A 57,671-nucleotide genomic window follows, 5' to 3' on the forward strand; every position below is an offset into this window, starting at 1 on the left:
CATGGGCTTAGTGCGCCCAAAAATAGGAAAATAAGCAAAAAGTAAGCTTCGAAAGCGAAGCTTACTGGAATTAATGCTTACAAATAGGGCTTACTTAACAACTACTTGAAGTTTTTAGAGGTGCCCAAAAATAAAACCGAGGAGCCATTTCTGCCAACTTTTCATCTAAACCTCTCCTTTCTTTTTACAACTATTATACACCATTTTCTGTGGAAAAGCATTCACTAACAATAAAAAAGCAATATTTTTTATGATAGACTTACCACATCATCAACAAGTGCGACTACCATTGCCTGCATGCCGTTAGATTGGCTATCAGAAACGCAGAGAACTTCATCATCTTGAGCAATTTCTTTACGCTTCTACCACGACATAGGCTTGAAAACCGGAAGCTATGTCCTCAATTTCTGAAACATAGCCGATAGTAATTTCCTCAGCGTCTTCCCCTATTGTTACAGGCTCTCCGATACTAAGATCATTATTATATTCCTGCTGAGAAATAAACATATTTTGATGATCAGAGTATATCTCATTCATTTAATTTTCTCCTTGTAGTAAATCTGCCAATTGATTTGAGTAGGAACCTCCCTCATTATGCAACTTTCCATCAGACATTTTTTTGCCTAAAAATATAGTTATTGTGTAGTCTGTATTGTCATTCACAATTAGTTTGACGATAATTCCTCCCATCAGATTATGCTTAATAGACTCATAATCAACTTCATAGGATTGAATAATACCATTTTTTGTTAAAGCTTCTGTATCCAACCGCTTTATCTTCTTTTCAAAAATAGTTTTTGCCTCTTCACTTTCTACCACCTTAATCATTTCTTGTTTTAATTGTTCCTGTTTATTCATCTGTTCTAATACTCCTATTCCAATCATGACCGTTACACTTGCAATCAGACCAAGGAGCCATTTCTGCCAATTTTTCATCTAAACCTCTCCTTTCTTTTATAACTATTATACACTATTTTCTGTGCAAAAACATTCACCAACAATAAAAAAAAGTATTTTTTATGATAGACTTACCACATCATCAACAAGTGCGACTGCCATTGCCTGCATGCTGTTAAATTGCTTCTCGGAAACACGGAGAACTTCATCCTCTGGAGCAATTCCTTTTAGACGACTGTTCTGCAATATTTCTCTTGCTACACATGTCTGATTTCTGCTTTTTTTCAGAAGAAAGAGTATAATGGAGGTATTAAACATACTCTATGAACATCAAAGTCAACTACTTTCACAACTAGGAATTGAGAGTGAGAGGGACGGTTAGCTTGATTATTGGCGAGTATAAGGAATAAATACGCTCTGGAGGTGTCGCATGGCTGTCACATATAAACGCAAGGATGATTTAGAGAAAATGTTGGAAGAATTTGCCTCTTTTGATGCAGTCGATAAAGTTGAATTTCCTGACCCTGCGGTCAAAAAAGCAAGTCCTGAGAAAGAAAGCTCACAAAAGTAGGGCTACGCCATGTTGGGATTACAAAACTTACCAGCTTCTGTCTTACAAGCAGGAGCGATTTTTCTTTCTATTATGATCGAAGCCCTGCCCTTTGTGCTAATCGGTTCCTTAATCTCGGGCTTTATCGAGGTCTATGTCACAGCCGACCGTGTCCATAAGGCTCTGCCTAAGAATCGATGGCTGCGCATCTTGTTCGGAACCTTTATCGGCTTTATCTTTCCGTCTTGCGAATGTGGCATTGTGCCAATTGTCAACCGACTGCTGGAGAAAAAAGTACCGACTTATACAGCCATTCCCTTTCTCGCAACTGCCCCTGTCATCAATCCTATCGTCCTTTTTGCGACCTTTACCGCCTTTGGTAATTCTGTCAAATTCGCATTCTACCGCGCACTAGGATCTATCCTAGTCGCTCTTGTCCTAGGAGTCTTTCTAGGATTTATCCAGACGGGTTCCATTCTAAAAGAAGATGCCGTTCCGCTACACACACATCATTTTTCCCATTTACAGGGGTGGAAAAAAGTGGGGCAGGCCTTGGTACAAAGTATCGATGAATTTTTTGATACTGGTCGCTATTTGGTCTTTGGCTGCCTATTTGCCAGCCTCGTTCAGGTCTATATTCCGACCAGCATTCTGACCCGGATCGGTCATAATCCATTTACAGCAATCCTTTTGATGATGCTGCTTGCCTTTTTGTTGTCACTGTGCTCGGAAGCAGATGCCTTTATCGGAGCCTCCTTGCTGACAACCTTTGATTTTGCACCCATTATCGCCTTTCTCGTGATTGGGCCAATGATTGATATTAAAAATCTCATCATGATGAACCATTCCTTTAAAACAGGCTTTATCCTACAATTTATCGGGATTATCTCTGGTGTCATCATTCTCTATTGCCTTACACTAGGAGGTCTCTAGTATGATTCGTTTCTTAATCTTAGCGGGTTATTTTGAGATGACCCTCTATCTCTACGTCTCGGGAAAACTCGACCAATACATCAATCTCCACTATTCCTACCTCGCCTATCTCTCTATGGTACTGACCTTTGTACTGGCATTGGTTCAACTCTATATCTGGGTGAAGCAGTTGGAGACCCACAATCATCTATCAAGTAAAATAGCCAAATTAAGTAGTATCGGCCTCCTCTTCATTCCCTTGATTGTGGCTTGGGGCTTTCCAACGGTACATCTTGATTCAACGACTGTTGCAGCCAAGGGCTATCATTTCCCACTTGCGGCAGGAACAGATACTGCCATTCAGGAACAAGAAGGCACCTCTGTCCAATACCTGAAGCCAGACACTTCTGCCTATTTTACAAAAGCAAGCTATCAAAGCGAAATGCGCAAGGTCGCTGAACGGTATATCGCTCAGGAAACCATCCAAGTAACCAGCGAAAACTACATGGAAGTCATGGAAGCCATCTATGATTATCCCAATGAATTTGTCGGAAAAAACATTGAAATGGTGGGCTTTGTCTACAACGACCCTAACAATACCAACCAGCAATTTCTCTTCCGCTTTGGGATTATCCACTGTATCGCCGATTCTGGTGTCTACGGACTGCTTTCAACGGGACAAGCTAGCAATTTTCCAGACAATACCTGGGTGTCAGCCAAGGGGCGCATCAAACTATCCTATCATAGTTCTCTCCAGCAGGCTCTCCCAACGCTGGAATTGACCGACTACACCAAGGTTGAGCAACCGAAAAATCCCTATGTTTACCGTGTCTTCTAGCTAGGAAAAATAGCCTCTTCCTTTCTGGAAAATCAGGTGAATTTTCAGACAATTTATGATATACTAATAATAAATTTACAGATTGGAATGTATCTATGTCATCACATGTATTATTTACTATTTTTGGAGCGAGTGGGGATCTTGCCAAGCGCAAACTCTATCCCTCACTTTTTCGCTTGTATCGAGCTGGACATATCGGAAAGCACTTTGCCGTGATTGGGACAGCACGCCGTCCTTGGACCAAGGAATACTTCGAACAAGTTGTGATTGAATCGCTCGGCGATCTACCAGACAACACACGTCAGGCGCATGAATTTGCCAGCCATTTTTACTACCAAAGCCATGATGTCAATGACACCGAGCATTACACAGCTTTAAAACAACTCCAAGACGAATTGGGGGCAACATACGAAACCAAGCACAACAAGGTCTTCTTCCTCTCCATGGCACCTGAATTTTTTGGAACCATTGCCAAGCATTTGAAATCTGAAAACATTGTTGACGGGCAAGGCTTTGAGCGCCTCATTATCGAAAAACCATTCGGAACAAGCCTTGAAACAGCAGAAAAGCTCAATCAAGAACTAGCAGAAACCTTTGAGGAAGAGCAAATTTACCGTATCGATCATTACCTCGGCAAGGAGATGGTGCAAAATATCTTTGCTGTGCGCTTTGCCAATATCATTTTCGAGCATATCTGGAATCGTGACTACATTGAATCTGTCCAAATCAACTTCGCAGAATCAATCGGTGTCGAAGATCGTGGGGGCTACTACGACCACTCGGGTGCCTTGAAAGACATGATTCAAAATCATGCCCTGCAAGTTCTCTCCCTTCTCGCCATGGATAAGCCTGCTAGCTTTAGCGAGAAAGATGTACGTACTGAAAAAATCAAGGTCTTCCAACATCTGAAACAGCAAACAGAAGAAGAAATCAAGCGTCATTTCATCAGGGGGCAGTATACGGCAGGACACATTGATGGAAAAGACTATGTAGGCTATCTGGAAGAGCCTAATATCGCAGAAAATTCGCAAACAGAAACCTTTGCAAGTGGGGTATTCTTTGTCGATACCGATGCTTTTCGTGATGTGCCGTTCTTCTTCCGGACGGGTAAACGCTTGACGGAGAAAGGAACCCGCATTACCATTGTCTTTAAGCATGCACAAGACATCTTCGGTCAACATGCTGAAAAGAATGTCCTGACCATTTACATCCAGCCGACTGAAGGTTTCTCCCTTACCATCAATGGAAAAGAGGTCGGATCGCACTTTGCACTCACACCAGCCAAGCTCAACTTCCGCCACAACGCCACTGCTCTCGGCAATTCGCCAGAGGCATACGAAAAGCTCTTCTATGATGTCTTGCATGGAGATTCGACCAACTTTAGCCACTGGGAAGAAGTAAAAGCGAGCTGGCAGTTTATCGACCAAGTAGTTCGTATCTGGCAGGAAAATCAAGTACCGCTTCACTACTACCCCGCAGGAAGCATGGGACCACAAGCCGCATTCGATTTATTAGAAAGCTATGGTAGCAGATGGATCTGGACACCAGATGTCTGGTATCGCGAACGCGGATTACTCTAATCACACAAGAAAGGGAGTCAAGAAAAGCACTATTCTTCTTCGATTCCCTCTTTTTATAGACTTTAAACATCAAGGGATGCCTTGTCAAGCGTCTTATGTAATTGATAGTTTTAAGGACTAGCTGAACATCTCCACTAGAGTTTTTCACTCGTCAAGATTCCTCATTTTCAGTCGCTTTTCTAACGCCCTCGTATCTTGATGTAATGGCGTTCAGACTAGGGCTTCGTCACCTGATTATTTTTGAGTATTAGTTTAGGAGAACTGATGACACTGATTCAATCTATCTTGACAGAACTTGAAAATGCTAGCCATGCTGGTACCCTCAAGCGCTATGAAAAAATACAAGAAACACAACCCTACTATGGCGTTCCCATGGGTGCGATTTCCCGTATCGCTAAACCCTATGCTAAACAGCTTGACCTCGTGTCCCCCTTATGGAACAGCAGGGTCCTAGAAGCTCAATACTTGGCCATTCAAATTGCTAAAAACAAACCAAATCAACTTTCAGAAGAAACTATCCAAACCTGCCTAGACGAAACCGTCTCACAAAATGTCCTAGATAAGTTCACTAGCCTTATTCTAAGCAAGCGGTCAGACAGCAGAAGATGGGAAGAAGAACTCCTACAATCAGATCGCCCACTATTTCAGCGCCTAGGCTGGTCACTACGAGGAAAGTATTTCGCCAGTAAGGCAGCTAGTCCTGAAGAAATTGAAACTACACTTTCAACAATTGAAAACCAGCTCCAAACAGCTCCCCCAGCTGTCCAATGGACCATGAACCAATGCCTAGTTGAAATCGCTGTCGCCTATCTTGACTATCTAGACCAAGGACTAGCCCTTGGTCGTGCCTTAGGTGTCTACGCTGATATGAAAGTCCCTAAAGGTTGCACATCAGCCTATGCTCCCGACTGGATTAACGCGCTCCTGAAAAGGAGGAAATAATGCTCAATGACAGGCAAAAGATTGCCAATCCTCAAGCTCTATCACTGGCGAATCGATTTTGATTTGTACAGTCATTTCGTTTATCTTTTGACCAACAATTCAGTTTCTTCATTTCCTACCTCAAGCAAGCCTCTCCCCAGACCGTTCGAGCTAGTACAAAACGACTATACAACATATCCATCTTCCCAAGCGATTAAGCAAAGAATCCAGAACAAAAAGATTTTCATTTAAGAAATTTTGAATGAACAATTCTATACATGAGCATATCAAAGGAAAAAGCGAACAAGCATAGATTCTGAATCACAGAAAATACAACTTGTTCGCTTTTTCTATATTGGATTTGACTTTTTTTGCTTTATACCGTCATTTGAAGAAAGGTTGAACCTCGTCACTTCGCCTTGCCCTATTCCAGTATCACTCGACTATACCAAGCCCTCTAACAATCCTCTCATAAAGGATTCCGAATGAAATTCACCAATGTCGTCAATCTTCTCTCCAAATCCGATGAGCTTCACAGGAATATCCAATTCCTGACGAATCGCAAGTACGACACCTCCACGAGCAGTACCATCAAGTTTGGTCAATACCAGACCCGTCAATGGTGTGATTTTTGAAAATTCCTTGGCCTGAACAAGGGCATTCTGACCCGTTGAGGCATCCAGTGCTAACAGGGTCTCATGCGGTGCATCTGGCAGACTACGCTGGATAATCCGTCCGATTTTTTCCAGCTCTGCCATGAGGTTATCCTTATTTTGCAAGCGACCAGCCGTATCAATCATCAGAATGTCCACCTGTTCTGCCATAGCTTTTTCCATACCGTCAAAGACGACACTAGCCGGATCTGATTTCTCTGGTCCTGTCACGACAGGGACATCAACACGGCGCCCCCATTCCACCAGCTGGGCTACGGCACCCGCGCGGAAAGTATCTGCTGCAACCAGCATGACTTTCTTGCCCGCCTGCTTGTAACGATAGGCCAATTTGCCGATAGAAGTTGTCTTTCCAACACCATTAACGCCCACAAAGAGCATGACGGTTAAGCCATCTTGAAAGGCAATCTGTTCGCTGAATTGACCGTCTTTTTCGTAAATTTCAACCAACTTTTCGATAATCAAACGGCGCAAGGCTTCTGGCTTCTTAGCATTTTCCAAGCGGGCTTCATAGCGAAGCTCCTCGGTCAAATGTGAAGCGACTTGCACCCCTACATCACTCGTAATCAGCAGTTCTTCTAATTCTTCAAAGAAGTCCTCATCCACCGAGCGGAAATTAGCAAAAAATTCATTGAGTTTGGCACCAAAACCTGTCCGCGTTTTCTTCAAGGTTCGTTGGTATTTTTCCTCCTCACTTTCCGCTACTGGCTGAGAGGATAGCCCTTCTTCCACTTGCTCATGGTTGATTGGCATAGCTGGACGGCTCTCTTGCTCTCTTGCTGCTACCACATGACTAGCCGCTTCCCCGGTTGCAGGATATTCTGTCACACGATCCAGCCCTTGCTGCTCCTCTACGTCCGCAACTTCCTCTGCTGGTTCGGCAGTTGCTTGTTCTCCTGCGCTTTCTTCTGTCCCAGCTTCTTGTGCAAGTTCTGCCAAGTCTTGGCTCTCTTGTCGCAGATGATGAGCCTGCGCTGGATCAATCGCTACCTCCTCTGCTACATCAACTTGCTCTTTGGCACCTTTTTCTTCATGCTCTTCTTCAAGAACTGGTGCTTTTGGTTTTTCTTTCCGTCCAAATAATCGATCAAATAGCCCCATCCTATTCCTCACTTACTATATATTGTTCAATCGCCCAGGCAACTCCATGCTCATCATTGGTCAATGGCACTACTACCTCTGCAACTTCCTTTAATTTTGCACTAGCATTTGCCATCGCTACCCCTAGGCCAGCCCACTCCACCATGCTCAAATCATTTTCTTCATCACCACATGCCATCACTTCTGATCGTTCAATGCCCAAGTGCTGGATCAGCTTGGTAAGACCATTTGCTTTATGTACGCCCTTAGGGCTCCATTCCAATAGAATATCCCGCGATTTGAAAATTTCAAACTGCTCATGTAGCTCTTGGGGGATTTGAGGGATTCGCTCATCCAAATAGGTGGCATCAATAGCGGTCACTGCTTTGTTATAGGTGATGTCTTGCAGATCAGCATCACTGATATCCACCGCCTCTAGCAAGGGGCTCAAGACAGCATAGAGGGATTTCTGTTCAGAAGGTAGGGTATAAACTGTCCCACCAACCAATAAGGCGAGAGGCAAATCTAAGGCTTGCGTGACGGCTCGAATACGTCGCGCCTCCTCCAAGCCAAAGCCTATCTTATCCAGCACGCGCCCTGTATTTTCCTGTACCAAGCCACCGTTAAAGGTAATGGAATAATTCCCCTCTCCTAGAAGATCAAGTTCTTCTAGGAAAGGCTCGATCGCCTTTAGGGGACGTCCAGTCGTTAAGACTATGTGCACTCCCTTAGCTCGTGCTGCTTGCAGAGCCTTTTTATTTTCTGCTGAAATCTGCTTGTCTGATGTTAGCAGAGTTCCATCTAAATCAAGGGCAATTAGTTTAATTGTCATTTAACATGTCCTCCATATAGGTCAAAACAGCTTCATCATTACAGTGACCAATGACTGTATCTGCTACCTGTTTCACTTCTGGTTTAGCATTGCTGGTCGCAAGGGAAAGCCCTGCAAAATCAAGCATTTCCAAGTCGTTTTGATTGTCACCAAAGGCAACAACCTCTTGTGCCGTTACTCCAAAATGCTGGCACAGATGGTGTAACCCTACTGCCTTGTGGCTGTCTGACAAGATAATATCTACTGATTCAAAGCCAGTCGTAACGGCTGTCACACTGTCAAAATGCTTATTGAGCCAGTCTTGACCAGCTTCCAATGTTCCATCTGGGAAGGTGGCGACAATCTTAACAATATCTTCTGTGATCTCCGAAAAATCTGATACTAGATAGGTTTTCAGATAGAACTGCGAAATCATATCAATGTAGGATTGCTCCGCACTGGTTAATAAATAGGCACCCTGTCTCCCAGATAAGACAAGAAAGCTACTGCTTCCGTAGGGACTGTCTTCTAGTCTATGAACAATGTCCATGTAGACCTTGGGGTCAATCGGCTGATCTTCAAAGATAATCTCTCCCTTATAGGAAACCACAGAGCCGTTTTCCGCAATGAAAGCTACCTCGTCTTCAAAGCCTTGAAATACAGCTTGCAAGCTCAATAAAGACCGCCCACTTGCTGCTACAAATAGATACCCTTTTTCTTGAAACCGATCCAATAGCCGACGGAAACGTTCTCGATCGAACTGATGGTCTTCCCTGAGGAAAGTACCATCCATATCAGAGGCAATTATCTTCTGAATCATCTGCCTACTTACTCACTTTCTATATCTTTCAACTTCACAGAGACAATCTTTGACACGCCTGATTCTTGCATGGTTACCCCATACATGGCGTCAGCTGCTGCCATTGTCCCCTTCCGGTGGGTCACCACGATAAATTGGCTGGACTGGTCAAATCGGTTGAGGTAGTCACCAAAACGTTTGACATTAGCTTCATCAAGCGCTGCCTCTACCTCGTCCAAGATGACAAATGGAATGGTCTTGACACGGATAATCGAAAAGAGGAGGGCAAGGGCTGACAAGGCTTTTTCTCCACCAGACATCAAGTTCAAGGACTGAATTTTCTTTCCAGGTGGCTGAACCGAAATCTCTACCCCTGCTGTCAGAATATCTGAACTGGTCAAGAGTAAATCTGCTGAACCTCCGCCAAACATCTGCTTAAAGGTGCGCTTAAAGCTCTCACGAATGGCTTCAAAGGTCTGTTTAAAGCGCTCTTTGACCTCATCATCCATCTCATGAATGGTATCAAGCAAGAGATCGCGAGCTGACAAGATATCCTTGCGCTGTTCATTTAGGAAGGTCAAGCGTTGATGAACTTCTTCATACTGGGCGATCGCTTCTAAATTGACAGGACCCAAAGCCCGAATGGCACGTTCCAATTCTTTTAAGGTCTGCTCTGCCCGAGCTAAATCCTCTAGGACAGTAGCCTTAGACTGCGCCTCTTCAAAACTCATTTTATACTGTTCCGTCAGATTCGCAAGTAGGGTCTTCAAGCGGTCTGCTTCTTGTTCAACATCTGCTTCAAGTTTTGCCTGCTTCCGGATCCATTCATCATTTTTCGCGCGCATTTGCTCCAAGCGTGACTGAATGTCTTCCAACTGCCCCTCAATATCCTCTAGTTCTAACTTGAGACGAACGAGAAGCTGATTGGTTTCCGCCTGCTTATTTTTAGCAGCTAGTAGCTGCTCATTCAGGATCTCTAAGCTAGTATCATCTTGCGCTTCTACTTTCTGGTCAATGACAGCCTGCAAAAGCTCAATTTCATGCACAATGCTTGCCTCTTCTTCTTGCAGACGCTCACTATCGTTCTGCTCAAAGCGCAACTCGCTAGCCAACTGGCTTTGGGTAACCTTCAGATTTGAAAGGGTTTCTTGCAAGGCCTGCACTTGCTCTTGAATGGCATAGCGGTTGGTCTTCATCTCCTCAATCTGATTGGTCAACTTCCGCTTTTTCTCGGTAAAGTCCACCAACTGTGCTTGATACTGGCTTGCTAATGCCTGCAAGTCAGCAAGAATATTGTTGCCAGCCTGACCTGCTTGAAGATCATACAAGACCTGTAATTCCTCAAGTTTGGTCGCCAACTGTTCATAGGAAAAACGAATGCGTTGCTCCAGCAGACGCGCCTCCTCGCCAGCTTCTTTGATCTTCTCTAAGGACTGACGAAGGACTTCCACCTCTTCTTTTTTAGCACTGACGAGCTGTTCTTGTGCCTGCAATTCCTTGCTTAAATGCGTGATTTCTGCTGCCAGCACATCCAACTCTGGCTTCACAAAGGTTGTATGATTGGTGCGGTTGCTTCCTCCTGCAAAGGCACCACCGGGACGAATTTCCGTCCCATCAAGAGTGACCAGCCGTACCTGAAACTTGGTTGCGCGTGCTGCCTGATTGGCATGCTCTACGGTATCAAAAATAGCCACTGTTCCTAGTACATTTTTGAAAATAGATTCTAAACGAGTATCGAAGGTTACCAAGTCACTCGCCAAGCCTAAAAATCCTGTCATGGACTGTAATTGGCTCAAGAGATGACCTGCTAAATAACGCGGCTTGATCGTGGTCAGCGGTAAAAAGGTTGCGCGTCCCTGACGCTGCTGCTTTAGAAAGGCAATCGCTGCTTTTGCTGTGGCTTCATCTTCGACAATCACGTGCTGACTAGCCCCACCAAGAGCAATTTCAAGAGCCGTCTGATACTCTATGTCAAAGGTCAGATTCGCACTGACAGCTCCTACGATTCCACCGATTCGATCAGCCTGTTGTAAGACAGCCTTAACACCTGCATAGAAGTTGGAGTGATTTTGTAAAATCGCTTCTAAACTAGCTTGACGTGCCTTTTTTGTCTTTAATTGATCTAAGAGATCAAACATCTTGGACTGGTTCGCTTGATACTCCTTGTCCAGACTAAGCAAGAGTTGCTGCTTGTCCTGATAGGCTTGTAGGAGTTCTTGCAGCCGATCTTCTGCCTCTGTCAGGCTTACCTTTAGCTGGTCTAATTCCTCTTGACTGCTTTGAATGTCCGATTGGAGGCGGACTAATTCTTCTGATTTACTTTCTGTTAAACGGTGCTGATTGGCAATATCTTGCTCTACCTTGGCAAGGCTATTTGATACTTCTGCCTCATCTTGTAGCAATTTGACATACTGTTCCCTCAAATGATCCAGCACCTGATCTGGGTCTTCTGAAAAATAGTCTAATTCCTCTTCTTTTTCTGCTATCGCAGCCTTGATTTTTGAGAGCTCTTCCTGCAGGGCAGTTAGGCGAACTATCTTTTCAGCTCGTCTTTCCTTGGTTTTCGCCCCTTTTTCTTCTAAATCGACCAACCTAGCCTGCGCCTCTTGGCGGCTGGTTTCATTCTGACTGAACTCCAATTGATGGACTTCTATCTTGCGCTCCAGATCGCTCATCAGTTTGGTCACATCCAACAGAACCGCCCGTTCATGCTCTAACTGAAGATTCAATTGCTGGCGTTTCTGTTTCAAGCCTTGATTTTCAAGCTCTAGCCGATCACGCTGCTCATAATAATGGGCTAAATCTGCCTTGACCTGATCTAAATCAGTTTCTTTCTGACCAAGCACCTGACGTCCCTTATCAATCTGCGCCACAAGGACATTCAGATAGAGCTCTTTTCGTTCCTCGTCTAATGCCAAATAATTTTTAGCGACTTGGGCTTGCTTTTCTAACGGTTTGACTTGATTATCCAATTCATAGATAATATCTTCCAAGCGATCTAGATTGTCTTGAGCCTGTGACAGCTTACTCTCTGTTTCCTTTTTACGGGTCTTGTATTTGAGGACACCTGCTGCCTCTTCAAAAATCGCCCGGCGTTCTTCTGGCTTTGAATTAAAGATTGCCTCAACCCGACCTTGCGAAATAATCGAAAACGAATCTCGCCCCAGCCCTGTGTCCATGAACAAATCATGAATATCCCGCAAACGTACTTTCTGTCCGTCAATCAGATACTCGCTGTCCCCTGAGCGGTAGATATGGCGCTCTACCTTGATTTCTTTCTGACGACCAGCGATAAAACCCGTGCTATTATCCAAGGTGACAACCACAGAAGCATAATTGAGCGCCTTGCGGCTTTCCGTCCCTGCAAAAATCACGTCTGGCATCTTGCCACCACGAAGACTTTTGGCAGAAGATTCCCCTAACGCCCACCGAAGGCTTTCTGTAATATTGGACTTGCCCGAACCATTTGGACCAACAACTGCCGTCACCCCACGGTCAAAGACAACCTTTGTCTTATCTGCAAAGGACTTAAAGCCTTGCATTTCAATTGATTTGAGATACATACTATCCTCTTACCTCCACTGCGTTCTTGGCAGCATCCTGTTCAGCCTGCTTTTTGGAGCGCCCTTGACCTCTCCCAATAGCTTGACCATTGACCAATACTTCGACTTCAAATACTTTATCGTGGGCTGGTCCATTTTCTGATACAACTTGGTATTGGATGATGACCTCACCGTTCACCTGCAATAATTCCTGTAAATAGGTCTTATAATCTGTCACACGCTCAAAATTCCCAACTTCAAGCTGAGGGATCATGACTTGGTAGAGGAAACGTTCGACTGCCTCCACTCCTTTATCCAGCAGGAGAGCACCTAAAAAAGCCTCAAATAAATCCCCGAGAATCGTATCGCGGTTGCGTCCGCCCGACTTTTCCTCCCCCTTGCCGAGACGAAGAAAGGCATCAAAGCCACAAGCTCTTGTAAAACCTGCCAAACTCTCCTCCCGCACAAACATTGAGCGCCTCTTGGACATCTCCCCTTCTGGAAAATAAGGATAGTTCTGATATAAATAACGCGAGATAATCAATTGCAGAACAGCGTCTCCTAAAAATTCCAAACGTTCATTGTGTGAAATTTTTAGAAGGCGATGCTCATTGGCATAAGAGGTATGGGTAAAAGCCGTCTCAAGTAAGGTCAGATCTGAAAAATCAATCCCAAACTCCGTCGCTAATTTTTTCTGTAATCCTTGCATAGCTACTCCTTTTTGTCTGTCCCTTTCATTATACCATATTCCCAGCTATTTTCAGCAAAACAAAGGGAGTGAATCAGCCTACTTTTAGCCCTTGAATACAGCCTAGCTTTTTTAATCATTGAGTGAATGGGCTTTGACAAATTCCACTTTCTACACAGAGACTAGGTTATTTTGCCAAGTTTTAGGCTAGACTCCCTCGTATCTTGATGAGTGAAAAACTCCAGTGGGGGTTTTTACCCTGTTTCCTAAGGTATAAGGAGTTTGGGAAGACTACACTCATTTTATAGTCATTTAGTTTATATTTTTATTACTTCGTTAACTCGTCTTGCTGTACCCCAGTACTACCTGCGACTCGTTGCCTAGTACTAAAAATAAACTAAACGGCTATATTTCCGATTTTCAAAAAATATTCCTGAAAACATGAAAACCGCATGCCAGCGGTTTTTCATTTCCAACTTAAAACGAGCACTGGAAGGCTAGCGGTGTGGATTGGCTAACGCAATGCTCTATTTCCAACTTAAAAAGCTACACTGGACAACTTGCAGCGCGGATTGGCTGACGCAACAACTTAAAAAGGTCCACTGGACATCTGCAATGAGGATTTGCTAACGCAAATCTCTATTTCCAACTTAAAAAGGTCCACTGGACCTTTTTAACCACCTAGATATGCTTTTTTGACTTCTTCTGAAGCGAGGAGTTCTTTTCCTGTTCCTGAGAGGACGATTTTACCTGTTTCAAGGACGTAACCTCGATCCGCGATCGCAAGAGCCTTGTTGGCATTTTGTTCAATCAGGAGAACGGTTGTTCCTTGCTTTTGAATATCTTGAATAATATCGAAAATTTCTTGAATGAAGATAGGTGCCAAGCCCATAGATGGTTCATCAAGGAGCAACAATTTGGGCTGGCTCATGAGCGCACGCCCCATAGCAAGCATCTGTTGCTCACCGCCTGAAAGGGTTGCTGCATCTTGATTTTTACGCTCTTCCAAACGCGGGAAACGGGCAAAAATCTTTTTCAAATTCATCTGATTTTCTTCACGGTTATTGCGTAAGAATGCCCCCATCTCCAAGTTTTCCATAACGGTCAAACCTGCAAAGACATGGCGCCCTTCTGGTACTTGAGACAAACCGTCTGCTACAATTTTCCGGGCAGGGACACGTTGAATTTCATTTCCTAAGAAACTAATCTTTCCAGAAGACGGTCTTACCAAGCCTGAAATCGTCCGCAGAATAGAGGTTTTTCCTGCACCGTTGGCACCAATCAGGGTGACCACTTCTCCCTCATTGACTTCAAAGGATACATGTTTCACCGCTTCGATAACACCATAATGGACGGATAAGTCTTCTACTTTTAACATTGACATTAGGCATCACCTCCAAGATACGCTTCAATAACGCGTTTGTTGGTCTTGATTTCTTCCGGTGTCCCATGTGCGATGAGGCGACCGTATTCCAAGACGTAGATCCGCTCGGTTACTTCCATAACCAAACTCATATCGTGCTCGATCAACATGATCGTACTATTAAATTCCTCTTTGATTTTTCGGATCAATTGGGTCAATTCAGCCGTTTCTTGCGGGTTCATACCAGCAGCTGGCTCATCAAGAAAGAGAATCTTTGGCTCTGTTGCTAAGGCACGGACAATTTCCAAACGGCGCTGTTGACCGTAGGGAAGATTTTTAGCCAGAGTATCTGCGTCCTTTTCTAAATCAAAGATTTTCAAGAGCTTCATGGCTTTTTCACGCAGAGCATCTTCATTCTTGTAGAAGGCTGGCAATCGGAAAAAACTGGCAAAGACATGCTGCTTTCCATGGTTACTCAAGCCGATCAAAACATTTTCCAAAACGGTCATATCTTTAAACAAACGAATATTTTGGAAAGTACGCCCCAAGCCTAGAGAGGCAATGTGAGATGGGCTTTTCCCGTTCAAGGGAGTTCCTGCTAGGGTAATCGTTCCCTCGCTTGGCTCATAGACACCTGTCAAAAGATTGAAGAGGGTTGTCTTTCCCGCACCATTTGGTCCGATCAAACCGACCAATTCGCCCTCGTGCAACTCCATGGTCACATCACCAACGGCAGTCAGACCACCAAAATGTTTGGTTAATTTTTTTACATCAAGAAGTGCCATTAGTTCATGTCCTCCTTCTTCTTAAAGAATCGAGCAAAGGATAGCTCCTTGGTTCCTAAAAGGCCACCTGGACGGAAAATCATAAGCAGGATAAGAGCAAGTGAGTAGATAATCATGCTGACACTGGCATAGCTCTTGAGGTAGACATTTAACATCCCAAGAACAATCGCTGCCACAAAGGTTCCCGTAATAGATCCTAGACCACCCAAGACAATGATAATGAGGATATTGACAGAGGTCATAAAGGCAAAGTCTTTTGGCACAATGGTACCCACATATCCTGCATGAAGTCCACCGGCGATAGCTGCTGTCATGGCACCAAAGACGAAGGCAATCACTTTCATTTTGGTTGGATTTACTCCCACAGACTCTGCTGCAATTTCGTCTTCACGGACAGAAATCACCATCCGTCCCATCGGACTGCGGAGGAAATTGACAGTGAAAATCGTTGTAATTACTACAAAAACATAGACCAATTGCCAGTTAGTAAAGAGGGGGATACCCATAATACCTGCTGCACCGTTGGTGAATGTGCCACCGTTAATGATGAAGATACGGATAATCTCCGCCACACCGAGTGTCGCAATCGCTAGATAATCTCCTTTTAAACGTAGGGTTGGAAGACCGACTAGGAGGGCGACCGCACCGGCAAGGAGCATTCCAACGAGGAGTGAAATCGCAAATCCAGCATAGCTTGGCATCATTTTCCCAAGTATACCGACAGAATAGGCACCGATCGCCATAAAACCTGCATGACCGAGTGAAAATTGACCTGAAAAACCGACAATCAAGTTGAGACCGACAGCCATGATAATGTTAATACCGATTTGCTGAACAATCTGGATATAGTAGAAATTCAAGATACCAGCTGCAACGAGTCCTTGAAGCAGACCAAAGCCTGCCAATAAGACCAAGAGCCAGATTGCATTTACTTTTAGATTTCTTGCCATGACTACACCTTCTCTTTCACATTTTTACCGAGAATACCACTTGGTCTTACCAATAGAATGATAATCAGGACAATATAGACAATCGCATCACGGAAAGGATCAACCTCAACCACATAGGTGAAGGTTTCAATAACCCCGATAACAAAACCACCGAGCGCAGCACCGGGAATAATCCCAATTCCGCCCAAAACTGCTGCAACAAAGGCTTTAAGTCCCGGAGTCATTCCCATAAGTGGTTCGATTTGATTGTAATACAAGCCCAGTAAGACACCTGCTGCACCCGCCAAGGCTGATCCAAGGGCAAAGGTGAAGCTGATGGTACGATTCACATTGATTCCCATGAGTTGAGCGGCATCACTATCAACAGATACGGCACGCATGGCTTTCCCCATTTTAGTCTTCTTAACGATCAGCTGCAAAGCAACCATCAGAAAGAGAGAAACACCTAGGATAATCAATTGAATACTGTCAACTGTCACAGGACCAAAAGTAAATTTTGCTACATCTAAGACTTGAGGAAAGGGTTTTACATCTGCCGTAAAGAAATACACCATAGTGTACTCAAGAAAGAAAGAGACACCGATCGCCGTAATCAAGGCTGCGATCCGGGTTGAATTTCGTAGAGGGCGATAGGCCAAAAATTCAATGACAACCCCTAAAATCGCTGTCCCAATCATGGTTAATATCAAGGTCACAAAGAGGCGAAGACCACCGTCTGAAATAAAGGTTAATCGATTTAAAAAATAGTATCCCATAAAGGCTCCCATCATGTAGAGATCCCCGTGGGCAAAGTTAATCAGTTTGATGATTCCGTAAACCATTGTATAACCTAAGGCCAACAAGGCATAAACGGAACCCAAAATCAAACCATTGACGAGCTGTTGAAGCATGCATTCACCAAACTTTCTAAAAAATTTCGTTAAGCTATTTCCGAATACTTAACGAAAATCAAAACTAGACGAACTTCCACTATCTGAAAGATAGCAGAAATAGCTGATAACTAGACAAGTGATGGATAAAAAAGTGTAACTTTTCTCAACTGTTTCTTCCTCATTTCAAGGGAGCAGGCTGAAAACCTCTACTGGAGCTTTTCAGTCTATTTCTCAAGGGGAGGTATAGCTGTAATTAGCTAAAAGGATACAGTTTTCGCACAGAATTTAGGGTCTGTTCAATGACATCAAGACGCTTGACAGGCTATCCTTTTGATTTTCAAAGAGTATCCTACTAGAAAAAGGCTAGTTTTTGAATGTCTATACACGGCAACGGAGTCTGGGACAAAGGTCCTAGACTCCTTGTATTTATCCGTATCGTTGTCGGGCTAACAAATCATTATTTAGCCGTTTCTGTAAGAGATACTGTATCAACTGTATCCGCCTTACCGTCTTTCAAGCTAACCACATAAACTGATTTAACAACATTGTGGTCTTTGTCGATCGACATCTTACCAGTCACACCGTCAAAGTCTTTCAAAGCTGCCAAGTTGTCTTTCACTTCTGTCGAGTTTTTAGAACCTTTTGCAGCTTCTGCCGCCATGTAAACGGAGTCATAGGCAAGCGCTGAAAACATGGATGGCGCTTCGCCATATTCTTTTGTATAAGCCTCGTGGAAGGCTTTGGCACGCTCACTAGCGGATGGAACGAAAGCAGATAGGTAGTAAACCTTGTTTGCTGCTGAAGCTGTCGCAAGTTCTGCAAACAACGGCGAGTCAAAACCATCTGAACCAAGGATTGGCTTGTCAATTCCTAGACCACGCGCTTGTTTGACGATTGTTCCTGTTTCATTGTAGTAACCTGGCATGATGATGGCATCAAAGTCAAGTCCCTTTAATTTTGTAAGGGCTGCTTGGAAATCTTTATCTCCTGACGCAAAGGTAATGGTTGAAACAATTTCACCCTTGTAGGCCTTTTGGAAAGATTCAGCAACACCCTTACCGTAGTCTGACGAGTTGTCATAATACAGCACGACTTTCTTGGCACTTAGGTTTTTAGTGGCATAGTCTGCCATGATTTCACCTTGGTAGCCATCTGTAAAGGTTGCACGGAAGAAGAAATCTTGGACTTTCCCCTCGCTATTGACCACAAGGTCTGTTTGCGTTCCTGACGGGCTGATCATTGGCACGCCTGTTGAGGTAGCACTTGCGATAGAGGCACCTGACGCACCTGATGTCGCAGGGCCGATAATGATATTTGCCCCCTCACTTGCAAGGCTGGTTGCGATTGTCGCTGCTTCAGCTGTCTCTGATTTATTATCTTTTGCAATGACTTCAATCTTCTTGCCATCAACACCACCTGCAGCATTGATTTCTTTTACCGCAAGGTCTGCGCCATTTTTCTCCGTCTGACCATAGGATGAAACGGCACCTGACAATTCCAAATTATAACCAATCTTGATGGTCTCGCCTACTTCTGTACCAGTAGCAGAGGGATTTGTGCTTGATACATTTCCACAAGCCACAAGAAGCATTGCAGAAGCAAAGCTAACCAATGCTACTTTGAATGTATTTGTTTTCATAAAAACTCCTTAAAACTTTCTTAATCTTTGCACTGTATCTAATATACTGAATTATCAGAAAATTGTCAACAAAAAAAGAAAAATAATTTACGGACTATTTTTCTTCTTCCTGACGCCATAAACTCCCAACAAAATCGGTGCCCAGTTCCTTTAAATAAGAAGGAACAACCTTTTTTACAAACTTTTCTTTTTTTAAACTTGCCATTAAGGCAGCCACATTTTCCTGATTGACATACAACAACAAATAGCGCAAACGGCGAGAATGGTAAATGATGTCCCCGTATTGATTTAATTTTCTCGCATCGCGATTGTAATGCAGATAAACCGTCAGACTAAGCCGTTCTTGTTTTTCAAATACCATGCTCTTCCTCTTTCATTTCTTCTTTTTCCATTATATCAGAAAACAAGGCATTGATACAGAAAAAACTCGGACAGAAGAATGCCACTATTTCCCACTGATAGTCTACAAATAAACAAGATACAAAGCCCGTTAAAAACTCAAAGCGCACTTCTTCATGTATTATAGCCGTTTAGTTTATTTTTAGTACTACCTGCGACTTTTAACGAAAACTTCGTTTTCTTTATTTCCCGCCTCCCAGTCTCTCCCCAGACTGTTTTGACGAAAATTTCGTTTTCTTTATTTCCGACCTCCCCCAGTCTCTCCCCAGACTGGGGGAGCTAATACTAAAAGTAAACTAAACAACTATAACAGGCACTTGACTGTTGATACCATATCCGTAAGCAGGCATAGCCTGCAACAGTTACGGCAAACTAGGAAATCTGACGCAGAACCTTTGAGAGACTTTGCTCCGCAAACTTCTATTTCTACCCTCAACAGGCTATCTCTAAACTGTTCGACACGAGTTTCACTCGTTCTATTTCCAACCTTCAACAGTCTATTCCTAGACTGTTGAAGCCAACAAAGCCTCCCCCTAGGCAGTCATATCTGTGACACGGGCACGAATTGGAACAGCTATGGCAAAATAGTCGTTTTATCGATAGTCACTTCCTCCGCGCGAAAAGGCTGAAAGCTCCTGCTCTCAACCTTTCTTTATCCTTACAATCGGAAACCAAGACCAATCACCTCAAGAGACTGTCTACTGATTCCTATTTTACTTTTCTATTTCAGCTGGTTGTTTTCCATGATTTGATCAATAAAGCCATAATCAAGGGTTTCTTTGGCACTCATCCAGTAATCACGTTCAGCATCTTTATGGATTTGTTTGACACTTTTTCCTGAATTGTCAGCGAGGATTTTTTCAAGGGTGTTACGGGTTTTAAGTAGGTGTTCAGCCGCAATCGCCATATCGGTTTGTTGCGTACCACCACCAGTACCGCCCATTGGTTGGTGAATCATGTATTCTGCATGTGGCAACATGAAGCGTTTGCCCTTAGCACCACTTGAAGCGATAATGGTTCCCATGCTGGCTGCCATTCCCATGACGATGGTTTGGACATCTGCCTTGATAAAATTCATGGTGTCTACAATAGCCAGACCTGCTGAAACAGAACCTCCGGGAGTATTGACATAGAGATAAATATCCTTGGTTGGGTCTTGGGCATCAAGGAAGAGCAATTGGGCAATCACTGAATTTGCCATATTGTCCTCAACTGGACCTGTCAACATGATAATACGATCTTTTAAGAGACGTGAGTAAATATCATACGAGCGCTCCCCACGGCTGGTTTGTTCAATAACTACAGGAATCATAGCATTCTCCTTTTCGATTTTGAAATTATTATACTCAAATAGTCAAAAAAGGTCAAATAAAAAACTTAGGGGAAATAGAAATCGAATGAGCAGCTGTCTCTTATAGCCGTTTAGTTTATTTTTAGTACTAGCTCCAACAGTCTGGGGAGAGACTGTTGGAGCTAGTACTAAAAGTGAACTGAACAACTATCACTCGCCTTGCTGAGTAAAAAGCTCCTGTGGAGGTTTTTAGCCTGTTCCCTTAAAACAAGATAGAACGAGTGGAACTCGTGTCGAACAGTCTAGGACTAGCCTGTTGAAGGTTGGAGATAGAACAAGCGAAGCTCGTGTCAAACGCCCTCGTATCTTAGAATTGAACTCGGGCTACAACTCACTGACAAAGCGCAGTCAAAAGGTTGAGTAAATCCAGATAACATCACAGTAGGCATCTGATTGTAGCTATCACTACAATCTAGTTGCCTTTGTGGGGGTCTCACTACGAAGCGAACCGCTTCTGTTCGGCCGCCTATTTTATCTAGGAGTTGCTTCAACAGTCTATGAATAGACTGTTGAAGGTTGGAGATAGAACGAGCGAAGCTCGTGTCAAACGCTCTCGTATCTTAGAATTGAACTCGAGCTACAACTCACTGACAAAAAGATCAAACTCATTGATTGCAAGACAATCTGCTTCGTTTGCCTATTTTGTCTAGGAGTTGCTTAACGCTCTCGTATCTTATTTTGTACCGAAGAGGCGGTCGCCCGCATCTCCCAATCCGGGAACGATATAGCCTTTTTCATTTAACTTTTCGTCCAAGGCTGCTGTAAAGATGTCCACATCTGGATGAGCTGCTTGAAGGGCTTTGACACCTTCTGGCGCTGCAACAAGGCAGACGAATTTGATGTTAGTTGCCCCGCGTTTTTTAAGCGAATCAATCGCCAAGATAGCGGATCCTCCTGTTGCCAGCATTGGGTCTACCACAAAAATCTGGCGTTGGTCAATGTCTTCTGGTAACTTGACCAGATATTCAACTGGTTGTAAGGTTTCTTCATCCCGATACATACCGATATGACCAACCTTGGCTGCTGGTACAAGACTTAATAGACCATCTACCATCCCAATTCCAGCACGCAGGATTGGCACAATCGCTAGCTTTTTCCCAGCGATTTGTTTTTGAACAGTCTTGGTAATAGGGGTCTCGATTTCCACATCTTCTAAGGGTAAGTCACGTAGCACTTCGTATCCCATCAGCATCGCAATTTCATCAACCAACTCACGGAAAGCCTTGGTAGGCGTATCCGTACGGCGCAAGATAGACAATTTATGCTGGATAAGTGGATGTGCAATAACTTGGAATTTCTCCATGATGTAACCTCTTCTATTTGTTTTTTCCATTCTACCAAAAAACGACAAAAAAAGCTTGCCAAAATGGCAGGCTTTTGCGATTTTTCAAAACGAAGCCTCGAAGAGCAGCTTCTAGGCTACTCATCCAATTGTTTCTGCTGGTGGGCACGCGATAAGCGCATCATTTCCGTATACAATTCTGTCAACGGTGCACGCAAACTTGTATCTTTGAGATAGCTACCTACCTTTTCAATCACCTGTGCTTCGCGACCGCTATCCAGAACCGGTAGACCGTGTTCTTTTTTTATTGCAACAACTTCCAAGGCAGTCTGCATCCGCTCCTCAAATAGACGCGCGATTTCTCTGTCAATCTGGTCAATTTTTTCTCTTTGTTTTGATAACATCTTTGATCCCTCCTATAATATTAAATTATCAGTACTTCTACGGCATCCTTTTCTAGCTCACAAGCTCCAAGAACTTTCGACAGTCTATTCCGAGAAAAAATAGGCAATGAAGTAGATTGTCTTACAAGCAATCAGATGGATCCCTACAAGGAACTACACTTGTCAGCAACTAAATGGCAACAGTTTCGCCTATTTTTCCGAGGTTTTAGGCTGAACTCAATTTATCAGCTTTTTGGGAAGATAAACTAAATGACTATATTGACTGGCAGAGGGGCGAGAACCTAGGGCGTCCAACAGATGGAAATCCGAGAGACGCTTCTCCCTCAATGGGTAAGGAAAGCAGAAAAAGAAATTCGTTCGTAGAAAAATCTATGGTAAGACAAGTACCCCAAGCGGGTAGAAAATAGCAATAGCTGATAGGATACTCCATAGCAGCATCCAACAACCAAATAGAAAGGTGTCACGACTATTGGTCCAGTCTGAACCAATTGAAATCGCAACGTAGGGCATGGCTGGTGCTGTCACAAAAGCAAGTGAAGCCATATAACCGATCGCACAACAGATGACCGCAATATTGGCTGTGAATTGTGTCCCAGCCGATTGGTAGAGGGTCAATGCCATGGTCGTCACGACCGACACCGTCACCAGATTAGAGGTGAAGTTGGTCTGAACCCCTGCCCAGACTACGAAGAAGACCACCATGAAGATCGGACTAAGCCCTACTACAACTGGTGATAACTGCTCATTCAAGAGAGCGACCACGCCTACTTTTTCATTCGATAGAACCGTTCCCAATGCCAGAGTTGATCCGACTAAGAGCATGCTTGGCCAATGCACTCCTTTGGAAAGTGCTTCTGAAATGTTTAGTAAGGGCTTGCCCTCCACATTCAATAAGGCAAGGACAGCCGTCATCAAGAGTGGCGGAAACATAATTCCAGCCTCTTTAAAGAAAGTAGCAAAGGCAGGGAGAGCTCCGACTAAAATCTCAGGAACCAGCCACATGGCTACCATTCCTAAAAAGAGCCCGACGATCCATTTTTCTCGCTTATCAACTGGCTCTAAAGCGGTCAAACTATCCAATTCTTTCATCTGAATATCCTTGGTATCAATCTTAAACAAGAAGCGCACAGAAAAAAGCAAGACAAGAAAAAGGGCTAGTCCTGCTGGCACAGCAAATTGCATGTACTGCAAGTTGCTGATAGCTACCTTGGACATGGCAGTATATAAGCCCATAGCCGTGATGGCAAAGACGTGGTTAATCGGTGTGATGGCTGTCCCGATTGCAATGGTGATAAACATGGCAATCAACAGGTGCGACGCCGATTGATCACCTTTTTTCCAGCCGAATTGCAGGCATATTTCTTCAAATAGAGGGAGCAAAAACATGAAAATTACGGTCGGTGAAATCGCGCTGCTCAATAGGAGAACCACTCCCAAGAAAGCCGTGATAAAACGTGACGGTCGGCTCATGGCAAAACGGCTATGAACCACTTTTGACGTCACTCGTTTTAAAAATGAAGTTTGATTCAGGGCATAGGTCATAACAAAGGTAAAGAGCAAGAAGACAAAGGTCGTATTTCCAAAAGACCACTGGGAAACCTGACCATAGGTCATCTCGGGAATCAAACCTAGGCTCACCAAGGTCAGCAAGCTCGGCCAATCCGTTGCCACAAATAACCATAAAATCAAACTGCCAACCAAGGTTGCAAGAGCAGCGAAAGTCTGGCTAGAAAGACCAAACAAATGCCAGCCAAACAAGGTATGGAGATAGGCAAGGATCAGAACTCCCAATCCTAAACACCTTGCTATCCCCTGCTTTTTCCATTGCATATTCATCTCTCCTTCTCTAAAACGAAGCCTGCCCGAAGGCCATTGCAATCCGCTCGCAGGCTTCCCTCACAGTCTCAAACGGTGTTGCCACATTCAAACGAGCATGGCACCTACCTTCTTTACCAAAGGTCAAACCGTCATTTAAGACCACGCGCGCTTTTTCACGCAGTATTTCCTGAACCTCCTCGTGGCTAAGCCCATAGGCTGAAAAATCAAGCCATACAAGATAGGTAGCTTCTGGCTTCATCACCTCAATCGCAGTATGCTTCCCTAGATAGTCCACAACATAGTCAATATTCCGCTCTAGCACAGATTTCAACTCCTCTAACCAAGGCTTTCCATGGGAAAATGCAGCCTCGGTTGCCAGCAGACCGACCGTTGAAATTTCATAGTGATTATTAGCCAACTGCTGTCTCGTAAACCGCTTGCGCAAGTTCTTATTTTCAATAATTGCAAAACTATTTTTAGTTCCTGCAATATTAAAGGTCTTAGTAGCTGACGACAAGATGATGGTGAAATCCTTAAACGCTGGCGCCACCGTATTAAAACTATGATGCCTGTGTCCAAACAAGGTCAAATCCTGATGAATCTCATCCGATACCAACAAGACTTCGTGCTTCTGGCAGAGACGACCAATTGCGACCAATTCATCCCTACTCCACACACGACCACCAGGATTGTGCGGGTTACAGAGGATATATAACTTTACATCCTGCTCCACCAAGTCCTTTTCCAACTGCTCAAGATCCAACTCAAAGCGACCATTGTTCTTGACTAAGGAATTGGTGACCAAGGTTCGGTGATTGAGCTTGACAGTGCGGGCAAAGGGCGGATAAACGGGCGTGTTGATGAGGATTACATCTCCTACTTCAGTCAGCGCTTGAACTGCGATCGAAAGGGCAGGTACAACGCCCTCAATCAAGACAAGGGCCTCTCGCTCAACAGCATAGTGATGCTCTGATTTTTCCCAGTTGATAATGCTTTTGTAAAGGGCATCACTAGCATAGGTATAGCCAAAAACATACTCGTCAGCATAACGCCTCACTGCATCACGTAGCTCTTGAAAGGGAAGAAAATCCATATCCGCTACCCACATTTGCAGTAAATCTGGATCCTCCTCACTCTTCCTCCATTTTTCTGAATCTTGTGCCAAACGATTCGGCCGTGTTGTAAAATCAAATCTTCCCATGTTCCTCCTCCAATGCCTGCCTTAAATCCGCAATCAAATCATCCGCATCTTCGATTCCAATCGATAAGCGCAACAAGTCGTCGGTCAAGCCGTAGGAATGGCGCACTTCTGCAGGGATATCCGCATGGGTTTGGGTAGCAGGATAGGTGATCAAGCTCTCTACACCACCGAGACTTTCTGCAAAGGTAAAGACCTTTAATTGGTTTAAAATACTTGGAATTCTGGTCTCATCAAGCAGCTTGACAGACACCATGCCACCTTTTCCAGTATAGTAGACATCACGTACTGCCCCTGATTGGCGCAAAAAGTCCGCCACTTGCTGGGCATTTTTTGTCGAGCGTTCCATGCGTAGAGCCAGTGTTTTCAACCCCCGCATCAACAGGTAGGCATCAAATGGTGATAGGGTTGGTCCTGTCGTATTTTGATCATAAAAGAGCTTCTCATACAAGTCCTTGTCATTGGTCATCAAGGCACCCGCTAAGACATCATTATGGCCAGATAAATACTTGGTTGCAGAATGCAGCACGACATCAGCTCCCAAAGGGAGCGGATTTTGATAAATCGGACTGTAAAAGGTGTTGTCCACAATGAGCTTAGCTCCATGCGCGTGAGCTACTGTAGCTACTTTTTCAATATCAAACTCTACCATCAAGGGGTTGGTCGGTGTTTCAATAAAGACATAGTCGGTAGCCGCTGTAATCTGGGCGAGCAGGTTCTCCTCTGAATGAGCATAGCGAAATTGAAAACGTCCGTTTGCTTCCTGCTCATTGAACCAACGAAAACTACCGCCATACAAATCGCGTGCAGCGACAATCTGACTACCGACTGGAAAACTGCTAAAGAGCAAGACCAAGGCTGCCATACCAGAACTTGTCACCAAGGCATAATCAGCCTTTTCAATCGCTGCCAAGGTCTTTTCCAAATTCAGACGCGTTGGATTTTTAGTCCGTGTATAATCAAAGCCTGTCGATTGACCAAATTCTGGGTGCTGATAGGTCGTTGATAAATGAATAGGCGACACTAGGGCTCCTGTCCTGTCATCCGAGTTAATCCCAGCGTGTGCTAACAAGGTATCTATTTTATAATCGGTCATCTCACCCTCCTATTCAAGTCTTATAACTATTGTAGCATTTATTGTCGGAATTTTCATAAAAATATACAAAAATGCCATAGTTTTTTCTAAAAAAACGGTATAGTTTTTAGCTATATCCTCTTCTTGCCTTTTATAGGCGTTTAGTTTATTTTTAGTACTAGCTCCAACAGTCTGGGGAGAGACTGTTGGAGGTCGGAAATAAAGAAAACGAAGTTTTCATCAAAACAGTCTGGGGAGAGACTGTTGGAGGTCGGAAATAAAGAAAACGAAGTTTTCATCAAAACAGTCTGGGGAGAGACTGTTGGAGGTCGGAAATAAAGAAAACGAAGTTTTCATCAAAACAGTCTGGGGAGAGACTGTTGGAGGTCGGAAATAAAGAAAACGAAGTTTTCATCAAAACAGTCTGGGGAGAGACTGTTGGAGGTCGGAAATAAAGAAAACGAAGTTTTCATCAAAACAGTCTGGGGAGAGACTGTTGGAGGTCGGAAATAAAGAAAACGAAGTTTTCATCAAAACAGTCTGGGGAGAGACTGTTGGAGGTCGGAAATAAAGAAAACGACGTTTGCGTCAAAACAGTCTAGGGAGAGACTGTTGGAGGTCGGAAATGAAGAAAACGAAGTTTTCGTCAAAACAGTCTGGGGAGAGACTGTTGGAGGTCGGAAATAAAGAAAACGACGTTTGCGTCAAAACAGTCTAGGGAGAGACTGTTGGAGGTCGGAAATGAAGAAAACGAAGTTTTCGTCAAAACAGTCTGGGGAGAGACTGTTGGAGGTCGGAAATAAAGAAAACGACGTTTGCGTCAAAACAGTCTAGGGAGAGACTGTTGGAGGTCGGAAATGAAGAAAACGAAGTTTTCGTCAAAACAGTCTGGGGAGAGACTGTTGGAGGTCGGAAATAAAGAAAACGACGTTTGCGTCAAAACAGTCTAGGGAGAGACTGTTGGAGGTCGGAAATGAAGAAAACGAAGTTTTCGTCAAAACAGTCTGGGGAGAGACTGTTGGAGGTCGGAAATGAAGAAAACGAAGTTTTCGTTAAAAGTCGCAGGTAGTTGTCTAATTGATAACTAGACAAGCGATAGATAAGAAAAATGTAACTTTTCTCAATAGTACAACTCAAGATACGAGGACGTCAAAAAAGCGACCGAAAATTAGGAAACATGACGAAGAGATTAGAGAGAGTTTGCTTCGCAAACTTCTATTTCTCGCCTCCAAAGGTATCCCATACCTTTGGAGCTAGGAATGTTTATCCCTAAAGGGAGCCACAGCTGACACGAGTTGCACTCGTTCTATCTCCAACCTTCAACAGTCTATCCCCAGACTGTTGAAGCAACTAAAGTTGCAACAGTTGCGTCTCTTTTTTCCGAGCTTTTAGTCCGAGTTCAATTTCAAGATACAAAGCCCGTAAAAAACTCAAAGCGCACTTCTTCATGTAATAACAGTAACTTCCCTGACTGTTAATACCATATCTGTAAAGCAGGCATAGCCTGCAACAGCTACGGCAAACTAGGAAATCTGACGAGTGAAAAGCTCCAGTGGAGGTTTTCAGCCTATTTCCTAAAGAACCATCATCAGCTGAAGCTGAAACAGTTATGTCTCTTTTTCGCACAGAGTTTAGGGCGTGTTCAATTCTAAGATACAAAGGGCATAAAAAGCGACTGAAAATTAGGAAACATGACGTAGAGATTGGAGAGAGTTTGCTTCGCAAACTTCTATTTCCCGCCTCCAAAGGTATCCCATACCTTTAGAGCTAGGAGTATTTATCTTTTTGTCAGTGAGTTGTAGCTCAAGTTCAATTATACAAGATACAAGGGCGTTTGACACGAGTTACACTCGTTTTATTTCCAACCTTCAACCGTCTATCCCTAGACTGTTGAAGCGAGCAAAGCAAAAATAGGAGTTTTGACGAGTGAAAAGCTCCAGTGGAGGTTTTCAGCCTATTTCCTAAAGAACCATCATCAACTAAAACTGAAACAGGTATCGCTCTTTTTTGCACAGCTCGTAGCCCGAGTTCAATTATACAAGACGAGTTAACGAAGTAATAAAAATATAAACTAAATGACTATACACTCTTTAAGCTAATCCTCTCATAAGCTACTCATTCCCAAAATCTTGACTTGGTTATCCACAATTACTTCCTTAACAATCGATTGTTTGGCTTCGCAATCCTTTCGCCATTGCTGGGACGAAAAAGAAACATCAAAAACAGACTCTTGATAGGTGTAGCGTTGATGTAAGATGATACACCAAAACCCTTGGACATCTTGCACCATTAACCACGAGTTCTGTTTCAAGATATTTATAGGCTAGTAGTTTCTCTGGTAGACAGAAAGCCTATCCTCCTCTACATAGGATGTCACACTTTTTAGTTGTAAGTCCTATTAAAAATAGAAAGTTGCATTGTTTCTCAAGTCTGACTTGTCAATCTTGGCTAATCAGTTTACAATAGAGATATGATTCAATTAGACACTGTATTAAGTATTTTAAAACATGACCATAATTTCCGCGAGATCCTGCATAATGGGGGTTATCATTATAGCTGGCACAAGGAGGAAGTCTTTAACCAGATCAGCTACGATAGCCGCAAGGTCGATCGTGAAACCCTCTTTTTCGTCAAGGGGGCGCAGTTCAAGCCTGCCTTTCTCGAGGCTGCCATTGCGACTGGTCTTCGTTTTTATGTCGCTGAAAAAGACTATGAAGTGGGGATTCCAGCTATTATCGTCAACGATATCAAGCAAGCCATGAGCCTGATTGCCATGGAGTTCTACGGTCATCCGCAAAACAAGTTGAAACTACTGGCCTTGACCGGTACTAAGGGGAAGACGACTGCTGCCTATTTTGCCTACTCCATTCTCCAGCAGAGTTACAAGCCTGCCATGCTGTCCACTATGAACACTACTTTAGATGGGCAAACCTTTTTCAAGTCTACCCTGACCACACCAGAGAGCATTGACTTATTTGCCATGATGGCAGAGGCTGTCGCAAACGGTCGTACTCACCTGATTATGGAAGTATCTAGCCAGGCCTATCTGGTCAAGCGGGTCTACGGTCTAACCTTTGATGTTGGTGTCTTCCTCAATATCAGCCCTGACCATATCGGTCCAATTGAGCACCCTAGCTTTGAAGATTACTTTTACCATAAGCGCCTTTTAATGGAACATAGCAGAGCTGTCATCCTCAATAGTGGTATGGATCATTTTCAGCTTGTGAAAAATCAGGTTGCAATGATGCCACATGACATCTACGGTTCACATTCTGATAACTCTATCCTCCATTCTCAAGCCTTTCACTTTGAAGCAGGCGGGCTACTCGCAGGGCACTATGATATCCAGTTGATCGGGCTTTTCAACCAAGAAAACGCCATTGCGGCTGGACTAGCCTGCCTACGTTTGGGAGCAAGTTTAGCAGACATTCAGGCTGGTATTGCTACAACGAGCGTTCCCGGACGTATGGAAGTCCTCACCCAGACAAACGGAGCAAAGGTCTTTGTTGACTATGCCCATAACGGTGATAGCGTTGGAAAGTTGATTGATGTTGTCCTCGCTCATCAAACAGGGCGAAGCATTCTCATCCTCGGGGCAACGGGAAATAAAGGGGAGAGCCGCCGCAAGGATTTTGGACTCCTCCTCAACCGCTACCCTGACCTCCATGTCATTCTGACTGCAGACGACCCAAACCGCGAAGATCCCGTATCAATTGCAGAAGAAATCCAGTCCTATATGGAACGACCAAGCCAGATTATCGCGGATCGCGAAACAGCTATTAAGACAGCCCTTTCTATGACCAAGACTGCTCAAGATGCCGTCATCATCGCAGGAAAAGGCGCTGACCAGTACCAAATCATCAACGACACTAAGATCCCCTATGCAGGTGACCTGACTATTGCCAAACGCTACTTATAGGATACAAAGGGTGTTTGACACGAGTTGCACTCGTTTTATCTCCAACCTTCCACAGTCTATTCCCAGACTGTTTGATACGAGCACAGCTCGTTTTATCTCCCACCTTCCACAGTCTATTCCTAGACTGTTTGATACGAGCACAGCTCGTTTTATCTCCCACCTTCCACAGTCTATTCCTAGACTGTTTGATACGAGCACAGCTCGTTTTATCTCCCACCTTCCACAGTCTATTCCTAGACTGTTTGATACGAGCACAGCTCGTTTTATCTCCCACCTTCCACAGTCTATTCCTAGACTGTGGAAGCGAGCAAAGCAAAAATAGGAGTTTTGACGCAGAGTTTAGAGAGAGTTTGCTTTGCAAACTTCTATTTATCACCTCAAGAGGTATCCCGTACCTCTTGAGCTAGGAAAAACTATCCCTAAAGGGAGCCACAGCTAGTAGCCCGTGTTCAATTATAAGATACAAAGGGCGTTTGACACGAGTTTCACTCGGTCTATCAACTAGCATCATAAACTAAAAAGCGAACAAGAATACATTCTGAATCACAGAAAATACAACTTGTTCGCTTTTTCTATATGAGGTTTGATTTTTGGCGATTATGACTTTTGTCCCGGGATTATTCCGCCTAATCCAAATACTGCTTTAAGATTTCCTTTTCTTGATTGGTCAATGTCCGATAGCTCCCAGCTGACAGTTCCTCTTCTAAAACAAAGGCAGCAAAAGAAATCCGCTTGAGATAGGTCACTTTGACCCCGTAAGCCAGAAACCTCTTCTTGACCTGATGAAATTTCCCTTCCGCAATCTGAAGCCGTGCGCGACTAGCTGTCCGCTCTGCCGATAAAATTTCTAGCCTAGCAGGCTGGCAGACCCTGCCATCTAAAAATCGGACTCCCTCGCGAAAAAAGGCAACCGCATCAAGAGCGAGCATGCCGTTGACCTCCACATAGTAGACCTTATCTACATGATACTGAGGATGTAGCATCCGAAAGCCTAGCGGACCATTATTGGTAATCAGCAACAGCCCCTCTGTATCCCTATCCAAACGTCCGATAGGATAAAGACCTGAGCGTCGATCCTTTTCGGCAATCAGGTCGATTACCGTCTGGTGCTGGGCATCTGATACCGCAGATACGACACCTGCTGGTTTATTGAGCAAATAGTAGACCGGAGATTCCAGCTCCACCCGTTTGCCTCTAACTTCAATCACCTGTAAACCAGGATCTACAATCTGATTGCCAGCCCTTGCCAGTCTTCCATCCACCGTTACCTGTTGAGCTTTGAGCAATTTCTTAACCTGATTTCGCGAGCCCAAGCCCGCCTTTTCCAAACACTTATCTAAACGCATACCCTTATTGTACCACATGGAGAAAATAACCGTTCATACTCGTCAAAAATTAAAATCTGACACCATTCATTCACCTTGCTGAGTAAAAAGCTCCAGTGGAGGTTTTTAGCCTGTTCCCTTAAAACAAGAAAGAACGAGTGTAACTCGTGTCAAGTGTCCCCCCTTTTTTGGGGGGACATAACTGTTTCAGCTTTAGCCAGTTCCAGATTTTGATTTTGATTTTTATAGAGTATCAGATAGAAGCCGAAAAAGACTGAACAAGTGTCCAGCCTTTCTTTCGATTACTCATTTTCTAAACGCCCAGCAGCCTCTTCATCCACGATTACATAGACGTTGGGATGATTTTGCAAGACACTTGCTGGTACATCTTCTGTCACTGGACCTTGAACCATTTGATAGACAGCTTCAGCTTTATTAGCACCATAAGCCATCAAGACTACAGTCTTAGCAGACATGATAGAGGCAATTCCCATGGAAATCGCTTGTGTTGGCACATCTTCTTCCTTTTCAAAGAAACGACTATTGGCTTCAATGGTCGACGGTGTCAGATCAACCACGCGCGTTAAACCGTCAAACGGTGATCCTGGCTCGTTGAAGCCGATATGACCATTGCGACCAATTCCTAAAATTTGGAAATCAACTGGATTCTCTGCCAGCAAGGCATTGTAGCGCTCCACTTCTGCATCCAAGTCCTCTGCCAAACCATTTGGCAAATAGGATACCTTGAAAGGTTTCTTAGCAAATAAGTGCTCATTCATGAAGTAGATATACGACTGATCGCTTTCACTACCAAGACCCACATACTCGTCCAAGTTGACCGATACGAGGTCTGAAAAATCAAGGTCGCTAGCGACCACTTGCTCGTAAAATGCAATCGGAGTTGAACCTGTCGCAAGCCCCAAGACTCTCGCCCCTGTTTTCAACTCTTCTTGTAGTAATTCAAAGGCAGCAACCCCACCTTCGATCTGATCTTTGACACGAATTACTTTCATGCGGATCTCCTTTTCCTTGTTTTATTTTGGTATATACCACTTTGTCTTTATTATATTGTATAGACCAATTTTTGTCAAGACCTAACTACTGATTTATGGTATAATAAATGGAAATATTCTAAGAGGAACTAGAGCCTATGACCCTTTTATTGTTTATCCTTTTTATCGTCGGAATTCTCCTCACTATCCTTGCCTACTTGATGAAAGAAAGGACTTGGTTCTGGCTTCCTTTATTTGTATTCGGAAGCCTACTCGTTGCCCTTCCCCTACTCGTATTAATTTATTTCTTAACCCTATTTTCAATCAACTAAGGAGACTTATGAACACTGCTGATTTTGATTTTCATTTACCCGAACACCTGATTGCCCAAGTACCACTTGAGCAACGTGATGCTTCACGCCTGTTAATATTGGATCGCAAGACAGAGACCCTAACGGACGGTCATTTCGATCAGATTATTGATGAATTAGAAGCCGGCGATGCCCTTGTGATGAACAATACCCGCGTCCTACCAGCCCGCCTCTACGGTGAAAAGCCTGAAACCGGTGGCCATGTAGAATTACTCCTGCTCAAAAACACCCAAGGCGATCAATGGGAGGTTCTTGCCAAGCCAGCAAAACGCCTCAAAATAGGCAGTAAGATTTCTTTCGGAGACGGGCGCTTATCAGCTACCATTGTCCAAGAATTAGAGCACGGTGGTCGTATCGTAGAATTTTCCTACGAGGGGATTTTCCTCGAAGTCTTGGAAAGCCTTGGAGAAATGCCACTGCCACCCTATATTCACGAAAAATTAGAGGACCGCGAGCGTTACCAGACCGTCTATGCTAAAGAAAATGGCTCCGCTGCCGCACCGACAGCAGGACTTCATTTTACCCAAGAATTGCTGGAAAGGATCGAAGCCAAAGGTGTCAAGCTCGTCTACCTGACCCTCCATGTCGGACTGGGCACCTTCCGTCCTGTATCTACCAGCAATCTGGACGAGCATGAAATGCACTCGGAATTTTATAGCTTGTCAGAAGAAGCTGCAGCAACCCTCCGAGAAGTCAAGGCTGCTGGTCACCGTATTATCGCAGTTGGGACCACCTCTATCCGCACCTTGGAAACGATTGGTAATAAATTCAAGGGAGATATTCAAGCAGATTCTGGCTGGACCAATATCTTTATCAAACCAGGCTACCAATTCAAGGTGATCGACGCCTTTTCAACTAATTTCCATCTACCAAAATCTACCTTGGTCATGCTGGTATCCGCCTTTGCAGGACGCGAATTTGTCCTTGAAGCCTACCAACATGCCATTGAAAGCGACTACCGCTTCTTTAGCTTTGGTGACGCCATGTTTATTAAATAGATCTATCCGATATAAAATTAACACCAGTACCTAATCTTATATGTAAAACGAGATGCTTTCTCCTTGGAATAGACAAAAAATAAACTTTAAATAAAGGAATCTCCCACGCAGTCCTTGCGAGGGAGATTTGCTTTATAGAAAACTACCTACTAAAGTAGCTATTCAATAAAAATGAAAAAACAATAATTGAACTCGAGCTACAACTCACTGACAAAGCGCAGTCAAAAGGTTGAGTAAATCCAGATAACATCACAGTAGGCATCTGATTGTCGCCAGCACGCCAATCTAGTTGCCTTTGTGGGGGTCTCACTACGAAGCGAACCGCTTCTGTTCGGCCACCTATTTTGTCTAGGAGTTGCTCCCACAGTCTAGGGATAGACTGTGGGAGGTGGGAGATAAATCGAGTGTCCTCGTGTCAAAAGCTCTCGTATCTTAGAATTGAACTCGAGCTACAACTCACTGACAAAAAGATAAATACTCCTAGAAGCAAAAGCTTCTTCGTCGTATTTCCTATTTTGTCTAGGAGTTGCTCCCATAGTCTAGGGATAGACTGTGGGAGGTGGGAGATAAATCGAGTGTCCTCGTGTCAAAAGCTCTCGTATCTTAGAATTGAACTCGAGCTACAACTCACTGACAAAAAGATAAATACTCCTAGAAGCAAAAGCTTCTTCGTCGTATTTCCTATTTTGTCTAGGAGTTGCTTAACGCTCTCGTATCTTATTCATACTGTCGCAACTGTTCTGACAACAGAGCTAGTCCCTTTTTCAGTGTTGAGGTTCGAGTACAGTAGCCTAAGCGGGCATAGCCTGGACGGTCAAAGCGATTGCCCGGCACCAATAAGACCCCTTTTTCCTTTAATAATCGTAAACAAAAGGCTTCTGTATCTTCTGGAATCTCCAATTTAATAAAAGAAACAGGAACAGCGCTTGGATAGACCACGGAGACACGCGGCTCTTTTTCTACCCACTCTTTGACCACACTCAAATTTTCAGCTACAATCGCTCGATTTCGCTCTAGAACTACCTCCTTGTGCTGCAAGACATAGGTCGCAAGGGCATCATCTATTACTCCAGCACAAATCATTGTATAATCACGATATTTCCGAAACAGATTGGACAGTTCATCATTTGCGACCACCCAACCAACCCTCACGCCAGCAACCGAGTAGGTCTTTGACATGCTATTAACCGAGATACCTTTTTCATATAAATCCACCATGGCTGGCACATCAAAACGTCCATCCAAGGGCTTATACACTTCATCTGATAGGATGTAAGCCCCAACTTCTCGAGCAATCGCCACTAGCTCCTCCAAGAAAGAACGCTCCATCACAGCTCCTGTTGGATTATTGGCATTGTTGATACAAATCATCTTCGTGTTAGGACGAATTAAAGAGCGCAAGTCATCTAAGGAAGGCAACCAGGCTGCCTCCTCCTGAATTTGCCAAAAAGAAACATCTGCTCCCAAGGAACGTGGAATATCGTACAACTGCTGGTAACTAGGATAGAGTGAAATAACATGATCACCTTCCTCAATCAAGGCATAGAGAGCCAAATGATTGGCTCCCGTTGCCCCATTGGTCTGGAGAATCTGACTGGTTTCTACATGCTGGTAAAGTTTGCGCACTTCCTCCTTGAAAGCAGGTGATCCCTCAATCCAACCATAGTTCATTTTCTTTTTCCACAAGTCCTCTAGGAAAGCTGGCTGGGAAGTCCCGCCCAGTGCTAGCACTTCTGCCAAGGTCAGCGAATCAATCGAACTTCCGGCAATATCATAGACTGCCTGCGTCTCCCATTCATTCAACCACTCTTCTACACCAAACGCTGCAATCTCCATAGCTTTCTCCTCTCATACCTATCCTTGTCACATTAGTTTATCATATTTATACAACAAAATGAATAAAAAAAGAAAAATAATACTCATCAAAAATCAAATTCCTAGGAAATCTTTAAGCTATCCCCCCTCATCAGGTGTTTATGAGAAAACTAAAAATGGTGAACTTATTTGACAAACCAGGGAGTATAAGACAAGGCAACAAAAAAGCCGTAGCTATAAGCAGTTAAAACTGACATAGCTACGGCTTTTTTCATAAGATTGAAAATAAGAAACGAGAAAAATCAATGAACTATTTTTACTTAGCCGCTTGATACAATTCGTTTACTTTATTCCAGTTGATAATTTCAAAGAATGCTTTGATATAGTTTGGACGAACATTGCGGTAGTTCAAGTAGTAAGCATGCTCCCACACATCTAGTGCCAAGATTGGTGTCAAACCATTCATGATTGGCGTATCTTGATTAGCAGTGGATAGGACTTCTAGCTTGCCTTCTTTATTAACAACCAAGAAAGCCCAACCTGAACCGAAACGAGTTGTCGCTGCCGTTGTAAATGCTGCTTGGAAGTCTTCAAAGGAACCAAATGTCGCTGCAATATCTGCTGCCAATGCTGCTGGAACTTCTGTTTTTTCTGGTGACAATAATTCCCAGAACAAAGCATGGTTCAAGTGACCGCCACCATTGTTAATCAATGCTTGGCGAATATCTGCTGGGATTTGTTCTACATCTGATAGCAAGGCTACCAAGTCTTCACCAATTTCTGGGTGTTTTTCAAGCGCCGCATTTGCATTAGCAACATAAGTTGCATGGTGCTTGTCATGGTGCAAGGTCATGGTTTCTGCATCAATGTGTGGCTCAAGGGCATCGTAAGCGTATGGTAAATCTGGTAAAATAATTGCCATATTCGGCCTCCTTTAATCTTCTATACTCCTCATTTTACCGCAATTTGAGAGCCTTTTCAATTTTTTTGTCTGAAATTATGCGCTAGCAATTTTTAATAGTGCAATATCAAAGAGGTAATCCTTGTCAAACTGCCCCTGCTTAATCTGATAATCTGTTTCAATCAGGACTTGTACTACTTTTTTAATAAAGGGAAGCGACAAAGAACGTGAATCCCTTAAGGCGAATTTGACTTGAAAAGGATTGATTTTCCGCCCTATAATGTCCGATAATTCAGCGACCATCTGTTGCTCGCTCAACCCCTCCTTATGCAGTATCTGAACCTGTAAGAAGAGGCGGAATTGATTGAGCAGAATCGCAATTAGCTTAATCTCACCTTCTCCCTGCAAACGTAAGTCACGTACTAGATTTCGAGCCTGATCAATCTTCCCTTTTAAGAGAAGCTGGCTCATATCAAAGAGATTATCCTGAAGGGTTTTCGGAATAGCCTGTTCAATATCGTCTAAGTGAATCTGACTACTCCCCTTATAAGACTGCAGGAAAGCAAGATTTTTATGGATTTCAGCAAAATCAAAATTGGATTTGATCAACAGATGATCCATAACAGTGTTGTCCATTATCAAACCAATTTTCCCGATTTCCTGCTTGAAAAATTGGCGAAGTTCCGCCTCTTTGAGACTATTTGCCTCTAAGACCAGACCGTCCCGTTTCAAAAGCTTGACCAGACGACGCTTACTATCGAGCTTGCCTCCAGCAATGATCAGTAGCTTGGTCGTTGCAACTGGTTGGCTCAAATAATCCTCAAATTTTTTCAGCTCCTCATCGGTCAAATAACGTTTTTTAGCGGTTGTCACATCTGCAAAATAGTCCAAGATAACAATTTTTTCATCCGAGAAAAAGGGGAGAGATACCAGATCTAGCTCCACCTGAGCATAGTCTGTCTCTGACATATCAAAATATGCATAGCTCAAGTCACTGGTATGAAAACCAATTTGTTTCAGAAGGGCTTCCTTAGCTACTTGAAACTGTCCAACATCTTCTCCAGCCAGAACCGTTAGTAGGCCCAAATTCTCTTTCTTTAATTTCTGAATCTCATCAATAATGGTCATACTTCCCTCGCATTTCTCCTTCCATTATATCAAAAAAGAGTGTGGGGGACAAAATCGGTCACTTGCAAGAGTTGGAACTTTTAATTGATAGAAAATCTTTTCCACCCCCTCTTGTTACAGTTTGACGTCATTGAGAGCCAATTCTAAAACAGGAGAAGCAAGAGGAGAATGTAATTGGGCTCTATAAAAATCAAAATCTGGAACTGGCTAAAGCTGAAACAGTTATGTCCCAAAGGGGACCACACTTGACACGAGTTCCACTCGTTTCATTTCCAACCTTCAACAGGCTATTCCTAGACTGTCCGACACGAGTTCCACTCGTTCTATCTTGTTTTAAGGGAACGGGCTAAAAACCTCCACTGGATCTTTTTACTCAGCAAGGCGAGTTAACGACGTCAGATTTTGATTTTTGACGAGTATAAACACTCCTTTTTCAATGAGAATATAGCATCAGAGGTTCTTCATCTTCATTTCTGCTTCCATTTTCAAACGCTGAACCTTCATTGTTGCAGTCCGTGGAATATCCTCATAGGCCATTAAGATTGGTTCCTTGAGTAAGGGAAGATCCGCCACTTGATGCCACCAGGCATCCCAGTCCATGTCCGCACCTTCTGCAAGGGCAATAATCGGTTGCGGAGCACCATTTGCATCACGAATGATCACAACCTCTGCTAGGAAATCCAAGTGATCCAGCAAGAAATCTTCCAAAGCGAGGTTACTATCAATTGATTCAATCACATCAACCTGACGGTCTTTCAAGAGCAGGGTACCCTCCATCGTCATACAGCCATAGTCACCACTGTCCCACCAGTCTCCGTAAACATTTTCTTGGAAGCGAGCGTCCTCCTTGTAATAGGTGACTGCACGACCGCGCGACAGGAGTTGAATATGACCATTTTGACCAGCTGGCAGAGGATGACCATTTTCATCTGTAATCCGCGCCTTGGTGTAGCCTTTCAGTCCGATTCCCATATCTCGACCATTTGTCTGCCCAAGTGTTTCCAGACGATGATAACGCAAAATCATCGGTCCACATTCGCTCTGGCCATATACCTGCATAAAGACAGGGATATTTTTCTTAGAAGCCTCTAGAAAAGTACGTAGGGTTCCTATATTGATAGCATCAAAGGTGGAATGATAGTAACGGATACTTGAAAAGACAGACGGATTTTTCTTAGCGAGTTGCGCCCATTGTACAAAATTATTAGGATGGGTTTCAAGTGCCATTGGCTTATAGCGCTCCAAACTCTCCGCGACATCTTGAGCCTTAGCTGACGACAAGGGAAGCAAGGGGAAGCCAAGTCCAATGGCAGAAGAAACTCCAATATTATAGCGTGAGTGAACAGGGGAAATATGGAATGCCAATAACTGACGCTCATTCATCTTTTCAAAAATTGTCTGTTGCCAAGCAACCCGCCAGCCCATTGTCTGCGCTGTGTGACAAATCAACTTGGGAATCCCTGTCGTTCCAGAGGTGTGGGTCATATATTGGATCATCTCTTCAGGAAGCAGGTTCTCTGCGACAGGATTAGCAGGAAATGTCAGCAAGTCTGTGACCGCAAGTGTCGTCACTAAGTCCTTGCGCTCCATCGCTGCAACCCGCTCTACTGTCTCCTCGTCAAAAACGATAAAGGACCGCTCCAACCGTTCTGCAAAGACATCCAGAGTACTGGCTGGCAAGTGATAGGACGGCATCACTGGAACGGCACCCAAGGCTGTTGCAGCCACTGCCAGCAAGTAGGTATCAAATGCAGGGCTTTTATAAAACATGACCTTATCGCCATAGGAAATCCCTAAAGCCGCCAGCTGATAGGCTCTTTGTTGGATGGCAGCAAAAACTTGGGCATAGGTATTTTCAAGTCCTAATTCAGGAAACGACTGATAAGGCTTGTCAAAGACAATAGCAACTTCTGGAAACCGCTCTGCTGCCTCCTTAAATTGACGGTATAAATTTAATGGTTGATAGGAAATCATCTTACATTCCTAGCCTTTCTAAGTTTGTGAAAAATAAAACATGATTGCCCCATTATACCATGTTGAAATCACTTTCACAAATCAGAACAGGGGCTAGATGATGATAGCTTTTCCTTAAAAATGTGCCTAATGTATCCTATCTCCACTAATGAGAGCAGGACAGAAGCCTCATCAATTGAAAAAGGGTTTGCTTTTCCCCACTCCTTAACTTTAAGCCTCGCGAGAAATAGCCGTTTGCGAAGCAAACTCTCGTCTAAAAGTTCTGCTTCAAAATCCTAGTTTTCCGTAGCTGTTGCAGGCTATGCCTGCTTACGGATATGGTATTAATAGTCAGGGAGGTGAGTATTAATACATAATGAGGTCTGCCTTTGCTCTTTACGCTCTTGTATCTTGTATAATTGAGTTCAGCCTAAAACCTCAGAAAAAAAGAGACGCAGGTGTTCTAGCTTTAGCTAGTTACAGCTGTGGCTCCCTTTAGGGATAAATACTCCTAGCTCTAAAGGTATAGCATACCTTTAGAGGCGAAAGATAGAAGTTTGCGAAGCAAACTCTCACTGTCTTCTGCGTCGTATTTCCTATTTTTCAATCGGTTTTTTAACGGCTTCACATCTTGTAATTGAACTCGAGCTACAACTCACTGACAAAGCGTAGTCAAAAAGTTGAGTAAACTTAGAAAACATCACAGTAGTCATCTGATTGTCGCTAATACGCCAATCTAGTTGCCTTTGTGGGGGTCTCACTACGAAGCGAACCGCTTCTGTTCGGCCGCCTATTTTGTCTAGGAGTTGCTCCCACAGTCTAGGAATAGACTGTGGAAGGTGGGAAATAAAACGAGCAGTGCTCATGTCAAACGCTCTCGTATCTTGAGTAACTGAACTCGGGCTAAAAGCTCGGAAAAAAGATAGACTTCCTTGTGTTCATTGAACACTACGTCAGTCTCCTATTTTTCAGTCGCTTTTTTAACGCCCTCGTATCTTGAGTAACTGAACTCGGGCTAAAAGCTCGGAAAAAAGATAGACTTCCTTGTGTTCATCGAACACTACGTCAGTCTCCTATTTTTCAGTCGCTTTTTTAACGGCTTCACATCTTGTAATTGAACTCGAGCTACAACTCACTGACAAAAAGATAAATCTCATTGGGTGCAAGACACCCTGCTTCGATTTCCTATTTTGTCTAGGAGTTGCTTAACGCTCTCGTATCTTACTTTACCGTTTCAATCTTCCACTTTTTCCAGCCTCTCAAGCGAATAGCTCCTTGTTCGTCAGTCCTAAAGATTTGGATCTGTCGTTCTTGGAAGCGGGATAGGGTTTCTTGATGCGGGTGCTGGTAACGATTGTTTTTCCCCGCTGAAATCAAGGCAATCTTGGGAGAAATAGCATCCAAAAATTCGGGATAAGAAGAACCTTTTGATCCATGATGTCCTACCTTCAAAATATCAACAGACAAGCCTGGATACTGTCGCAGCAACTCCAGTTCCCCGTCTCCCAAATCACCTGTAAATAGAAAGCGGGTCTGCAATAATTCCCCGTATAACACAATCGAATCATCATTGCCTCCATCACCCTTTCGATAAGGATAGAGCACCTGTAAAAAGCCGTCTGCTACCGGAATCCTATCACCTACTTTTACTAGGTGAGGTACTATCTTTACTTTATCCAATATCTCTGCTAGCTCCTGACTTGTAACGCTTCCTTCGGAGATATAAATCTTGTCAATAGTCAGTTCTTTAGCTACTTCCACCAAATCACCCATGTGGTCTGTATGGGCATGCGTTAAGACCAGATAGTCAATCTTATCTACGCCCCGGCTATGAAGATAGGGAATTAGCGTTCTCTTTGCATTCGCCTGCCCTGTCTTTTGTCGCCAGTCTTCTTTCGGAGAAGCAGTGACTCTACCGCCCACATCAATCAAGACCGTCCGCCCGCGCACATCCCTCAAAAAGATACTATCACCCTGCCCAACATCCACTACTGTCACCTCATTTTCCAAGGGATATTTTATCAGGAAAAATAGCAGAGCTACCATGCCGGTCAGACCTAATACTCTTTGAAGAGCAAGAGGATCCTTTGGCAATGTATTTTGATGAACCCCAGTCCTCTCTTCGACCGCACTCCCTCTTCTCTTTTTGACTTTCCTTGGGTATCCCTGCCATTTCTTGGTCTGATAGCTGTCATACGTAAAGAAGAAGATAATCACTAAGAGCAGGAGCAACATAGCTGTCGGCTTTCCAAAAATCAAGGGTTTAAAGCCCAAACCTGCCACCCACTGAATAGCAGTTTCTAATCCTATAAAGAAATGATTGACCTGTGTAAGCCTCACAAATGGAGACAGGAGAAAGACAAGACTCAAGCCCGGCAGCAAGATTCGGTCAAAAAGAAATGAAAAGAAAAAGGTCAGTAGAATAGACAAGGGATGAAAACTGTAAAAATAATAGATCAAGAAAGGCAAGATACCGAGCGAAATCGCCAAACTTTCTACAAATCCTCGCTGATAAGGTTTCAGATCGTCAAAATCAAAAACAGTTAGTAAAAAGGCATAGGCAAAACTAAGGACACCGCCTGCTGTTTGTAAAAAATGCGGCATGAGCAAGAATGAAAGGATAAGGGTACAGGCTATGTTCTCTAAACTCCTCATGCCCATATTACTGAAAATCTTTTGTAAAAGAGAACGGTTGACCGAAACCGAGAAGCCTGTTAACCCTGCATACATAAAGGAAAAAGGGATTTGTAGCCAATCAACGACTTCCTTTTTTACTCCAAGGCGCAAGAAAGGATAACGGAATGTCTGCACGAAAAAGCTGACCTGCATACCAGAAAGGGCGAATAAATGGATAATTCCTAAGCTAGAATACAGGTCGCCCATCTGATCAAATTCTGTGTCCAAATCTCCAAACAAGAGCCCTGTCATATAGTGTCGCATTGGATTCGGAAAATATTCTTTGATGTAGACCAATGCCTTACGCCGAAGTAGGGAAAGCCAGTCCAAAGGATTCCATGAAATCCACTGTTGCACCTGCTTAATACGATTGACCTTAACCATCTTGTAAATCCCCTGTGTCCTCAAATAGCCCCGATAATCGAAGCCATTAAAATTCCGCTGACCTTCTGGTTCAGAGACAGTCGCCTCTACTTCTAAGCGCACCAGATGTGATAGACCTTTAAAATAGGTCTGCTCCTCTTGACTTTTCAGTTGATAAAAAACAATATAGCAACGTCCTGACGATGTTCCACGAAAGGAAAGAGTGTCACCATTGACTTGGATAGTATCTGGTTTGACCGTTAAATGACTGATGGTCACAGGGCTAGACCTTTCGTCCAATCTCCTTTTTATACCTTGCAGACTGAATAGGAAGCAAAAACAGGCTAAAATGGGTAGAAGCCTAAAAACGGTTCTTTTCCCTTGATGAAACCATAGCAGAATCAGCAAGCCTAGCAAAACCATGATTGATAGGAAAGATAGGTCGTTCATCACAAAATAGAGGGCTAAGACCAAGACGGTTAAATGGGGCGGAGAAAGAGGCAGACCTTTAATCAACTGTAACATAGGGACGAATGTTCTCCAAACTCTTACCACCGATTCCAGGTACATTTTTCAAATCATCAACCGATTGAAAACGACCATTAGTCTCCCGATAGGCGATAATATCTGCTGCACGCTTAGCACCGATACCTGAAATCGTCTGCAAATCTGCTTCTGTCGCAGTATTGAGCCTCACTAGACCTGCTCTTGTTTCCTTATCCCCACCTGCTTGCTTTGGCACAATAGAAACAGCCTCCTCCTTGGTTGCTACGTAAACAATCCCCTCATCACTCACCTTTTGAGCTAGGTTGATGGACTTAGAATCAGCTGCCTCTGTCAAGCCACCCGCTGCTACGATTGCATCCTGGATGCGACTCCCTACCGCCAGCTGATACAGACCGGGCTTCGTGACTGCTCCCTTGACATCAACTACTAGGATCTCTGTTGACTGCGAAGGGGGTACACCCTCTTCTAACTGCTCACTACTAGGCGCTACGGCTGCTACACTAGCCAATTCCTCCGACTGTCCTGTTTGCCCTATAAAAAAGATGGTCACTATCAGCGCAGCAACTCCTATTGCTATAAGAAGAAATAATTTATAATCACGCAATAACTGCGTCCATTTTTCAGACATATTTCTACCTCCACCTATTTATTCGTAAAACCGATCAAAAAAACTCGCGCGAGACGAGTTTTTTTATTATTTATCTAAATGGGTATCTGGTTTCCAAACAAAACTTGCGACATAGCTAAAGAGATAGGTCAAGCCTAGGACAAGAGCGACAAGGATCAAGACTGGGAGACGGTAGATAAATGTCCAATAGCCCAAGCGTTTCTTGCCTGTCTGGGCAGAGCGGGCAAGGTCGTCCAAGCGATTAAATTCTGTCTCAATGCGGTTGGTGACTTCTGCGATACCTGCATCATCCAAGCGTTTAATATCTGAAATATCGATTGGATTTCCAAAAGCAACATCAATCCGATCTCCCAACAATAGATTTTTCAGGGACATTGGTCCAATGTAGGTTGCAGGCATAATCTTAACCTTGGCAGTCTTTGCAATGACAGCTACACCACCCTTTAATTCACTGGAATGGCGACTACCTGATGGGAACATCACCAAGGAACGATTGCTTTTTTTCAACATTTTGACGGGGTATTTAATAGCTGCAGTTCCCGGATTATCCCGGTCAATGGGAAAGGCACCACACTTACTAATCCACCAACCAAAGCCTCGATCCTTGAACAATTCTTTTTTAGCCATAAAAATAAACTGTTTGGGTGCTGAAGCATAGCCTAAAAAGACAGGGTCCCAAAAGGTTCGATGGGGTGCTACCAAGATATAATTTTGATCTGGAGGCAAAATTTTCTCCCTATCATGATAATGAATATTGCCATTGACAGCCCATAGTAAAAAGACTAATAAACTTCGTAGGTAGGAATAAAACATCATACTCTCCTTTGCTAATTTCCCTCCTATTATACCATATTTTGGAAGCTAGCAAAGATTTTTCATCCGCCGTAACAATATGCTATAATAGATGAATGAACAAAGCACTATTACAAGCTGGAGAGAGGATTGATCAGCTCTTTTCCACCGATGTCAAGATTATACAAAATAAGGAAGTCTTTAGCTACTCTATTGATAGCGTTCTTTTATCGCGCTTTCCAAAATTGCCCCCAAAAGGGCTTATCGTGGATTTATGTAGCGGAAATGGGGCAGTCGGTCTCTTTGCTTCTACTCAAACCAAGGCCAAGATTACTCTGATTGAAATCCAAGGACGCTTGGCAGATATGGCAAGACGCTCGATCGCTCTCAATCAATTAGAGGGACAGGTCGAGATGGTGCATGACGATCTCAAACACCTGCTAGATTATGTGCCACGTTCGCAGGTCGACCTGATTCTCTGTAACCCACCCTATTTCAAGATTGAACAACAACCCAACCTAAAAGCCAGTGAGCATTATGTATTAGCCCGCCATGAAATCACCACCAATCTAGAAGAAATTTGTGCGGTCAGCCGTCATGCGCTCAAATCAAATGGACGCTTGGCTATGGTACATCGACCCGATCGCTTCCTTGAGATTATTGATACCATGAAGGCTTATAATCTAGCTCCCAAGCGGATTCAGTTTATCCACCCAAAGGCGAATAAGGATGCCAATATGCTCCTGATTGAGGCTATAAAAGACGGTTCTTTGGAGGGCTTAAAGATTTTACCGCCTCTGGTTGTTCATCAAGCAGATGGAAACTATACAGCAGAAATCGAGGAAATTTACTTTGGAAAAAGCTAGTCATTATATGTATGTCCTCACCTGCGCAGATGGTAGCCTCTACACCGGTTACACGACAGACCTTGATAAACGGATTGCGACCCACAACAGCGGAAAAGGCGCCAAGTACACCCGCATCAAAAGCCGCAGACCTGTTGAGCTTCTCTACTACGAACGTTTTCCCGATAAGCCCAGCGCCATGTCTGCAGAAGCCCTCTTCAAGCGCAAAACACGCCAGCAAAAATTGCACTATATTGCAGAAAACCTCACTCCCAATAAGGAGTGAGGCGTTTTTATAGTTGCAATGAGCTTATACTCGTCAAAAATCAAATTCTGACTAGGCAATGAAACCGCAGGTAGAACTGAAGTTCACCAAGTTGAGCTGACAAGCAATCGTTTTGATATTTGAAGAGTATTAAGTCAAGGAGCAAAGACACAGGCAGTACTTGGATATGGCAAGTCAAAACGGCAGTGTATCCAAGTTCAGTCAAATGACTAGATCATTTCAAATAGGTATAGGCTACGCAGTCTAGTTCATCAACTGCTCTAAATCCTAGGGATTCGTAAAAAGCCTTTGTCTTTTCTTCTTTTCCTGTCAAAAGATGTAGTTGATAGATATTCGGATAGATTGCTAGAAGACTCTCCATGAGCTGGCGCCCAATGCCCATTCTCTGATAGTCTGGCAAAACCAGAATATCTTGCACGAATACGATCGAATATCCATCACCAACAGCCCGTATCAGTCCCACGAGCTTTTCTTCATCAAAGGCAGCAATGACCTGTAAACTATTTTTCAGGGCTTGCTCTAACATCCCAGCTTGCTCGGTATAATTGCTCCATTCAACTGCTTCATAGAGGGCGAGCACTGCTTTCATATCCAATTTTCCTTGTGTCGTATAAGTAATCATCATCTTCTCCTTTTTATTGGTAATCGTTTAGAGTGATGATGCTTTGTCCAAATTCCTGATTCCCATCTAAACCTCCTTATTTACTGATATTCTTATCTATATCTGCTGACTACTGCCCTATTCCTCTCCCTCTCATATAAATCAGAGCTAAGGTCTAAAGCCTATTGCTCGTGCTCCTGTAATTCTTTACCCCAACACATATACTCCAGCTGATGACAAGAACTATAAAGACTATTCCTACCACCAGAGATACAGTCGGGGCAAAAAAGAGGCTGAGAAGAAGAGCGAACGCTCCGCTTATAAACAGATAGGCTGTTTTCTTTCGATCCATCAATGTTTTGGAATCTGTCATACCTGCCACATCTTTTGGCAGATAGTTTCCCAGTAATAGATATATTAGTGCCAAAAGGGCTACGACTAGGCGCCGAACATCTATCTGATTGCCTGCATTATACACCAAAATCAGCACCGTTTCAAGCGTTGTAAAGATAGGGATTACCCACTTCACCACCTTTACGACAGGAAGTCTCCCACTCTTTGTCATATCAAGACCGATACACAAGGAAAGGTGGACGACAACTAACAAAATAGGAGTTAAAACGAGCGCTATCCATTTGTCACTTATCTCATTTGCCTGACTATCAATTCCAAAATGTGTGTATAAGACAGCTGGTAACTGTCCGTAGTAGATAAGGATTAGAACCAATGGTATCAAGAAGATACTGCTGGTTACAATAAGCAATTTCCAATCAATTTTTTTCATCTGTTCCTCCTCCAAAGCTGGCAATCCAAACCAGCACTTCTTCAAATACGGTATAGTTTAGTCGGTAATAGATAAAATTCTTCTGCCTTTCTTCTAAAATGAGACTTGCCTTCTTCAAGACAGATAAGTGGTGCGATACCGTAGCGCCACTTAAGTGAAATAGCTCTACAATCTCACCTGCAGACTTGGGACCCGACTTCAAGCTATCCAAAATCTGTCTACGAATCGGGGCTGAAATTGCCTTTAAGGTTTCTGATAGTGCCATATCGTCTCCTTTCATTTTCTATTTAGAAATATTTCTAAATACCATTCTACTCCCTTTGTTTGATGATGTCAAGAACTATTTAGAAAAAAATCAAAATAGTTCTCGTACTCTATAAAAATCAAACAAAAAGAGAGTGGGATAGACACCCTTAATGTCTATCCCACTCTCTAAAACTTCCTACTTATCTCCCTTATTGCGAATGACAAATCCTGCCTTTTTCTCGCTTGAGATACGTTTGCGTGGTTTTTGTTGTCTTTTCCGAAATGGTCACGGTCGTTGAAACGACGCTTTTCCTTATAATCATGGCGGCCACCACGACGATCCTCTCCGCGGCGATTATGTGATGATCTGTTGCTATTCTTGCCAGACCGACTACGACCGCCACCTTTATCACCTGGGACATACTTAAACGGCAATGGTTTTTCGCGCGCAATATCCACTTCTGGCATTGATTCTGGATCTTGTACGGTCAGACTTAAAATGTACATCGCCAGTTCTTCTGGCGAAAATTCACTCGCAAGTTTCAGAGCATCCTTACCAAATTTAGCAAAGTTCTTGCGGATTGTTTCATCTGCGAAATCACGTTCGATTTTCTTCAGAGCAATTTTTTTCTTGGCTTGAAAGGCTTCTTCTGCTGTCGCAGGTTTCATGCCAGTCATGCGTTTCTTGGTCAAATCCTCAATAATCTTGAGGTAACCCATCTCATTAGGTGAGACAAAGGTAATGGATTGACCAGTTTTTCCTGCACGACCTGTTCGACCGATACGGTGAACATAGCTTTCAGGGTCTTGTGGAATATCGTAGTTGTAGACATGGGTCACCCCTGAAATATCCAAACCACGAGCCGCAACATCCGTTGCAACTAGGACATCTAGGCCACCTGTCTTGAAATCACGTAGCACACGTAGACGCTTGCTTTGATCCAAGTCACCATGAATGCCTTCTGCACGGAAACCGCGAATCTTTAAACCACGCGTTAGTTCATCCACACGGCGCTTCGTCCGACCAAAGACGATTGCTAATTCTGGCTGAGCCACGTCCATAAGGCGGGTCATCGTATCAAACTTCTCCTGCTCTTTGACGCGGATATAGTACTGATCGACCAGTTCCGTTGTTAACTCCTTGGCCTCAATTTGCACATGCTCGGGATTATTCATAAACTGAACACCGATACGTTTGATCGGAGCTGGCATGGTCGCTGAAAAGAGGAGGGTTTGACGGGCTTCTGGAACTCGGGAGATGATCGCCTCAATGTCTTCTAAGAAGCCCATGTTGAGCATTTCGTCAGCTTCATCTAGGATAAGCGTCTCAACATGATGGAGTTTCAAAGCCTTACGTTTGATCAAGTCAAGGAGACGACCGGGTGTTCCAACGACGATATGAGCGCCAGACTTGAGCGCCTTGATTTGCTTTTCAATACTTGAGCCTCCGTAGACAGAGCGTACCTTGACACCCTTGCTACGCCCGAATCGAAAGAGCTCTTCCTGACTTTGAACTGCCAACTCCCGCGTTGGGGCAATGACCAAAGCTTGAATCGTCCCCTCGTCTGTACGGATTTTTTCAAGAGTAGGCAGACCAAAGGCCGCTGTTTTTCCTGTTCCTGTTTGAGCCTGACCAATCACATCCTTGCCTTCAAGGGCTAGTGGAATGGTCTTTTCTTGAATCGGACTTGCCTCTACAAAGCCCGCTGTTTCGATTTCTGCTAGCAAGTCAGCAGATAATTGGAATTCATTAAATTTCATATTCTTCTTTCTAAGTTGGGAACATCCCAACATCACCAATGGGACATCCGCCCTCGTCTAAAAATAAAAACCGTCTAACACTCTTCGAACATCAAAACGAAACTTTGTCAAGAGTCTTGATGGACAGTTTTTAGACATCATTCTGGTTCAAGAAGTGGAGCTTATTTCCCATATATACATTTTTGTTACATGCAACTTATCTAGTATACCACAAAGAAAGGTCAAAAGATAGTGAAATCCATTATTTTTTCATAAACATCCATTTTCAAGGGACAGAGATTCTCATATTGGGTTCTATAAAAATCAAAATCTAGAACTGGCTAAAGCTGAAACAGTTATGTACCAAAAGGTGGCACACTTGACACGAGTTGCACTCGTTTTATTTCCAACCTTCAACAGTCTTTTCCTAGAATGTCCGACACGAGTTCCACTCGTTCTATTTCCCAACCTTCAACAGTCTTTTCCAGACTGTTGAAGCAAATAGAACTCTGTTCTTTCTTGTTTTTAGGGAACAGGCTAAAAACCTCCACTGGAGCTTTTTACTCAGCAAGGTGAATGAACGACGTCAGATTTTGATGTTTGACGAGTATTATTGATTCGTCCACGAACCTCTCCTTTATGCATGTTTCGCTATGCCAGAATCTGCTCTTATACTTTAAGTAATCATGGAAATTTATGTGCCTCATGCCTTAGTTAGACTTGCTAAAAATGACCTTGACAGAAAAAGGAACCCCTTTTATAATATATATGTATCAAACAAAAGGAGTTTTTATGGAACGTCAACAATTAGATCCTCTCACAGAAATGGTAGAGAACAAGAAGAAAAAGCGAAAAAGTGTCTTGAAAATCGTCTTAGGAATTATCGGAAGTCTCCTTGCGGTCATTGCCATTGCCGGATTTTTCATCTACCAAAATGGGAATATTACAGGTAAGTGGGAAAATCCAAGTCTTGCTGCTGAATTGAGACAGATAGGCATTCATCAATTTCAAAGTGGCGTAGACGAATTTCAAATCAATCCAGAAGAGTTTGTTGGTAAATCGGGTCTCGTACTTGAGATCAAAGACAATAAAGCAGTCGCTACACTCTACGCTTCTTTCAACAAAGAATCATTACTAGACTCTTATAATCAAATGATTGAGAATGCATATAATGAATTTTTACGAGAAACAGAACAAGAAACAGAACAAGAAGCAGAACAATACGGTCTCTCTAAAGAAGCATTTCTGAAGCAATCATTTGGAGATAATTATGAAGCCCAAATGAAAGCACTATTTCCTACACCTGAGCAATTTGAAAGAGAATTTGATGACATGATGGCTAAGCAGATGGCTGACAATCATGGACAATATGACAGAGTGAGCGGTAAATTCTCTGCTGTCTACTTTGAGGGAGAGGTTAGCCCGTTCACACACTCCATCACAGTAACCAAGATTAATTCTTCTTCTGATGTTACTTCTTCTGGAATTGACCTTAAACCAGGTGACGTTATGATCTATCACCACAGCGGTGATACCTTAACCTTTATCGGAGGTGAACAGTATCCCTTTAAAATCAAAAACTAAAAAATGAGAGTTTGCACTCTCATTTTTTAGTTTGATACTACTTCTGCAAAAGCCCGCTGAAAAGCAAAGGCAGTCTTCACATCTAGAATTGTCATAGAGATGACTGGCTCCGTACTAGCTAAAGTCCAGAATTTAAATTTCCCAACGCCATATATTTCGAGCTCAAAGTGTGAAATAGAACGATAGGGAAAGGACTTATAATATATTCTATTATTCCCTATTCTTTGCTTATCCACCCAAATCAAGCGTCTATCCGTAAAGATCATTATGTCGGAAGTAAAGTCAAAGGTTGCTGTCATCTGCTCCGTCGGCAATAAAAGCTCATTAAGATGTTCTTCTATTTTTTTCTTCTCCGCTTGACCGATATTCTTTATAAAATCTGATAATAAGCCCATTTCACGCCATCCTTCCTACATCTTTTCTTCCAGTACCACATCTGGATACTTGTCCGCAAACCAGCGGAGGGCAAAATCATTTTCAAACAGGAAAACGGGATGGTCAAAGCGATCCTTGGCAAGGATGTTACGGCTAGACGACATCCGTTCATCCAACTGCTCTTGGGCGATCCAGCGCACAGTTTTTTTCCCCATCGGCGTCATGACTACTTCGGCATTATATTCATTTTCCATACGGTGCTTAAAGACCTCAAATTGGAGTTGACCAACTGCTCCCAGCATATACTCTCCTGTCTGGTAGTTGGTGTAGAGCTGAATTGCTCCTTCTTGTACTAGCTGCTCCATTCCCTTGTGGAAGGATTTTTGTTTCATGACATTCTTAGCAGAAACTTTCATAAACATTTCAGGAGTAAAGGTTGGCAGGGGTTCAAATTCAAACTTGTTCTTGCCGACAGTCAAGGTATCTCCAACCTGATAGGTTCCTGTATCGTAGACCCCGATAATATCTCCTGCTACGGCATTTTCGACATTCTCACGCGCCTCCGCCATGAACTGGGTGACATTTGATAGCTTGGCTTTCTTTCCTGTCCGCATCAAATTGACATCCATACCACGCTCAAATTCCCCTGAAACGATACGAACGAAGGCAATGCGGTCGCGGTGGCGGGGATCCATGTTGGCTTGAATTTTAAAGACAAATCCTGAAAAATCTTTGGATAGAGGCTCAACCAGCTCTCCATCTGTTTTCAAATGACCATGCGGTTCTGGTGCAAATTGCAAGAAGGTTTCGAGGAAGGTCTGTACACCAAAATTGGTCAAGGCGGAGCCGAAGAAAACAGGAGTTAATTTCCCTTCTAAAATCGCACTTTCCGAAAATTCATTTCCCGCCTCACTCAACAGTTCAATATCCTCTAGCACCTGCGCATAGAAAGGGTTATTCCCAAAAAGCGCTTCCCCCTCATCAAAACTTGCGAAGCGCTCCTCGCTACGATAAAGCTCCAAGCGCTTGTTGTGCAAGTCGTATAAGCCTTCAAATGATTTTCCCATACCGATAGGCCAGTTCATCGGAAAACTGGCAATCCCAAGGACTTCTTCCAACTCTTCTAAAAGATCAAGTGGCTCACGACCATCACGGTCTAGTTTGTTAATAAAGGTAAAGACTGGGATATTCCGGTGTTTGACAACCTCAAACAATTTTTTCGTCTGCGCCTCAATCCCCTTGGCTGAGTCAACGACCATGACCGCAGCATCAACCGCCATCAAAGTCCGATAGGTATCTTCTGAAAAGTCCTCGTGTCCCGGGGTATCAAGAATATTGACACGCTTACCGTCATAATCAAACTGCATCACAGAAGAGGTCACAGAAATTCCCCTTTGCTTTTCAATATCCATCCAGTCAGACTTTGCAAAATTTCCTGTCTTTTTCCCCTTAACCGTACCAGCCTCACGAATCTCCCCACCGAAGTAGAGCAGTTGCTCTGTAATCGTTGTTTTCCCCGCATCTGGGTGGGAGATAATAGCAAAGGTACGGCGTTTTTTTATTTCATCTTGTAGCGTCATCATCATTCCTTTTTCACTTTTTATACTCTTTAAACATAGTAGAGCAGAGTCTCGTCTGCCCCTCCCTATCCCTATTATTATAACCAAAAGAAGAGGATTTTTCAAATCTGAGTGATGGAGAACAAAAGGGTAGAACAAAAAGTAGTTCTTCCCATCCTCTTAGGTAAAGCATGTCCTGACTTCCTAATGTCCTTCAACGCTACCATCCACTTTCCTAGAAAAAATCGAAAAGGAGCTTCTAGCCCCTTTCATACTGTTTATTTTCTTGCTGGCGAGATAGCTGCACTGCTTGGAAAATCTTTAAGAAGGCAGTTAGAATCAAGGTAAAGAGAACCGATTCTATCAGATAGTTCCAAAACAGACCAAAATTTCCGAGCAAAGGCAGGTTCCTTAAAAAGCCATAGTCCGCACCTGTCACTATGTCCACCAATAAAATAAAGCTATTGATACCAAAGGTTAGCTGAGCAATCTTTCCTAGATTTAACTGGTAATCATGTAGACGCATGAGGTAGTTCATCGCATTCCCTAAAAGGGCTAGATGCCCAAAGATAAAGGAAAAGATGGTCACATGAAAGCCAGAAAAGGGATCGAAAATAGGATAAATCAAGGCACAGATGGAGCCAAAGACACCTAATAGAGAGAAATATTCCTTATAAGGTGACTTGTCTGGTGCTAGTAACAGCACAAACATTGCCATACGGCAATGATAGAGCGGCAAGGCTTCAGAAATCGGCTCCCTAACAGCCAGATACCAACCGTAGAGCAGGACTAACTGGAGCACTTGTAGGCTTTTAAAGGTCAACTGCCACTTCTTATTCTCATAGTACTTGATAGAACCAACCACCACCAATAGCAAACTAATGAAAAGATACAGATGCCCATCAAAGCCTAGCACAGGTGGAAAACTGGGCTGGTCACTAAAAAATTCTTTCATCCTTGGGTTCCTTTTCCTTATTTCTTAGGAAATAGCTTCCAATGCCCCAACAAGTTGATCAAGGTGCATGGAATTGCTTCCTTTGAGTAAAATCTGGTCTTGCGGCTTGACACTAGCTGTGACACGCGCAACAAGTGCTTCAAATTGATCTTCCCTCTCATTTTTTCTAAAGAAGTAGACCTTGCCCGGCGGGAACAACTGGCTAGCCATTTGTGCTAGACCTTCAATATCTTGTCCGTAGAAGAATAGCATGTCCAAGCAATCAGGTGAGAGACTGCTCATCATTTCCTGATGGAGTTGAACAGATTGCTGACCCAGTTCTTTCATATCTGCCAAAACAGCTAATTTCCTACCATTTTGATTGGCTGGAATACTGGAAAAGGTTTCTAAAATCAAGCGCATGGCTGTCGGATTTGCATTGTAGACATCACTTAAAATATCCGCCCCATTTCCTGCCTTTTTCCATTCTGTTCGGTTGCGGGTCAACTCTAAATGTGCCAGAGCATGTCTAATCGCCGTGTCTGAAACGCCCAAACATTTCCCCACATAACTCGCTAACATGGCATTGGTCGCATTGTACTTGCCTGTAACAGGCAGGTAGATGTCCCCCTCCATAAAATTGACCTGAAAGGTTAAGCTATCCTTGCTTTCGACCAAACTCGTCACTTGCAAATCGCCCTCCTCACCAAAGCTCACCAACTGTTGCTGACTTGGTAGATGGGCTGCTACAAGTGGATCTTCGGGCACCAATAGGGTCGCACCCGCAGGCATACCATCTGCTATTTGTAGTTTTCCTTGAGCAATCTGCTCTCGCGAACCAAAAAATTCCAGATGTGCCTCACCAAATAAGGTGATCACAGCTAGACTAGGTTTTGCAATTTCTGATAGGAGATGAATATCCCCCAAGTGATCCTGCCCCATTTCAAGGACTAATTTTTCAGTGTCGTCTGGCATGTGGAGAGCTGTGTAGGGGAGTCCAATTTCATTGTTGTAATTCCCTTGGGTCTTGTAGGTCCTAAAGGTCGTAGCCAGAATATCGTGGATCATATCCTTAGTCGTCGTCTTGCCATTTGAACCTGTTACAGCAATGACTTCAACCTTCATTTTCTCCAAGTAATAGGTCGCTAATGCCTGAAAGGCATGCAGGCAATCATCAACTAGGATGTGGGGTACAGCTACTTCTTTCTCCGACAGGGTAATCACACAGCCCTTTTCAAAAGCCACCGGGATAAAGTCATGCCCATCCCTAGCCCCCTTTAGCGGAATAAAGAGATCTCCCTCTACTATCAAGCGACTATCAAACTCAACCTTTTGGAGAGCTTGATTCTCATAGACGGTTACGTCGTTTTTCGCTCCAACAACTTGAGCGACTTCATATACTGTTAATTTCATTAGTGTCTCCCAGAGTGCTCTTTTCTATCATAGGTATTTTCACTCTTTTTGAGCTTGTCTTAGATCAAAAAAGACTGTCTCAATAGAATAATGATGGTTCCCGACACCTGCTTTAACAACGGTAGCCACAGCTCAATGCTGCCAATCAAAACCACCTGTTCTTACTCATCAATAAGAATATAATAAAAAGAGCACATGCTCTTTTTATTATATCATATTTTTGCCAAAGCATCTGATTAAAGCTGGAATCAGCTCTTGAAATAGATACACTAACAGGTAAAGCCCTAAATCAAATGTTGCTCGCGCTTATCAAAGGATTCCTTGGCTAGGGCTACTAGCTCTTCAATCAGATCAGGATAGGCAAGACCCATATTGTCCCACAAGAGAGGATACATTGACCATTGGGTAAAGCCTGGCATGGTATTTAACTCATTGAGGAAGATTTCCCCTGCTTCTGTCAAAAAGAAATCACAACGCGACAGACCGCAACCACCAATCACTCGAAAGGCTGTTGCTGCATAGTTTCGCATCTGTTCCGCCACGTCAGTTGAGACATCAGCTGGAATCGCCATGCTAATCTTATTATCGATATACTTTGCGTCATAATCGTAGAAAGCAACATCCTTAACCACTTCACCGGGCAGGGTTGTCTGAATATCTGCATTCCCTAGCAGCCCAACTTCGATTTCACGGGCATTTACTCCCTGTTCTACCAAGAGACGGCTATCGTAACGAAAGGCTAGCTCAAGGGCCGCACGCAGGTCAGCTTGATTGTCTGCCTTTGAAATGCCGACACTCGAGCCCATATTAGCCGGCTTGATAAAGACGGGATAGGTTAAATGGGCTTCAATCGTACGGATTTTTTCCTCCAGATCTTCACCCTCAATCACCGTTTCAAATGCTACTTGGGGAATCCCCTCGGATGTCAATACCTGCTTGGTTGTAATCTTATCCATAGCCACGCTCGAAGCAAGGACATTAGTCCCCACATAAGGTAGGCGCAATACTTCTAGAAATCCTTGGATAGAGCCGTCTTCACCCATTGGACCATGAAGCACGGGAAAGACTACGGCATTTTCCTCATAAATATCGCTTGGACGAATCTTCTGACTTGGAATAATGGTGCTGTTGGTCATTAACTTTTCATCGGTAGAGGGTGTCCTATCAAATTCCTGTGTCTTGATAAAGTCACCGTCTTTGGTAATGAAATAGGTTTTTACAAAAAATTGATTATAGTTAATAGCCCGCATAACACTTTCAGCAGACAGAACCGACACTTCACGCTCCGCAGAGCGTCCGCCATATAGGAGAATAATGGTTTCTTTTGACATGGATTTTCCCTAACTTTCTATACTAATCTTCTCGTAGCACCTCTTGTCCGAGGCTATAACTCGGTCCGATTTTCAATAGCCCGAAGGAGGGTTACTTCGTCGGCGTATTCAATATCAGAACCAACTGCAAGTCCCCGCGCTAAGCGCGTCACCTTGATTCCTGCAGGTTTTAAAACTCTTGAAATATACATGGATGTCGCTTCCCCATCTGCCGTCGCATTGGTAGCAATGATGACTTCTGTCACCTCATTTTCCATCAAACGCGTCAGCAAACTTTTGAGGTTAATATCATCAGGCCCAACCCCATTCATGGGAGAAATCAGACCGTGGAGGACATGGTATAAGCCGTGGTATTCCTGAATATTTTCCATGGCTGATACATCCCTGCTATCTTCTACGACTAAAATCGTTGACAGATCTCGCGTCTGATCTTGACAGATGGCACAGGATTCCTCTTCAGCCAGATTGCCACAAATCTGGCAATAGGCCAAATCACGCTTGGCTGCTAGAAGATTTTTCGCAAATTCATTGACCACATCTTCTTCCATACCAATGGTATAAAAAGCCAGACGGGTCGCCGTTTTGATACCAATTCCAGGGAGTTTTGAATAACTCTCAATCAATTTCGCAATAGGTGTAGGATATAACAATTCTGCTTTCTATCTTTCTGTAAAATTCTATAAACATTGATTTAATGGCTTTTGGGAGGTCTGCTTTTGCATATCTTCTATAATTTTATAGAATCACTGTCCCCCTTTTTTAATAAAAATCCTATCAATGCGTTCGCTTATTTAATATGTATCAGTATACCATAAAATAAGGAAAAAGGCAGTTCTTTTATTTCAAATCAAGGACACTAAAGATCCTTATTCCTACCTAGCAATTCGCAATTTTGGCTAATGATACTCTATAAAAATCAAAATCTGGAACTGGCTAAAGCTAAAACAGTTATGCCCAAAGGTAGCCACACTTGACACGAGTTCAACTCGTTCTATCTCCTACCTTCAACAGTCTATTCCTAGACTGGGTGACACAAGTTGCACTCGTTCTATCTCCTCCCTCCAACAATCTCTCCCCAGATTGTTGGAGCAGGTAGAACTCTGTTCTTTCTTGTTTTAAGGGAACAGGCTAAAAACCTCCACTGGAGCTTTTTACTCAGCAAGGCGAGTTAACGACATCA

General features: G+C 43.5%; 49 protein-coding genes and 1 pseudogene. 10 read left to right on the forward strand and 40 right to left on the reverse strand.

Features of this window, described 5'->3' with window-relative positions; genetic code table 11:
• Positions 1-354: 354 nt before the first annotated feature.
• The 3 genes from BU200_RS03470 to BU200_RS11670 all read right to left on the reverse strand — a co-directional run bounded on the left by BU200_RS03470 (position 355) and on the right by BU200_RS11670 (position 1,143).
• Positions 355-537, reverse strand: a complete 183-nt coding sequence (locus tag BU200_RS03470) for a hypothetical protein (RefSeq protein ID WP_075098841.1) — start codon at positions 535-537, stop codon at positions 355-357.
• A complete protein-coding gene (locus BU200_RS03475; RefSeq protein WP_075098842.1) occupies positions 538-936 on the reverse strand; it encodes a DUF1310 family protein in 399 nt (132 codons plus the stop codon).
• A gap of 81 nt (positions 937-1,017) precedes the next feature.
• Positions 1,018-1,143, reverse strand: coding sequence for a hypothetical protein (locus BU200_RS11670; RefSeq protein WP_280523042.1), 126 nt, complete (start codon positions 1,141-1,143; stop codon positions 1,018-1,020).
• A 184-nt stretch (positions 1,144-1,327) separates the two neighbouring features.
• Here BU200_RS11670 and BU200_RS11220 point away from each other — a divergent pair, with 184 nt between their 5' ends.
• The 5 genes from BU200_RS11220 to BU200_RS03500 all read left to right on the forward strand — a co-directional run bounded on the left by BU200_RS11220 (position 1,328) and on the right by BU200_RS03500 (position 5,719).
• The gene (locus BU200_RS11220) at positions 1,328-1,468 is read left to right on the forward strand and encodes an SPJ_0845 family protein (RefSeq protein ID WP_167740113.1); all 141 of its coding nucleotides are present in this window, start codon (positions 1,328-1,330) and stop codon (positions 1,466-1,468) included.
• A gap of 9 nt (positions 1,469-1,477) precedes the next feature.
• A complete protein-coding gene (locus tag BU200_RS03485) occupies positions 1,478-2,380 on the forward strand; it encodes a permease (RefSeq protein ID WP_075098844.1) in 903 nt (300 codons plus the stop codon).
• Position 2,381: 1 nt separating this feature from the next.
• A complete protein-coding gene (locus BU200_RS03490) occupies positions 2,382-3,197 on the forward strand; it encodes a TIGR03943 family putative permease subunit (RefSeq protein WP_075098845.1) in 816 nt (271 codons plus the stop codon).
• Between the two features lie 95 nt (positions 3,198-3,292).
• Positions 3,293-4,777, forward strand: a complete 1,485-nt coding sequence (gene zwf, locus BU200_RS03495) for a glucose-6-phosphate dehydrogenase (RefSeq protein ID WP_075098846.1) — start codon at positions 3,293-3,295, stop codon at positions 4,775-4,777.
• Between the two features lie 264 nt (positions 4,778-5,041).
• Complete coding sequence (locus BU200_RS03500) at positions 5,042-5,719, forward strand: DNA alkylation repair protein (RefSeq protein WP_075098847.1); 678 nt, start codon at positions 5,042-5,044, stop codon at positions 5,717-5,719.
• 422 nt (positions 5,720-6,141) lie between these two features.
• Here BU200_RS03500 and ftsY read toward each other — a convergent pair whose 3' ends face one another.
• The 18 genes from ftsY to BU200_RS03590 form a co-directional block, all read right to left on the reverse strand.
• Entirely contained in the window at positions 6,142-7,470 is a 1,329-nt protein-coding gene (gene ftsY, locus BU200_RS03505; RefSeq protein ID WP_075098848.1) for a signal recognition particle-docking protein FtsY, read from the reverse strand.
• 1 nt (position 7,471) lies between these two features.
• Positions 7,472-8,281, reverse strand: coding sequence for a Cof-type HAD-IIB family hydrolase (locus BU200_RS03510; RefSeq protein ID WP_075098849.1), 810 nt, complete (start codon positions 8,279-8,281; stop codon positions 7,472-7,474).
• A complete protein-coding gene (locus BU200_RS03515; protein WP_083609349.1) occupies positions 8,271-9,080 on the reverse strand; it encodes a Cof-type HAD-IIB family hydrolase in 810 nt (269 codons plus the stop codon). The genes BU200_RS03510 and BU200_RS03515 overlap by 11 nt, the downstream gene beginning before the upstream one ends.
• An 8-nt stretch (positions 9,081-9,088) precedes the next feature.
• Positions 9,089-12,622 (reverse strand): chromosome segregation protein SMC, encoded by a 3,534-nt coding sequence (gene smc / locus BU200_RS03520; RefSeq protein WP_075098850.1) that lies wholly within the window; start codon positions 12,620-12,622, stop codon positions 9,089-9,091.
• Position 12,623: 1 nt separating this feature from the next.
• On the reverse strand, positions 12,624-13,310 hold the full coding sequence (rnc, locus tag BU200_RS03525; RefSeq protein WP_075098851.1) for a ribonuclease III: 687 nt from the start codon (positions 13,308-13,310) through the stop codon (positions 12,624-12,626).
• Between the two features lie 652 nt (positions 13,311-13,962).
• Entirely contained in the window at positions 13,963-14,673 is a 711-nt protein-coding gene (locus BU200_RS03530; protein ID WP_075098852.1) for an ABC transporter ATP-binding protein, read from the reverse strand.
• The gene (locus BU200_RS03535; protein WP_075098853.1) at positions 14,673-15,437 is read right to left on the reverse strand and encodes an ABC transporter ATP-binding protein; all 765 of its coding nucleotides are present in this window, start codon (positions 15,435-15,437) and stop codon (positions 14,673-14,675) included. The genes BU200_RS03530 and BU200_RS03535 overlap by 1 nt, the downstream gene beginning before the upstream one ends.
• The gene (locus BU200_RS03540) at positions 15,437-16,387 is read right to left on the reverse strand and encodes a branched-chain amino acid ABC transporter permease (RefSeq protein WP_075098854.1); all 951 of its coding nucleotides are present in this window, start codon (positions 16,385-16,387) and stop codon (positions 15,437-15,439) included. Before BU200_RS03540 ends, BU200_RS03535 begins: the two co-directional genes overlap by 1 nt.
• Positions 16,388-16,389: 2 nt before the next feature.
• A complete protein-coding gene (locus BU200_RS03545) occupies positions 16,390-17,277 on the reverse strand; it encodes a branched-chain amino acid ABC transporter permease (protein ID WP_075098855.1) in 888 nt (295 codons plus the stop codon).
• A 439-nt stretch (positions 17,278-17,716) separates the two neighbouring features.
• Complete coding sequence (locus BU200_RS03550; RefSeq protein WP_075098856.1) at positions 17,717-18,898, reverse strand: ABC transporter substrate-binding protein; 1,182 nt, start codon at positions 18,896-18,898, stop codon at positions 17,717-17,719.
• A gap of 94 nt (positions 18,899-18,992) precedes the next feature.
• Entirely contained in the window at positions 18,993-19,259 is a 267-nt protein-coding gene (locus BU200_RS03555; RefSeq protein ID WP_075098857.1) for a DUF2129 domain-containing protein, read from the reverse strand.
• Between the two features lie 759 nt (positions 19,260-20,018).
• A complete protein-coding gene (locus BU200_RS03560) occupies positions 20,019-20,627 on the reverse strand; it encodes an ATP-dependent Clp protease proteolytic subunit (RefSeq protein ID WP_075098858.1) in 609 nt (202 codons plus the stop codon).
• A gap of 694 nt (positions 20,628-21,321) precedes the next feature.
• A complete protein-coding gene (gene upp, locus BU200_RS03565; protein WP_075098859.1) occupies positions 21,322-21,951 on the reverse strand; it encodes a uracil phosphoribosyltransferase in 630 nt (209 codons plus the stop codon).
• A gap of 116 nt (positions 21,952-22,067) precedes the next feature.
• Positions 22,068-22,334 carry a chorismate mutase gene (locus BU200_RS03570; RefSeq protein ID WP_075098860.1) on the reverse strand — a complete coding sequence of 89 codons (267 nt, stop codon included), beginning with the start codon at positions 22,332-22,334 and terminating at the stop codon, positions 22,068-22,070.
• Between the two features lie 369 nt (positions 22,335-22,703).
• The gene (locus tag BU200_RS03575) at positions 22,704-24,164 is read right to left on the reverse strand and encodes an SLC13 family permease (protein WP_244912646.1); all 1,461 of its coding nucleotides are present in this window, start codon (positions 24,162-24,164) and stop codon (positions 22,704-22,706) included.
• Positions 24,165-24,180: 16 nt separating this feature from the next.
• On the reverse strand, positions 24,181-25,353 hold the full coding sequence (locus tag BU200_RS03580) for a MalY/PatB family protein (protein WP_075098862.1): 1,173 nt from the start codon (positions 25,351-25,353) through the stop codon (positions 24,181-24,183).
• A complete protein-coding gene (locus tag BU200_RS03585; RefSeq protein ID WP_075098863.1) occupies positions 25,340-26,446 on the reverse strand; it encodes a cystathionine gamma-synthase in 1,107 nt (368 codons plus the stop codon). The genes BU200_RS03580 and BU200_RS03585 overlap by 14 nt, the downstream gene beginning before the upstream one ends.
• A 2,083-nt stretch (positions 26,447-28,529) precedes the next feature.
• Entirely contained in the window at positions 28,530-28,715 is a 186-nt protein-coding gene (locus BU200_RS03590) for a hypothetical protein (protein WP_075098864.1), read from the reverse strand.
• Between the two features lie 180 nt (positions 28,716-28,895).
• Between BU200_RS03590 and BU200_RS03595 the strand changes: the two genes are divergently transcribed.
• Positions 28,896-30,344 carry a UDP-N-acetylmuramoyl-L-alanyl-D-glutamate--L-lysine ligase gene (locus BU200_RS03595; RefSeq protein WP_075098865.1) on the forward strand — a complete coding sequence of 483 codons (1,449 nt, stop codon included), beginning with the start codon at positions 28,896-28,898 and terminating at the stop codon, positions 30,342-30,344.
• Between the two features lie 626 nt (positions 30,345-30,970).
• Here BU200_RS03595 and BU200_RS03600 read toward each other — a convergent pair.
• Both BU200_RS03600 and BU200_RS03605 read right to left on the reverse strand, forming a co-directional pair.
• Positions 30,971-31,690, reverse strand: a complete 720-nt coding sequence (locus BU200_RS03600; protein ID WP_075098866.1) for a pseudouridine synthase — start codon at positions 31,688-31,690, stop codon at positions 30,971-30,973.
• 281 nt (positions 31,691-31,971) lie between these two features.
• Positions 31,972-32,682 (reverse strand): glucosamine-6-phosphate deaminase, encoded by a 711-nt coding sequence (locus tag BU200_RS03605; RefSeq protein WP_075098867.1) that lies wholly within the window; start codon positions 32,680-32,682, stop codon positions 31,972-31,974.
• 319 nt (positions 32,683-33,001) lie between these two features.
• Here BU200_RS03605 and queA point away from each other — a divergent pair, with 319 nt between their 5' ends.
• A complete protein-coding gene (gene queA / locus BU200_RS03610; protein WP_075098868.1) occupies positions 33,002-34,030 on the forward strand; it encodes a tRNA preQ1(34) S-adenosylmethionine ribosyltransferase-isomerase QueA in 1,029 nt (342 codons plus the stop codon).
• Between the two features lie 717 nt (positions 34,031-34,747).
• Here the strand turns inward: queA and BU200_RS03615 are convergent.
• The 7 genes from BU200_RS03615 to BU200_RS03645 form a co-directional block, all read right to left on the reverse strand.
• Positions 34,748-35,866 carry an aminotransferase gene (locus BU200_RS03615; RefSeq protein ID WP_075098869.1) on the reverse strand — a complete coding sequence of 373 codons (1,119 nt, stop codon included), beginning with the start codon at positions 35,864-35,866 and terminating at the stop codon, positions 34,748-34,750.
• 295 nt (positions 35,867-36,161) lie between these two features.
• Positions 36,162-36,767 (reverse strand): superoxide dismutase SodA, encoded by a 606-nt coding sequence (gene sodA / locus BU200_RS03620; RefSeq protein ID WP_075098870.1) that lies wholly within the window; start codon positions 36,765-36,767, stop codon positions 36,162-36,164.
• A gap of 75 nt (positions 36,768-36,842) precedes the next feature.
• Positions 36,843-37,874 (reverse strand): DNA polymerase III subunit delta, encoded by a 1,032-nt coding sequence (holA, locus tag BU200_RS03625; RefSeq protein ID WP_075098871.1) that lies wholly within the window; start codon positions 37,872-37,874, stop codon positions 36,843-36,845.
• Between the two features lie 450 nt (positions 37,875-38,324).
• The gene (locus tag BU200_RS03630; RefSeq protein WP_075098872.1) at positions 38,325-39,848 is read right to left on the reverse strand and encodes a class I adenylate-forming enzyme family protein; all 1,524 of its coding nucleotides are present in this window, start codon (positions 39,846-39,848) and stop codon (positions 38,325-38,327) included.
• A 1,200-nt stretch (positions 39,849-41,048) separates the two neighbouring features.
• A complete protein-coding gene (locus BU200_RS03635) occupies positions 41,049-43,391 on the reverse strand; it encodes a DNA internalization-related competence protein ComEC/Rec2 (RefSeq protein ID WP_075098873.1) in 2,343 nt (780 codons plus the stop codon).
• A complete protein-coding gene (locus BU200_RS03640; protein ID WP_075098874.1) occupies positions 43,375-44,001 on the reverse strand; it encodes a helix-hairpin-helix domain-containing protein in 627 nt (208 codons plus the stop codon). The genes BU200_RS03635 and BU200_RS03640 overlap by 17 nt, the downstream gene beginning before the upstream one ends.
• 66 nt (positions 44,002-44,067) lie before the next feature.
• Positions 44,068-44,814 (reverse strand): lysophospholipid acyltransferase family protein, encoded by a 747-nt coding sequence (locus BU200_RS03645; protein WP_075098875.1) that lies wholly within the window; start codon positions 44,812-44,814, stop codon positions 44,068-44,070.
• 95 nt (positions 44,815-44,909) lie between these two features.
• Here BU200_RS03645 and BU200_RS03650 point away from each other — a divergent pair, with 95 nt between their 5' ends.
• A complete protein-coding gene (locus BU200_RS03650) occupies positions 44,910-45,659 on the forward strand; it encodes a tRNA1(Val) (adenine(37)-N6)-methyltransferase (protein WP_075098876.1) in 750 nt (249 codons plus the stop codon).
• On the forward strand, positions 45,610-45,924 hold the full coding sequence (locus BU200_RS03655; RefSeq protein ID WP_075098877.1) for a GIY-YIG nuclease family protein: 315 nt from the start codon (positions 45,610-45,612) through the stop codon (positions 45,922-45,924). Before BU200_RS03650 ends, BU200_RS03655 begins: the two co-directional genes overlap by 50 nt.
• A gap of 214 nt (positions 45,925-46,138) precedes the next feature.
• On the opposite strand, the gene BU200_RS03660 is transcribed toward BU200_RS03655, so the two are convergent.
• From BU200_RS03660 to cshA, 4 genes and pseudogenes are all read right to left on the reverse strand, one after another.
• A complete protein-coding gene (locus BU200_RS03660; protein WP_075098878.1) occupies positions 46,139-46,546 on the reverse strand; it encodes a GNAT family N-acetyltransferase in 408 nt (135 codons plus the stop codon).
• A gap of 154 nt (positions 46,547-46,700) precedes the next feature.
• Positions 46,701-47,309 (reverse strand): DUF1648 domain-containing protein, encoded by a 609-nt coding sequence (locus tag BU200_RS03665; protein ID WP_075098879.1) that lies wholly within the window; start codon positions 47,307-47,309, stop codon positions 46,701-46,703.
• The gene (locus BU200_RS03670) at positions 47,296-47,574 is read right to left on the reverse strand and encodes an autorepressor SdpR family transcription factor (protein WP_075098880.1); all 279 of its coding nucleotides are present in this window, start codon (positions 47,572-47,574) and stop codon (positions 47,296-47,298) included. The genes BU200_RS03665 and BU200_RS03670 overlap by 14 nt, the downstream gene beginning before the upstream one ends.
• 177 nt (positions 47,575-47,751) lie before the next feature.
• Positions 47,752-49,316: pseudogene (cshA, locus tag BU200_RS03675) on the reverse strand (degradosome RNA helicase CshA).
• Positions 49,317-50,087: 771 nt separating this feature from the next.
• Between cshA and BU200_RS03680 the strand changes: the two are divergent.
• Positions 50,088-50,879 carry a hypothetical protein gene (locus BU200_RS03680; protein ID WP_075098881.1) on the forward strand — a complete coding sequence of 264 codons (792 nt, stop codon included), beginning with the start codon at positions 50,088-50,090 and terminating at the stop codon, positions 50,877-50,879.
• Positions 50,880-50,905: 26 nt separating this feature from the next.
• Here the strand turns inward: BU200_RS03680 and BU200_RS03685 are convergent, their stop codons facing one another.
• The 6 genes from BU200_RS03685 to recR all read right to left on the reverse strand — a co-directional run bounded on the left by BU200_RS03685 (position 50,906) and on the right by recR (position 57,141).
• The gene (locus tag BU200_RS03685) at positions 50,906-51,274 is read right to left on the reverse strand and encodes a PH domain-containing protein (protein ID WP_075098882.1); all 369 of its coding nucleotides are present in this window, start codon (positions 51,272-51,274) and stop codon (positions 50,906-50,908) included.
• Between the two features lie 15 nt (positions 51,275-51,289).
• A complete protein-coding gene (locus BU200_RS03690) occupies positions 51,290-52,834 on the reverse strand; it encodes a peptide chain release factor 3 (RefSeq protein WP_075098883.1) in 1,545 nt (514 codons plus the stop codon).
• Positions 52,835-53,072: 238 nt separating this feature from the next.
• The gene (locus tag BU200_RS03695; RefSeq protein WP_075098884.1) at positions 53,073-53,768 is read right to left on the reverse strand and encodes a YwaF family protein; all 696 of its coding nucleotides are present in this window, start codon (positions 53,766-53,768) and stop codon (positions 53,073-53,075) included.
• A 24-nt stretch (positions 53,769-53,792) separates the two neighbouring features.
• On the reverse strand, positions 53,793-55,160 hold the full coding sequence (locus BU200_RS03700) for a UDP-N-acetylmuramoyl-tripeptide--D-alanyl-D-alanine ligase (RefSeq protein WP_075098885.1): 1,368 nt from the start codon (positions 55,158-55,160) through the stop codon (positions 53,793-53,795).
• Between the two features lie 284 nt (positions 55,161-55,444).
• Positions 55,445-56,491 (reverse strand): D-alanine--D-alanine ligase, encoded by a 1,047-nt coding sequence (locus BU200_RS03705; protein ID WP_075098886.1) that lies wholly within the window; start codon positions 56,489-56,491, stop codon positions 55,445-55,447.
• A 53-nt stretch (positions 56,492-56,544) separates the two neighbouring features.
• Positions 56,545-57,141, reverse strand: a complete 597-nt coding sequence (recR, locus tag BU200_RS03710) for a recombination mediator RecR (RefSeq protein WP_075098887.1) — start codon at positions 57,139-57,141, stop codon at positions 56,545-56,547.
• Between the last annotated feature and the right edge of the window lie 530 nt (positions 57,142-57,671).

It is taken from the genome of Streptococcus acidominimus (genome assembly GCF_001921825.1).
Lineage (GTDB): Bacteria > Bacillota > Bacilli > Lactobacillales > Streptococcaceae > Streptococcus > Streptococcus acidominimus.

Excerpts from the sequence above, each read along its gene's own strand:
- BU200_RS03470 (WP_075098841.1), bottom strand. The coding sequence starts at position 537 with ATGAATGAGATATACTCTGATCATCAAAATATGTTTATTTCTCAGCAG.
- BU200_RS03475 (WP_075098842.1), bottom strand. The coding sequence starts at position 936 with ATGAAAAATTGGCAGAAATGGCTCCTTGGTCTGATTGCAAGTGTAACG.
- BU200_RS11220 (WP_167740113.1), top strand. The coding sequence starts at position 1,328 with ATGGCTGTCACATATAAACGCAAGGATGATTTAGAGAAAATGTTGGAA.
- BU200_RS03485 (WP_075098844.1), top strand. The coding sequence starts at position 1,478 with ATGTTGGGATTACAAAACTTACCAGCTTCTGTCTTACAAGCAGGAGCG.
- BU200_RS03490 (WP_075098845.1), top strand. The coding sequence starts at position 2,382 with ATGATTCGTTTCTTAATCTTAGCGGGTTATTTTGAGATGACCCTCTAT.
- zwf (WP_075098846.1), top strand. The coding sequence starts at position 3,293 with ATGTCATCACATGTATTATTTACTATTTTTGGAGCGAGTGGGGATCTT.
- BU200_RS03500 (WP_075098847.1), top strand. The coding sequence starts at position 5,042 with ATGACACTGATTCAATCTATCTTGACAGAACTTGAAAATGCTAGCCAT.
- ftsY (WP_075098848.1), bottom strand. The coding sequence starts at position 7,470 with ATGGGGCTATTTGATCGATTATTTGGACGGAAAGAAAAACCAAAAGCA.
- BU200_RS03510 (WP_075098849.1), bottom strand. The coding sequence starts at position 8,281 with ATGACAATTAAACTAATTGCCCTTGATTTAGATGGAACTCTGCTAACA.
- BU200_RS03515 (WP_083609349.1), bottom strand. The coding sequence starts at position 9,080 with ATGATTCAGAAGATAATTGCCTCTGATATGGATGGTACTTTCCTCAGG.
- smc (WP_075098850.1), bottom strand. The coding sequence starts at position 12,622 with ATGTATCTCAAATCAATTGAAATGCAAGGCTTTAAGTCCTTTGCAGAT.
- rnc (WP_075098851.1), bottom strand. The coding sequence starts at position 13,310 with ATGCAAGGATTACAGAAAAAATTAGCGACGGAGTTTGGGATTGATTTT.
- BU200_RS03530 (WP_075098852.1), bottom strand. The coding sequence starts at position 14,673 with ATGTCAATGTTAAAAGTAGAAGACTTATCCGTCCATTATGGTGTTATC.
- BU200_RS03535 (WP_075098853.1), bottom strand. The coding sequence starts at position 15,437 with ATGGCACTTCTTGATGTAAAAAAATTAACCAAACATTTTGGTGGTCTG.
- BU200_RS03540 (WP_075098854.1), bottom strand. The coding sequence starts at position 16,387 with ATGGCAAGAAATCTAAAAGTAAATGCAATCTGGCTCTTGGTCTTATTG.
- BU200_RS03545 (WP_075098855.1), bottom strand. The coding sequence starts at position 17,277 with ATGCTTCAACAGCTCGTCAATGGTTTGATTTTGGGTTCCGTTTATGCC.
- BU200_RS03550 (WP_075098856.1), bottom strand. The coding sequence starts at position 18,898 with ATGAAAACAAATACATTCAAAGTAGCATTGGTTAGCTTTGCTTCTGCA.
- BU200_RS03555 (WP_075098857.1), bottom strand. The coding sequence starts at position 19,259 with ATGGTATTTGAAAAACAAGAACGGCTTAGTCTGACGGTTTATCTGCAT.
- upp (WP_075098859.1), bottom strand. The coding sequence starts at position 21,951 with ATGGAGAAATTCCAAGTTATTGCACATCCACTTATCCAGCATAAATTG.
- BU200_RS03570 (WP_075098860.1), bottom strand. The coding sequence starts at position 22,334 with ATGTTATCAAAACAAAGAGAAAAAATTGACCAGATTGACAGAGAAATC.
- BU200_RS03575 (WP_244912646.1), bottom strand. The coding sequence starts at position 24,164 with ATGCAATGGAAAAAGCAGGGGATAGCAAGGTGTTTAGGATTGGGAGTT.
- BU200_RS03580 (WP_075098862.1), bottom strand. The coding sequence starts at position 25,353 with ATGGGAAGATTTGATTTTACAACACGGCCGAATCGTTTGGCACAAGAT.
- BU200_RS03585 (WP_075098863.1), bottom strand. The coding sequence starts at position 26,446 with ATGACCGATTATAAAATAGATACCTTGTTAGCACACGCTGGGATTAAC.
- BU200_RS03590 (WP_075098864.1), bottom strand. The coding sequence starts at position 28,715 with ATGGTGCAAGATGTCCAAGGGTTTTGGTGTATCATCTTACATCAACGC.
- BU200_RS03595 (WP_075098865.1), top strand. The coding sequence starts at position 28,896 with ATGATTCAATTAGACACTGTATTAAGTATTTTAAAACATGACCATAAT.
- BU200_RS03600 (WP_075098866.1), bottom strand. The coding sequence starts at position 31,690 with ATGCGTTTAGATAAGTGTTTGGAAAAGGCGGGCTTGGGCTCGCGAAAT.
- BU200_RS03605 (WP_075098867.1), bottom strand. The coding sequence starts at position 32,682 with ATGAAAGTAATTCGTGTCAAAGATCAGATCGAAGGTGGGGTTGCTGCC.
- queA (WP_075098868.1), top strand. The coding sequence starts at position 33,002 with ATGAACACTGCTGATTTTGATTTTCATTTACCCGAACACCTGATTGCC.
- BU200_RS03615 (WP_075098869.1), bottom strand. The coding sequence starts at position 35,866 with ATGGAGATTGCAGCGTTTGGTGTAGAAGAGTGGTTGAATGAATGGGAG.
- sodA (WP_075098870.1), bottom strand. The coding sequence starts at position 36,767 with ATGGCAATTATTTTACCAGATTTACCATACGCTTACGATGCCCTTGAG.
- holA (WP_075098871.1), bottom strand. The coding sequence starts at position 37,874 with ATGACCATTATTGATGAGATTCAGAAATTAAAGAAAGAGAATTTGGGC.
- BU200_RS03630 (WP_075098872.1), bottom strand. The coding sequence starts at position 39,848 with ATGATTTCCTATCAACCATTAAATTTATACCGTCAATTTAAGGAGGCA.
- BU200_RS03635 (WP_075098873.1), bottom strand. The coding sequence starts at position 43,391 with ATGTTACAGTTGATTAAAGGTCTGCCTCTTTCTCCGCCCCATTTAACC.
- BU200_RS03640 (WP_075098874.1), bottom strand. The coding sequence starts at position 44,001 with ATGTCTGAAAAATGGACGCAGTTATTGCGTGATTATAAATTATTTCTT.
- BU200_RS03645 (WP_075098875.1), bottom strand. The coding sequence starts at position 44,814 with ATGTTTTATTCCTACCTACGAAGTTTATTAGTCTTTTTACTATGGGCT.
- BU200_RS03650 (WP_075098876.1), top strand. The coding sequence starts at position 44,910 with ATGAACAAAGCACTATTACAAGCTGGAGAGAGGATTGATCAGCTCTTT.
- BU200_RS03655 (WP_075098877.1), top strand. The coding sequence starts at position 45,610 with ATGGAAACTATACAGCAGAAATCGAGGAAATTTACTTTGGAAAAAGCT.
- BU200_RS03660 (WP_075098878.1), bottom strand. The coding sequence starts at position 46,546 with ATGATTACTTATACGACACAAGGAAAATTGGATATGAAAGCAGTGCTC.
- BU200_RS03665 (WP_075098879.1), bottom strand. The coding sequence starts at position 47,309 with ATGAAAAAAATTGATTGGAAATTGCTTATTGTAACCAGCAGTATCTTC.
- BU200_RS03670 (WP_075098880.1), bottom strand. The coding sequence starts at position 47,574 with ATGGCACTATCAGAAACCTTAAAGGCAATTTCAGCCCCGATTCGTAGA.
- BU200_RS03680 (WP_075098881.1), top strand. The coding sequence starts at position 50,088 with ATGGAACGTCAACAATTAGATCCTCTCACAGAAATGGTAGAGAACAAG.
- BU200_RS03685 (WP_075098882.1), bottom strand. The coding sequence starts at position 51,274 with ATGGGCTTATTATCAGATTTTATAAAGAATATCGGTCAAGCGGAGAAG.
- BU200_RS03690 (WP_075098883.1), bottom strand. The coding sequence starts at position 52,834 with ATGACGCTACAAGATGAAATAAAAAAACGCCGTACCTTTGCTATTATC.
- BU200_RS03695 (WP_075098884.1), bottom strand. The coding sequence starts at position 53,768 with ATGAAAGAATTTTTTAGTGACCAGCCCAGTTTTCCACCTGTGCTAGGC.
- BU200_RS03700 (WP_075098885.1), bottom strand. The coding sequence starts at position 55,160 with ATGAAATTAACAGTATATGAAGTCGCTCAAGTTGTTGGAGCGAAAAAC.
- BU200_RS03705 (WP_075098886.1), bottom strand. The coding sequence starts at position 56,491 with ATGTCAAAAGAAACCATTATTCTCCTATATGGCGGACGCTCTGCGGAG.